General features: G+C 59.6%; 41 protein-coding genes (1 of these 41 only partly in view). 25 read left to right on the top strand and 16 right to left on the bottom strand.

Features of this window, described 5'->3' with window-relative positions; all coding sequences use genetic code 11:
* Window positions 1-280 precede the first annotated feature (280 nt).
* On the top strand, window positions 281-1,435 hold the full coding sequence (locus M5J09_RS08860) for a glycoside hydrolase family 25 protein (RefSeq protein WP_042533207.1): 1,155 nt from the start codon (window positions 281-283) through the stop codon (window positions 1,433-1,435).
* Here the strand turns inward: M5J09_RS08860 and M5J09_RS08855 are convergent.
* A complete protein-coding gene (locus tag M5J09_RS08855) occupies window positions 1,432-2,265 on the bottom strand; it encodes a spermidine synthase (protein ID WP_042530523.1) in 834 nt (277 codons plus the stop codon). The two genes, M5J09_RS08860 and M5J09_RS08855, sit on opposite strands and share 4 nt — an antisense overlap.
* 94 nt (window positions 2,266-2,359) lie before the next feature.
* On the opposite strand from M5J09_RS08855, the gene mnmA reads away from it, so the two are divergent.
* Both mnmA and M5J09_RS08845 read left to right on the top strand, forming a co-directional pair.
* Window positions 2,360-3,445, top strand: a complete 1,086-nt coding sequence (gene mnmA / locus M5J09_RS08850) for a tRNA 2-thiouridine(34) synthase MnmA (protein ID WP_070536664.1) — start codon at window positions 2,360-2,362, stop codon at window positions 3,443-3,445.
* The gene (locus tag M5J09_RS08845) at window positions 3,446-4,354 is read left to right on the top strand and encodes a methionine synthase (RefSeq protein ID WP_257157615.1); all 909 of its coding nucleotides are present in this window, start codon (window positions 3,446-3,448) and stop codon (window positions 4,352-4,354) included.
* Between the two features lie 8 nt (window positions 4,355-4,362).
* Here the strand turns inward: M5J09_RS08845 and M5J09_RS08840 are convergent, their stop codons facing one another.
* From M5J09_RS08840 to M5J09_RS08800, 9 genes are all read right to left on the bottom strand, one after another.
* On the bottom strand, window positions 4,363-5,493 hold the full coding sequence (locus tag M5J09_RS08840) for an ATP-binding protein (RefSeq protein WP_257157614.1): 1,131 nt from the start codon (window positions 5,491-5,493) through the stop codon (window positions 4,363-4,365).
* A gap of 71 nt (window positions 5,494-5,564) precedes the next feature.
* A complete protein-coding gene (locus M5J09_RS08835; RefSeq protein WP_257157613.1) occupies window positions 5,565-5,960 on the bottom strand; it encodes a type II toxin-antitoxin system VapC family toxin in 396 nt (131 codons plus the stop codon).
* Window positions 5,957-6,205 (bottom strand): hypothetical protein, encoded by a 249-nt coding sequence (locus tag M5J09_RS08830; protein ID WP_257157612.1) that lies wholly within the window; start codon window positions 6,203-6,205, stop codon window positions 5,957-5,959. Before M5J09_RS08830 ends, M5J09_RS08835 begins: the two co-directional genes overlap by 4 nt.
* A 257-nt stretch (window positions 6,206-6,462) precedes the next feature.
* Window positions 6,463-7,059, bottom strand: a complete 597-nt coding sequence (locus M5J09_RS08825) for a cadmium resistance transporter (RefSeq protein ID WP_257157611.1) — start codon at window positions 7,057-7,059, stop codon at window positions 6,463-6,465.
* Window positions 7,056-7,415 (bottom strand): helix-turn-helix transcriptional regulator, encoded by a 360-nt coding sequence (locus M5J09_RS08820; RefSeq protein ID WP_257157610.1) that lies wholly within the window; start codon window positions 7,413-7,415, stop codon window positions 7,056-7,058. Before M5J09_RS08820 ends, M5J09_RS08825 begins: the two co-directional genes overlap by 4 nt.
* Window positions 7,416-7,845: 430 nt before the next feature.
* Window positions 7,846-8,109, bottom strand: a complete 264-nt coding sequence (locus tag M5J09_RS08815; RefSeq protein WP_257157609.1) for a hypothetical protein — start codon at window positions 8,107-8,109, stop codon at window positions 7,846-7,848.
* A 9-nt stretch (window positions 8,110-8,118) separates the two neighbouring features.
* Window positions 8,119-9,129: a serine hydrolase gene (locus M5J09_RS08810; protein WP_257157608.1), complete on the bottom strand. Its 1,011-nt coding sequence runs from the start codon at window positions 9,127-9,129 to the stop codon at window positions 8,119-8,121.
* Window positions 9,129-9,656 (bottom strand): helix-turn-helix transcriptional regulator, encoded by a 528-nt coding sequence (locus M5J09_RS08805; protein ID WP_257157607.1) that lies wholly within the window; start codon window positions 9,654-9,656, stop codon window positions 9,129-9,131. The genes M5J09_RS08810 and M5J09_RS08805 overlap by 1 nt, the downstream gene beginning before the upstream one ends.
* Before the next feature lie 63 nt (window positions 9,657-9,719).
* Window positions 9,720-10,391, bottom strand: coding sequence for a 3'-5' exonuclease (locus tag M5J09_RS08800; RefSeq protein WP_257157606.1), 672 nt, complete (start codon window positions 10,389-10,391; stop codon window positions 9,720-9,722).
* A gap of 124 nt (window positions 10,392-10,515) precedes the next feature.
* Between M5J09_RS08800 and M5J09_RS08795 the strand changes: the two genes are divergently transcribed.
* Genes M5J09_RS08795 through M5J09_RS08780 form a run of 4 tightly spaced genes read left to right on the top strand, consistent with a single transcriptional unit; the run spans window position 10,516 to window position 15,379 of the window.
* Complete coding sequence (locus tag M5J09_RS08795; RefSeq protein WP_257157605.1) at window positions 10,516-11,775, top strand: ATP-binding protein; 1,260 nt, start codon at window positions 10,516-10,518, stop codon at window positions 11,773-11,775.
* A gap of 54 nt (window positions 11,776-11,829) precedes the next feature.
* Window positions 11,830-13,854, top strand: a complete 2,025-nt coding sequence (gene ligA / locus M5J09_RS08790) for an NAD-dependent DNA ligase LigA (protein WP_257157604.1) — start codon at window positions 11,830-11,832, stop codon at window positions 13,852-13,854.
* Window positions 13,851-14,621 (top strand): HAD family hydrolase, encoded by a 771-nt coding sequence (locus M5J09_RS08785; RefSeq protein WP_257157603.1) that lies wholly within the window; start codon window positions 13,851-13,853, stop codon window positions 14,619-14,621. The genes ligA and M5J09_RS08785 overlap by 4 nt, the downstream gene beginning before the upstream one ends.
* Window positions 14,618-15,379 (top strand): HAD family hydrolase, encoded by a 762-nt coding sequence (locus tag M5J09_RS08780; RefSeq protein WP_257157602.1) that lies wholly within the window; start codon window positions 14,618-14,620, stop codon window positions 15,377-15,379. Before M5J09_RS08785 ends, M5J09_RS08780 begins: the two co-directional genes overlap by 4 nt.
* Here the strand turns inward: M5J09_RS08780 and M5J09_RS08775 are convergent.
* Window positions 15,376-16,035 carry an amino acid-binding ACT domain protein gene (locus M5J09_RS08775; protein WP_257157601.1) on the bottom strand — a complete coding sequence of 220 codons (660 nt, stop codon included), beginning with the start codon at window positions 16,033-16,035 and terminating at the stop codon, window positions 15,376-15,378. The two genes, M5J09_RS08780 and M5J09_RS08775, sit on opposite strands and share 4 nt — an antisense overlap.
* Before the next feature lie 199 nt (window positions 16,036-16,234).
* Between M5J09_RS08775 and gatC the strand changes: the two genes are divergently transcribed.
* Window positions 16,235-16,537 carry an Asp-tRNA(Asn)/Glu-tRNA(Gln) amidotransferase subunit GatC gene (gatC, locus tag M5J09_RS08770; protein WP_042530563.1) on the top strand — a complete coding sequence of 101 codons (303 nt, stop codon included), beginning with the start codon at window positions 16,235-16,237 and terminating at the stop codon, window positions 16,535-16,537.
* Window positions 16,538-16,539: 2 nt separating this feature from the next.
* Window positions 16,540-18,024, top strand: a complete 1,485-nt coding sequence (gene gatA, locus M5J09_RS08765; protein ID WP_257157600.1) for an Asp-tRNA(Asn)/Glu-tRNA(Gln) amidotransferase subunit GatA — start codon at window positions 16,540-16,542, stop codon at window positions 18,022-18,024.
* Window positions 18,025-18,141: 117 nt separating this feature from the next.
* Here gatA and M5J09_RS08760 read toward each other — a convergent pair whose 3' ends face one another.
* Window positions 18,142-18,432: a hypothetical protein gene (locus M5J09_RS08760; protein ID WP_257157599.1), complete on the bottom strand. Its 291-nt coding sequence runs from the start codon at window positions 18,430-18,432 to the stop codon at window positions 18,142-18,144.
* 57 nt (window positions 18,433-18,489) lie between these two features.
* Between M5J09_RS08760 and M5J09_RS08755 the strand changes: the two genes are divergently transcribed.
* Complete coding sequence (locus M5J09_RS08755; protein WP_257157598.1) at window positions 18,490-18,684, top strand: hypothetical protein; 195 nt, start codon at window positions 18,490-18,492, stop codon at window positions 18,682-18,684.
* Window positions 18,685-19,134: 450 nt separating this feature from the next.
* Here the strand turns inward: M5J09_RS08755 and M5J09_RS08750 are convergent, their stop codons facing one another.
* Window positions 19,135-19,458: a hypothetical protein gene (locus tag M5J09_RS08750; protein ID WP_257157597.1), complete on the bottom strand. Its 324-nt coding sequence runs from the start codon at window positions 19,456-19,458 to the stop codon at window positions 19,135-19,137.
* Between the two features lie 48 nt (window positions 19,459-19,506).
* Here M5J09_RS08750 and M5J09_RS08745 point away from each other — a divergent pair, with 48 nt between their 5' ends.
* From M5J09_RS08745 to M5J09_RS08720, 6 genes are all read left to right on the top strand, one after another.
* Window positions 19,507-20,880 carry a DHA2 family efflux MFS transporter permease subunit gene (locus M5J09_RS08745; RefSeq protein WP_257157596.1) on the top strand — a complete coding sequence of 458 codons (1,374 nt, stop codon included), beginning with the start codon at window positions 19,507-19,509 and terminating at the stop codon, window positions 20,878-20,880.
* A 22-nt stretch (window positions 20,881-20,902) separates the two neighbouring features.
* Window positions 20,903-21,934, top strand: a complete 1,032-nt coding sequence (locus tag M5J09_RS08740) for an ATP-dependent 6-phosphofructokinase (protein WP_042533211.1) — start codon at window positions 20,903-20,905, stop codon at window positions 21,932-21,934.
* Between the two features lie 32 nt (window positions 21,935-21,966).
* The gene (locus M5J09_RS08735) at window positions 21,967-23,565 is read left to right on the top strand and encodes an aspartate:alanine exchanger family transporter (protein ID WP_257157595.1); all 1,599 of its coding nucleotides are present in this window, start codon (window positions 21,967-21,969) and stop codon (window positions 23,563-23,565) included.
* A gap of 43 nt (window positions 23,566-23,608) precedes the next feature.
* A complete protein-coding gene (gatB, locus tag M5J09_RS08730) occupies window positions 23,609-25,114 on the top strand; it encodes an Asp-tRNA(Asn)/Glu-tRNA(Gln) amidotransferase subunit GatB (protein WP_042530574.1) in 1,506 nt (501 codons plus the stop codon).
* 55 nt (window positions 25,115-25,169) lie between these two features.
* Window positions 25,170-26,225 (top strand): NAD(P)-dependent alcohol dehydrogenase, encoded by a 1,056-nt coding sequence (locus M5J09_RS08725; protein ID WP_144792096.1) that lies wholly within the window; start codon window positions 25,170-25,172, stop codon window positions 26,223-26,225.
* A 204-nt stretch (window positions 26,226-26,429) separates the two neighbouring features.
* Window positions 26,430-27,842 carry a hypothetical protein gene (locus M5J09_RS08720; protein ID WP_257157594.1) on the top strand — a complete coding sequence of 471 codons (1,413 nt, stop codon included), beginning with the start codon at window positions 26,430-26,432 and terminating at the stop codon, window positions 27,840-27,842.
* Here the strand turns inward: M5J09_RS08720 and M5J09_RS08715 are convergent.
* Window positions 27,839-28,528 carry a LysE/ArgO family amino acid transporter gene (locus M5J09_RS08715; RefSeq protein WP_257157593.1) on the bottom strand — a complete coding sequence of 230 codons (690 nt, stop codon included), beginning with the start codon at window positions 28,526-28,528 and terminating at the stop codon, window positions 27,839-27,841. The genes M5J09_RS08720 and M5J09_RS08715 overlap by 4 nt on opposite strands.
* A gap of 70 nt (window positions 28,529-28,598) precedes the next feature.
* Between M5J09_RS08715 and M5J09_RS08710 the strand changes: the two genes are divergently transcribed.
* From M5J09_RS08710 to M5J09_RS08685, 6 genes are all read left to right on the top strand, one after another.
* Entirely contained in the window at window positions 28,599-29,483 is an 885-nt protein-coding gene (locus M5J09_RS08710) for a LysR family transcriptional regulator ArgP (protein WP_070536625.1), read from the top strand.
* A 28-nt stretch (window positions 29,484-29,511) separates the two neighbouring features.
* The gene (locus M5J09_RS08705) at window positions 29,512-30,543 is read left to right on the top strand and encodes a DoxX family protein (RefSeq protein WP_257157592.1); all 1,032 of its coding nucleotides are present in this window, start codon (window positions 29,512-29,514) and stop codon (window positions 30,541-30,543) included.
* Window positions 30,544-30,636: 93 nt separating this feature from the next.
* Window positions 30,637-31,074, top strand: coding sequence for a hypothetical protein (locus M5J09_RS08700; RefSeq protein ID WP_257157591.1), 438 nt, complete (start codon window positions 30,637-30,639; stop codon window positions 31,072-31,074).
* Window positions 31,071-31,391: a transcriptional regulator gene (locus M5J09_RS08695; protein WP_042530587.1), complete on the top strand. Its 321-nt coding sequence runs from the start codon at window positions 31,071-31,073 to the stop codon at window positions 31,389-31,391. The genes M5J09_RS08700 and M5J09_RS08695 overlap by 4 nt, the downstream gene beginning before the upstream one ends.
* A gap of 83 nt (window positions 31,392-31,474) precedes the next feature.
* Window positions 31,475-33,682 carry an acyltransferase family protein gene (locus tag M5J09_RS08690; RefSeq protein ID WP_257157590.1) on the top strand — a complete coding sequence of 736 codons (2,208 nt, stop codon included), beginning with the start codon at window positions 31,475-31,477 and terminating at the stop codon, window positions 33,680-33,682.
* Complete coding sequence (locus M5J09_RS08685) at window positions 33,645-34,892, top strand: glycosyltransferase family 87 protein (RefSeq protein WP_257157589.1); 1,248 nt, start codon at window positions 33,645-33,647, stop codon at window positions 34,890-34,892. Before M5J09_RS08690 ends, M5J09_RS08685 begins: the two co-directional genes overlap by 38 nt.
* Here the strand turns inward: M5J09_RS08685 and ilvD are convergent.
* Both ilvD and M5J09_RS08675 read right to left on the bottom strand, forming a co-directional pair.
* On the bottom strand, window positions 34,826-36,679 hold the full coding sequence (gene ilvD, locus M5J09_RS08680) for a dihydroxy-acid dehydratase (protein ID WP_257157588.1): 1,854 nt from the start codon (window positions 36,677-36,679) through the stop codon (window positions 34,826-34,828). The two genes, M5J09_RS08685 and ilvD, sit on opposite strands and share 67 nt — an antisense overlap.
* 2 nt (window positions 36,680-36,681) lie before the next feature.
* Window positions 36,682-37,215: a PH domain-containing protein gene (locus tag M5J09_RS08675; protein ID WP_257157587.1), complete on the bottom strand. Its 534-nt coding sequence runs from the start codon at window positions 37,213-37,215 to the stop codon at window positions 36,682-36,684.
* Window positions 37,216-37,526: 311 nt separating this feature from the next.
* Here M5J09_RS08675 and M5J09_RS08670 point away from each other — a divergent pair, with 311 nt between their 5' ends.
* From M5J09_RS08670 to ilvC, 3 genes are all read left to right on the top strand, one after another.
* Window positions 37,527-39,347, top strand: coding sequence for an acetolactate synthase large subunit (locus M5J09_RS08670; RefSeq protein WP_257157586.1), 1,821 nt, complete (start codon window positions 37,527-37,529; stop codon window positions 39,345-39,347).
* A gap of 5 nt (window positions 39,348-39,352) precedes the next feature.
* Complete coding sequence (gene ilvN / locus M5J09_RS08665; protein ID WP_042530597.1) at window positions 39,353-39,868, top strand: acetolactate synthase small subunit; 516 nt, start codon at window positions 39,353-39,355, stop codon at window positions 39,866-39,868.
* Between the two features lie 84 nt (window positions 39,869-39,952).
* On the top strand, window positions 39,953-40,529 hold the 5' portion of the coding sequence (gene ilvC, locus M5J09_RS08660) for a ketol-acid reductoisomerase (RefSeq protein WP_042530599.1). The gene runs 437 nt beyond the window's last position; 577 of the gene's 1,014 nt are visible here — the first part of the coding sequence; its start codon is at window positions 39,953-39,955; its stop codon lies off the right edge, out of view.

Below are 40,529 nucleotides of genomic sequence, written 5' to 3'. Positions count from 1 at the left end.
CGATCGGATTAAAGGCCCGGCCGCTGGCCCCGACAAGGCCAGCTGCCCGGCCCTACCACCTAGTCGGAATCCAGCCCTACCACCGTTCCGCAACACCCCTACCAACAAGCCGCTCTCAGCAATCGCCTGCTGGGGTGGTGGCGATGTGAAGGGAAGTCTAACAGCGGTTGCTGTTGCTGGGGGCGGTGGACGGGAGTCGTGTTAAATGTGTGGCATAAGAGTTGAATGTTTCGCGTGTTGCTTCAGTGATGTATGTGATTGATTCGGTAGTGTGGCGCGCATGAGCCATGCACGTCGCCTTGTTACCGCCGCCGTTACCGCAGTAGCGGCCGTGGCATTGTCCGTATCCACTGCCGTCGCTATTCCGTCCTATGCGCCATCCGGTGTGGACGTTTCAGGAAACAATCACATGTCCCTGCGTGGAATCGACTGGGATGCCGTGAAGTCTGATGGACAGTCCTATGCCTTCGTCAAAGCTACCGAGGGCGTCGGATTCGTCAACAATCACTTTGTGCGCGATGCCAATGCTGCATCGGCCGCTGGGTTAAAGGTCGGCGCCTACCACTACGCGCGCCCAGCAGGGGATGCCAAGCAGCAGGCAGCCAGCTTCGCGTCCCAAATCGCGCTGGTGCCAACCCAGACTCTGCCGCCGGTGCTCGACATTGAGGTCGATGAGGGCCTGAGCGCCGCGCAGCTTGAGCAGTGGATTGACACCTTCATGACTGAGGTCAAGTCCCTGACAGGCCGCACCCCGATGCTGTATACCTACAAGTACTTCTGGATGGGGCAGATGGGGAATACCACGCGCTTCTCCGAGTACCCGCTGTGGCTGGCTGCCTACCAGGACACCGCACCGGACCCGGTCGGTGGCTGGGACAAACTGGCATTCTGGCAGCGCTCGGGTTCTGGCCGAGTGGCCGGCATTGAAACCGACGTCGACATGAACTTGTTCAACGGCACCGAGGCCCAGCTGCAGTCCTTCTCCGGTGGTAACTACATCGACTTCGGTGGCATCGTCGACGACTTGGTGGTGCCGGGCATCGACCTAGGCGATGACGCCGGCGTGCTCATCGCGGGCATTCTTGCCGTGGCCGCCGGCGCGATGGCGATCCCGGCCGTGGCTCAGGCTGCGCAGGACGCGGGCATCTCCATCGACCCGACCGAACTCATCGAGCAGGCGGAGAAGCTGCTGAAGACCGGCGCTATTAGCACCGGCGATCTGGACAAGCTGGCCAACCACGACGCCACCACCGGCGACTTGGCCCTGTTCCTCGATAACGCGGAGCACGTGCAGGACTTCGACTCGAATAACATTGACCAGCAGGACGTAGATACCGCCGCCGACGTGGCGCGCACCGCCGGTCACGGCGCGGGCGTCGAGGTGCCGGCGTTCGACTCCAAGCAGGTGGCGGACCTGCTTAACAACCTGCTTTAAAGAGCAGGCGTATCGCGACGCGGACTCGCGCCGCTGAAGAAGTGGCGCGTCCACGCCTCGTCGCGGTAGTGGGCGGGCACGGCCCCGCGCAATAGGGGTTTGGATATCGTGGCGGCTGCGGGGGAGCCGTCTGTGGGAAGCTCGGTATCTGAACCAATGAGGATGATGTTGCCGTAGCGCCGGCCCTTAAGCATGGGAGGATCGGCGATAACTGCGACGTGCTCAAAGACTTCTGCCATTCCGGCGAGCTCCGCCTTTGCGCCCTGCAGGTCGGGGTAGTCGCCGCAGTTAGCCACGTAAAGACCCCCGGAACTTAGGGTGGCGTGGGCGTGTTGGAAGAACTCTTTTGTGGTGAGGGATTCTGGCGTGACGGCGCCTGCGAAGACGTCGCGAATGATGACGTCGAAGCGGTGGGTTGGGAAGCCCTCAGTTACTGCTCGTGCCTCGCCGGCCCGGATTTTCACGCGGGGTGCCGAGGGGATATCGGCCAGCTCACGGATGAGCTCCGCCAGCTTTGCGTCGAGTTCGACGACGGTGTTGTGGGAATCTGGCCAAAGATCCGCGAAGTAGCGGGGAAGAGAACAGCCTCCGCCGCCCAAGTGCAGAAGGCGTTTGCCGGGCGCAAGGTGCTCTACCGCAGCAGCGATCCAGCGCATGTATTCAAACTCCAAGGCCCGCGGCTCATCGGGAACGAGGTGGGAGGAGGGCACGCCGTTGATGTTGAGGATGTAGGCGCCGTCGCGGAATGGATCTGGTTTGACCACAAGTTCTCCGGTGGAGATTTCATAGGTGCCGGCGATGGATTCTTCGGTGTTGCGTTTCCTACCCATAGTGTTCCCAAGCTTAGGGAATAGCTCGGTTTGGTGGGGTGTTGGGGTAGGAGACTAGCCTTGGTGGACGACACAGCAACGAGAAGGGGAGAGCATGCGAGTATTGGTAGCCATGTCCGGAGGCGTCGATTCCTCCGTGGCGGCCGCCCGAGCGGTAGAAGCAGGCCACGACGTCATTGGCGTGCACTTAGCCCTGCACAAGGACGCCCAGCAGACCCGGGAGAAGGCGCGTGGCTGCTGCTCCCTGGAGGATTCTGCCGACGCCCGCCGTATCTGCGATAAGCTTGGCATTCCTTTCTACGTGTGGGACTTCTCTGAGGAGTTCAAGGAAGCCGTCATCGGGGACTTCGTGGACTCCTACGCCCGCGGTGAGACCCCGAATCCCTGCCTGCGCTGCAATGAGAAGATCAAGTTCGCAGCACTCCTGCGCAAGGGCATGGCGCTGGGCTTCGATGCGGTGGCAACGGGCCACTACGCCACTATCGACGCCGACGGTTACATGCGCCGCTCCCTGGATGAGAACAAGGACCAGTCTTATGTGCTGGGTGTTATCACCAAGGAGGAGCTGGACCACTGCTTCTTCCCCATTGGCGATACTCCGAAGCCGCAGATCCGCGAGGAAGCGAAGCGCCACGGATTTTCTACTGCGTCCAAGCCTGATTCTTATGACATTTGTTTCATTCCGGACGGCAATACCCAGGCCTTCCTGGGTCGCTCCATTGGGCTGCGCCCGGGAATGATCGTGGATACGCAAGGCAATGAGCTCAAGGAGCACGATGGCGCGTGGAACTACACCATCGGCCAGCGCAAGGGGCTGGACATTAAAACGCCGACTGCCGACGGCTCCCCACGCTATGTCACCGACATCAACGCTGCCACCGGTACAGTCACCGTGGGTTCGCGCGCTGATCTCGCCGTGACGCGCATCGAGGCCGACCGCCTGAAGTACCTGCACCCGGCGATGGAAGGGGACTTCGACTGCGAGGTGCAGGTGCGCGCGCACGGCTCCGTCGTGCCCTGCCGCGCCCACGTGGACCGCGAGGCAGACCGCATGACACTGGAGCTGACCGAACCACTGTCCGGCGTGGCCCGCGGCCAAGCGGCGGTGCTCTACCTGCCGAGCCCGGATGAACTCGGCGATATTGTGCTGGGTTCCGGCACTATCTGCGGGACTGAATAGATGACTGGATTTGCGCTTGGCCCCATGCCTGGCACCTCCATCGCGGAGGCCGCGGACATCATCATGGGGGAGACGGAGCTTCCCGCCATTCCGCAGCTGCCGCAGCGCGGTCTGGGCTCAGATGCGGTGGGGCGCACGGCCAGCATGCTGGAGGCTTTGTCCATTGACCGCGGCCCGCGGTCGTGGCGCATGACGACGCGCCCGCAGCTTCTGACCCGTCGGACGTGGGACCGGTTGGAACGTGACCTCGACGAGGTCCAAGAGGTGTGGGGCGAGAGCGTGCCCCGCGTCAAGGTGCAAGCACTCGGTCCGTGGTCGCTCGCGGCGAGCATTGAGCTTTCCGACGGTCACCGCGTCCTCACCGATCGTGGTGCCTTTAACGAGCTTGCCGACGCCCTCCGCCACGGCCTCCACGCCCACGCCGACGACGTGGCGCGCCGTTTCCACGGGGAGGTCGTCGTACAACTCGACGAGCCCCTGCTCGCTGACATCGTGGCCGGGCGCATTCCGGGCACCACCGACTTCGACACCATTCCCGCCGTCCCGGACGAGGTCGCGCTCGACCTCCTACAGTCTTTTGACGTGGACTACCTCCATGCCCCGCCGCTGTGGTCTTTGGCGCCGGCCGCTCCCACGTTCCTCACGGATTTTCGCGGTCTAGACACCCCGCGCCACCTCGACGGCTTGGGCGAGCACCTCAACGCAGGGCAACGCATTGGTCTGGGCATCGAGGGTTCCGATGCCCGCGCGGAGGCCATCGCGCTGGCCCGCCACCTCGACCGCATTGGCATGCCGCGCGAGCTGCTCGTCGATAAATTCGACGTGTACCCAGTCGGGGCTTCCGCTAGCACTTTGCGCTCGGTATCTGAGACCGCCGATATCCTGGCTCGTGACGCCGGTGACCTTTAACCCAGCTTCTAATCGACTCGTCCCAGGCTGTCGGTAGAGGTGAAGTAGGCCTCCATATATGGGATGACGAATTGGAGCTGGCCGTGGGCGGTGGGTTCGATGAGATCGGCGTCGATAAGCCTTTGGCGCGTAGCCGATAGAGAGCGCACCGTCCGATCCTGGTGCGCGGCGATGTTCTTGATTTCCGCCGTGCCATCCTCCATGACCGCGCTCATCGCTTCGAGGAAGAGCCGTTGCGCCGGCGGGAGCGCCAGAGTGGCCGGCTGATGGACCTGGGCGCCGAGAACCGAGATGGCCTCGGCTGATACTGCCGTGACGTCGCGTTCCTCGATGCTGCTTCCACCTCCACGCTGCGCGCTGCCCCAGGCCAATGAACCGACGAGCTGCACGAGATAGGGATAGCCGCGGGAAAGGCGCACGGCAGCGGCGACCGCATCATCAGTGAATTCAAGCCCGGAGTGCGCGGCAGTCTCTGTGAAGGCCACGGTGGCGTTAGCAGGAGAGAGCGGGCCCAGAACAAACTTCTGGGCGCGGCGTAGAAAGGTCACTCCAGGCAAGTCCAGTAGGCGGTTAACGCCCTGCGGCAGGCCAGCGGCCACGATGGCAACGTCGAGCTCATCGCGCACGAGGTCCTGGTAGGTCACGGCCAGGGAGGTGAGGTCGTCTGCGTCCGCGTCCTGGACCTCGTCGATGGTGAGCAGTACGCCTGTGCCTTTGAGTAGCGCTAAAAGCTCGCGCAGGCGAGTGTTGAGCGTGGGTTTATAGGCCTCTTCGGTGTTGTGCTGAATGCCGATGGTTGCCAGGCCGCCAACACCGACGCGGTTGACCTTGTGCTTGTCTGCCGGGGCGAGCTTGTCCATGATGCGCGGGATGGTGGTATCGACAAGTTCTTCCACCATGGAGCTGCGTCCGGAGGCGCGCAACGTAATCCATCCGCGGCTCGAGGCGATATCTTCGAGTTCGTTCAGGAGCACCGTCTTACCAATACCGCGGGCGCCGCTGATGATGAGCGAGCGGCCGGGTGTTCCCGGCTGGGAGTCAAGGGCAGCCCGAAAGGTATCGAGCACTGCCGTGCGGCCAACCCAAAACAGTGGGGGCACGCCGAACGTGGGGCGGAAAGGATTCTCGTGCGGGGACATAATTGCATCCTAGCGCATTGGGAGATTTGGGAGACTTTTTAAAAGAAGGAGATTTGGGAGACTTTTGGCGTTTAAGGCAAGCTGTCCAAGTCAATCGAGTTGGGCCACGCGGTCATGAGGTGAGTGTCTCGACTGAGGAGAGGGGCTTCGAAGATGTTGGACACTGCTATATAGGCTGAATCATAAATGGAGAAGGTGTGTCGACGGCTCCACACATGGTTGGCGATGTCGCCTACGCTTATCAATTCAATGTTCAAGTCCATGACATCGTTGGCAAGAAGGCTTGCCGTAGCGCTGTCGATTGCTTCTGTCCGCTCCAATCTTTTCAACACGGTGAGGCATTCCAAGGGCATGTGACTCGGGGCAATAAAATCGAACGCGGGGTAAGCAGTGCTAAGTCGTTGAAGCGCATCTCGTTTCAAGAGAAACTCGATCGCTGCAGAGGCATCAATGACTAACAGTGTCATGAAGCGTCCCGTGCTTCACGTATTGCGGCCACCACGTCAAAGTCCTTCTTGAGTTCAATGGGTTCGCGCTGCGAGAGTTCCTCCAACTTCTCTTCTAAGGACGGGCGAGACGCGACCTTCTCAAGGGTCTCTCGCAGGTAGCTAGAGAGGGAAATGCCCTTACGGTCGGCGCGCATTTTGAGAATGTCGACGACGTCAGTATTGACATCACGGATTTGAACATTGGTTGTTTTGGGGCTTGTCATGCCCGCCATGATAGTGCATGCAATGTGCATGCACAATGGCTAAACTCTGCGATTCTTTGGCGCGCCGGCCTGCCAAGCCACCGCGCCGGCGCACAGAGCACATGTGGCGACGAGGCCGTACCACCAGAAGAAGTGGAGGCCGCCATACCAGAGCATGGTAAGTCCGATAACGGCGACAGCGAGGCTGCGGGTAGTTGTTGGGGTTTGAACCGAGAAGGGTGCGCCCAGTCGGGGCCGTTTGGAACGCTACCGCTACGTCATAGCCCGAAGGCTCCACCGCTGACGAGGATCACGATGCCGAGGCCGATGAGAACGATGGGAAAGAGGATGCCCTCCCAGCGTTCGAGCACTTCCGCGATCGGGGGGCGGGTGGCGACGAACTTTGCCAGGGCCACTAGGACCGTAACGAGCGCGAGGAAGATAACACAGTAGGCGACTACTGCGAGAGGTTCCACGCTGAGGAATACAGGGGTGTAGACGCCAATGTTGTCGCCACCGTTGGCAAAGGTGACGCCTGCGACTGTCCCCACGCCTACCTTCTTGCCGGCAACCTTGGCCTCGTCGTCGTCATCGTCTCCGCGCCAGGCTTGCCATGCAGCCCAGAGGCCGAGGCCCAGCGGGATGAGGCCGAAGTACGGGATGGCTGTCGAGGGCAGGAATGCTCCGGCGCCCATGGTCACCAGAACCGCGGCACCGAGGATGCCGGCGAATCCGAGGTACTGGCCGGCCAGAATGCGGGCGGTAGTGCCGCGCTGGCCTGCCCCTCGCGCGAAGAAGAGGGAAAGCACGATGATGTCGTCGATGTTGGTAGCTGCAAACAGGCCGATCGCCTGCAAGACCGAGGTGAGGATCATGCGTCCTCCCCAGCTGCGTAGCACCCGGGAAGCGAGCAGGCGGGATCGATGCACGGGGCGTCTTCGTCTACTGCCAAGGTGGCATCGACCAATGTGGTCAGCGCCTGCGCCAGGTGCGGATCGGCGATCTCGTATCGTGTCCGACGCCCCTCGGGCTCGGAGACGACAATCCCACAATCGCGCAAGCATGCCAGGTGATTGGACACGTTCGAGCGTGTCAGGTTCAGATCTCGGGACAGTTCCGCCGGGTAAGCGGGATGGTCGAGCAGGGTCAAGATGATCCGGGATCGAGTGGGGTCGGCCAGTGCACGACCCAGGCGGTTCATCACGTCGAGACGCGAAGCAATAGTCAGCATGCGCTGAACTATACAGCGATCGCTGAACTAGTCAAATTCCTGGTAGCGGTGCAGCTGGGTGCTACTCAAGAGACAGTGGAAGTAGCAGAGATGGCAGAGATTCCGGCAAAGTTACGAAAACAGAGTCGCTAGCTCGAGATTCAACTTGCGCACGAGCCTGGCGTAGTTCGCGAGATTCGTTTTTAGGCCCCAAGCAACTACCCGAACGGGACAAAACTCGATGACCTCATCATCTTGAACTGGGAAGGCTCGAACAAACTTATCGACCTCATCCGCAGCCTTGACTCGAGTCCCGTTTGTAGCGGGGACATTTCAGGGTCCGACGACGGTTCGCGCCGCCAGCGCGCTTCTGAAGGGTGGCAGTTACGGTGGGGGCGACGTTATGGATGCGGTGAGAGGGAGCAGTCATAACGTCAGTTTGCGGGAGGACTTAGATTGTGTTTGCGGGCTTCGAGTCCATAGCCCGCCAAGCCACCGCTCCGGCGTACGTAGCACATGCGGCGACGAGGCCATACCACCAGAAGAAGTGGAGGCCGTCATACCAGGGCAAGGTATAACCGATGAACACAATGACAAGGGCTGTAATCGCTACAGAAATAGCGCGGTAGACCGTCTTTCCTGGGGTGGTAAATGCCTTCCATGCGGACCACAGGAGGGAGGCGATGATAATGATCATGCTGATGGTGAGGAACATGGTTTCTCCTTAGGATGCGAGCTCGTCGAATAGTGATTGGGCTAGGTCTTTGGTGCCGGCGGGTGAATCGTTGTTGGCGAAAGTAGCGCGTTTGGTGTCCGGATCGATGATGAGCATTGTGGAATAGCCAGAAGTGCCGCCGTCGTGCCAGAAACCTGGGCCGTCTTCGTTAGGAACCCAGCCGTATTCTGTATCGCCGTTATCCATAAACCACTCGGCGAACTTGGCCATGTCACTTGCCGTGGAGCGGATAGCGCCCGCGGGTGCGGAGCCGTCCTCCTCCCAAGGCTCGGCGTGGCGGCCGGTGTTGGTAAGTCCCTGTGGGGCGTCGTCGGGCACGGAGCCCGGCGTCATGAGATAGGTTTCGGTCATTTCTGCAGGCTCGAAGATGCGTTCTTTGAGCATCTGCTCATAAGGCTGCCCGGCAACGGTCTCCACCACGTGGCCCAGGAGCCCATAGCCAAGATTGGAATAGGATTCTTCGCCGCGGTTCTTCAGCTCGGCGTTCGTGGCGGCAGCCATGATGTCATCTACGGTCTCGCCTTCATAGGGGTTCGAACCGGTGACACCCGAGACGAGACTGCTGAGGAGGTCCGTGCTCGCTAGTCGCGGTAGACCCGAGGTGTGGTCGAGCAATTCCTGGGCGGTGACGTCAGCGACGGGTGCATCGCCTACATCGAGGACCTCGCCCACAGTGGTATCAGGTTGCAACTTTCCTTCTTCGACGAGCTGGTGGGCCAGTTCGCCGGTGAACATCTTGGTGACGGAGCCGATTTCGACTTCAGTGTGCTCGTCGCTGCCCAGTCCCGCGAAGGTGGCCTTGCCGTCTTGGAGGGTGAAGGCGGTGAGGTTGTGGAAACCGGATTCGGAGTGCTTTTCCAGCTGGGTTGCTAGGGATTCGTCGCCAGTTTTGTCTTGTGCCAGAGCAATTCTTTGTGGTCCTACAACGAGGAGGACGGCGGCAACAGCAATGAAGGTGATGATAGATAGGGCAATCTTGGATACGGCACGGTTGTTCATTAGTGGTCCTCACTTGCAGTAATGATGGTGAGAAGGGGAATAACTCGGGCGGGGCGGATGGAATATTCGCCACCAGACTTGGTGGTCCAGCCGGCATGGGTCAGTGCACTCAAGTGGTGATAGGCGGTGCCGGTGGAGGAGACGATGTTTTCTTCGACAAGCTCGGCGGCCGTCGCGGGTGCGGCGAGGAGGCGGCGAAGGATCTCACCACGGACGGGATGGGCGAGCGCGGAGAGGCGTTCGAGATTTTCTGTCCACGCCTCGTCGCTGACGAAGTTGGTGGGGCGTTGCCATTGGTAGGCATAAGTGCGCTTGCCCACGTTTATGTTGCCGCCGAAGATGACGGAGCCATCGGGAAGCTGATCGTTGGGCGCGAGGGCGTCAACGAGCCAGTAGGTCGAATCTTCTGTGGTTGGTTGGGTAGAGGCCGGTGAAGCGGGGTCGGTGTTTTCGGCGCTGGCGCGTCCCTCAAGCGCGGCGACGCGCGCTTCAAGCTCGGCGAGGCGAGCTTCAACTGTCGTTTCCATAGTTTCTAGAATTCCACAATTCTAGAAACATAGCAAGGGTTCTAGGCAGACAGGGCGTGGGAATTAGGAGATCATCGGCCACGCGGTGGAGACATTCGAGGCGTCTCGCCCACGGCCCTCCAGGTACTTCTTGAAGGACTCGCGGTCCTTGTACCACTCCACGGCCTGGTACTCCATGAGCTCGTTGGTATCCATCTGAGCTAACTCGGGGAAGTGCTGACGCACCTGCTTCCAGGCCACGCGGGCGGCCGCGAGGGCGTCGGCAGTTGCCTCATGTGCGTTGCTCAACTCCACGCCGTAGTGTGCGGACACCTCTCCCAAGGTGCGCTTGCCCTTGCGCCACTTGTCTTTGACGCGATCGATGACGAAAGGATCGAACACCGGACCGTTCACCGTGAAGTCCCCGGTCAGCGCGCGTAGCACGGATAGGTCGTAGGCGGCGTTGTAGACAATGAGGGTCAGACCATCGTCCCAGGCCTGATAGATGGCGTCGACCGTTTCCTTGAGCACGTCCTCATGCGGGCGGCCTTCCGCACGGGCCTTTTCCGTGGTGATGCCGTGAATCTTTGCGGCCTCTTCGGGGATTTCCACGCCTGGGTCGGCGAGCATCTCCTGGCTATTGACGTCGCGCCCATCGATGCGCACCAGGGCAGAGGTGACGATGCGGGCTTCTTTAGGGTTCACGGAGGTGGTCTCGAGGTCGAAGGAGAGCATGCGGGTGGCATCGAAGTTCATGGACAACACTCTAGCGCCCGGCTCGGACATGCACTGTGGAAGTGCTGCAGAATGACGGACGAACTACTGCAGAATGACGGACGAAGTCTTGCAGAATGACCAACTGTAGCTAGAATGCTATTTTATGGAACGTTATATTAGGCGCGGTATGGAGGGGTTTGCTCGAGAGGCGTTGGGCTTTTCCCCGGTTGTGCACGTCACAGGTGCTCGGCAGGTGGGAAAATCGACGCTGACGCAGCATCTCGGTTTTGATCGTGCTGTATATGTAACGCTGGATGACCCCGCAGCTTTTTCATTGGCAGAAGAAGATCCGATGACCTTTGTCCAGCAGGGTGGCGATGGAACGTTGATTATTGATGAGATTCAGCGGCTCCCGGAGCTCACTCTGCCGTTGAAGGCTGAGGTTGATAGAGACCGCCGGCCAGGTCGCTTTGTCATTACTGGTTCATCTGACTTTGCTCGGGGGATAGGAAGGAAGGATTCGCTAGCGGGAAGAATCATCGATCTCCATCTGCATCCGCTGAGCCAGCAAGAAATCTGCGAAACAGTAGGCGACGGAGCCTTTGTAGATAGGATTGATGATCTTATCGGTTTACCTGCGCGTTCTACTCCTGAGGAATACGTAGACCGGGCTAGCCTTGTTGACAAGGTGCTCAAGGGTGGTTACCCAGTAGCGCTTGAACTAAACGATCGGATGCGCCGAGCCTGGTTCGATTCGTATGTATCGCATGTGACTGTGGTTGAGGAAACGCTTTCCCGGGAAAGCGCACAGCCGGGAAGGCTGCAATCATTGTTGCGTTTACTTGCAGCGCATCAGGCAGGGGAGTTGGTTCCGGCAAAGCTTGCGCGTGAAGCGGAAATCCCAGCATCCACTGTCCGCTCGTACCTTGATACTTTGTCAAGGTTATTTCTTTCCTCACATGTGAAGGCGTGGAAATCGAATCTGACGTCGAGGGAAATTTCCAAGCCTAAAAGCTGGGTCACTGACTCCGGTTTGGCTTCATGGCTAGCGGGGCAAACTCGAGACATTCTTCTGGACCCTCTAGCCCAGTCCCACTTGGGGCATGTGGTGGAAGGGTTTGTGATCCAAGAGCTTTCTGCCCAGCAAGGGTGGGCAGAAAGCGAGCATCAGCTTTTTCATTGGCGTGATAGTACAGGGATGGAAGTGGATATTGTCATCGAATTCGCTGACAACTCCATCGCTGCACTCGAGGTCAAATCCGGGGCAACCGTGAAAGCAGGGCAGGTTCGGCATGTGCGCACACTGAGCGAAAAATTAGGTTCGCGATTTCGCGGAGGATTTGTTGTGGCACCTATTCCTCACGTGCAGCCCTTAGGCGAAAAATTACGTGCGCTTCCGATATCATATCTGTGGCGTAAATAGGATGTTTGGGCAGGTCACGTACCATGTCCAGTTGCCCCGCTACACTGGTTAACCGTGAGTGATGCAGTAGATATCCAACGCGAATGGTCAGAGCTTGCCCAGGAAGTGCGCAAGCACCGCGAGCTGTACTACAACGGTGAGCCGTCGATCCCGGACGCGGATTTTGACGCGCTCTTTCAGCGCTTGTTGAAACTGGAGACCGAGCACCCAGAGCTTCAGACTCCAGATTCTCCGACGCAGCAAGTTGGTGCTGCGCCGGAAGGTGCCGTAGACATCGAGCACCTTGAGCGCCTGTATAGCTTGGACAATGTCTTTAGCGCTGATGAGTTGCAGGACTGGTTGGACCGTACCCCAGCAGAGGCATATCTCACTGAGCTGAAGATTGACGGTTTGTCCATCGATCTGGTCTATCGGGACGGCAAGCTCGTCACCGCGGCCACGCGTGGTGACGGCCGCATGGGTGAGGACATCACAGCGAATGCGCGAGTTATTCCGGATATCCCGCAGGAGCTGACCGGAACGGAAGAATACCCGGTCCCGTCACTGGTAGAAGTCCGCGGTGAGGTCTACATGCGCCCAGATGAGTTTGAAGAGATCAATTCCGCGCGCCGCGAAGATGGCAAACCCACGTTTGCCAACCCGCGCAACGCGGCCGCAGGTGGTTTGCGCATGAAGAACCCGGAAGACGTGAAAAAACGCCGCCTTCACATGGTCTGCCACGGCATCGGTGCGCGCGAAGGCTTTGAACCTTCCTCGCAACACGATGCTTACCTGGCACTAGAAGCGTGGGGATTCCCCGTTTCGCCGTACACCAAGCGCGTGACCAGCGCCAAGGAAGTCCAGGAGCAGGTTGCACATTGGGCTGAGCACCGCCATGACGCCTATTTCGAAATGGATGGCCTTGTGGTCAAGGTTGATGACTTGGCCAGCCAACGCGCGCTGGGAGCAACCTCACGTGCGCCACGCTGGGCTATTGCATACAAGTACCCGCCGGAAGAGGTCACCACCAAACTGCTCAACATTGAGGTTGGCGTCGGCCGCACGGGCCGAGTGACACCTTTTGCCATTATGGAGCCGGTGTTTGTGTCCGGCTCAACGGTCTCCATGGCCACCCTGCACAACCAGTTCGAGGTCAAGAACAAGAACGTCCTCATCGGGGACACCATCATCATCCGCAAGGCCGGAGAAATTATCCCAGAGGTACTTGGTCCGGTACTGGATAAGCGCGATGGCAGCGAGACCGAGTGGGTCTTTCCTGAGAACTGCCCTGCCTGTGGAACTAAGCTGGCTCCGCAGAAGGAAGGCGACCAAGACTGGCGTTGCCCTAATACACGCAGTTGTCCCGCACAGCTCTCGGCCCGCCTGGAGTACTTAGCCTCCCGCATGGCGCTCGATATCGGTGAATTAGGGGAGAAGGCAGCTGCAGATCTTATTGCCTCCGGCGTACTCAAGGACGAAGCGGATCTCTTTGACCTTGATGAGGATGCGCTGCTGAAGTCTTCTACGTACACGACGAAGAGCGGCAACCTCAATGCCTCGGGTAGGAAGCTGCTGGAGAACCTCAAAACTGCGCGCGACACCGACTTCTGGCGCGTGCTCGTGGCTCTTTCCATTCGGCACGTTGGCCCCATTGCAGCCCGTGCGCTGGCAACGCGATTCGGTTCCATGGAAGCCCTGCGGGCAGCATCGGTGGAAGAGCTTGCTGACACCGATGGGGTCGGCGGCATCATTGCTGAGTCCTTTAAGGCCTGGTTTGAGGAGGACTGGCACGACAACATCGTGCAGAAGTGGACCGCAGCAGGCGTGACGATGGCGGATGAAGTCAGTGACAAGCCCGAGCAAACTCTGGAGGGGCTCACCGTGGTGGTCACCGGCACGCTAGAGAACTTCACCCGTGATTCCGCCAAAGAGGCCATCATCACCCGTGGTGGTAAGGCTTCTGGTTCGGTGTCGAAGAAGACCAGCTGCGTCGTTGTGGGCGAGAATGCCGGCTCGAAAGAACAGAAAGCTCGGGACCTGGGTCTGACCATCCTCGATGAGGCCGGCTTCGAGCGCCTTTTGGAGACTGGCGAGGCATGAAGCTAGCCGCCTTCGACCTTGATGGCACCATTTATTTCGATGGGCACATGCCGGAGGATGTTCCCGCGGCCATTGCGGATTGGCGGGCAGCGGGTAACCTTGCCGTCGTGGCCACAGGCAAATCTCCCTGGGCTATGCGGCGAGCTCTGGCGCCTTTTGGTGTCGAGTTCGACTACTACCTCTTGTGCAATGGCACCGTCATCCTCGACGGCAAGCAGCAGCTTCTCTATGAGAACCATGTGCCGCCGGAGGCTGTGCGAGCGGTGTACGAGTACGTGCGGGATATTCCGGATTTAGACCTCTACTGCACGCGTCTCGATGGCCCCGACGGTCACCTTGTACGCAACGTTGATGGAGTACACAACCCCATCATCACGGATCCGGTACCCATCCCACCGGCTGCGATTGAGCAGGAAGTCTTTCCCCTCGTGGCAGCATGGACGCCCGGCGATGAAGAACTGCAGCGCAAGATCGCTTCGTGGGTGACCGCCCGCTTTGACGTCGGTACGGCCATGAACCGCAACTTCTTTGACATCACCCCACCTGCCCACGACAAGGGCTTTGCCTTGACCTGGCTACTGGATTACCTCGCACTTGACCGAGCGGATGTTGAGGTCATCACATTGGGCGATGGTCACAATGACCTGCCCATGCATGCGGTTGCTGACGTCCCCCTCACTTTCCCCTGGGCGCATGACGCCGTCCGCGAGGCCTGTCATGACATCGTCGACTCCGCTGTGGATGGGATACTAAGGTATTCACCATGAAGATCGCGGCTTTGGATATGGACGGCACCGTCTACGTCGATGAAAACATCACCGACGCCGTAAAGGAAGCGATTGCCGCTTGGCGCGACGCCGGAAACCTTGCGGTTTCCGCGACTGGTAAGTCTATTGCTAATGCGCGTGGCACCCTGGAGCCCTTCGGGGTCGAGTTGGACTATCACGTCCTCTATAACGGCACAGTGCTTGCTGACGGCAACTATTCAGTCCTGCATGAGGAACATTTGTCCGCGGATACCGTCCGCGCCATCACAGAGCGTTTTACCGGCAAGCCGCTCAATATCTATATCACAGGCTTGACTGGTCCCGATAGGATTGTGTGGGACGGCTTGGCGGGCCAGGAGTCGTCGATGGTGACAGGGGCGCAGCCGGTGGAGCTGGGGGACGTCGTCAAGCGTGAGACCGTACTCATGTCCCTGTGGATTCCAGGCGATGCTGCGTTGCGCCGCGAAGTCGATGAGTGGGTCCGCGCGAACTTCGACGTTGAATCTTCCTTCAACTGCGATTTCTATGACATCATGCCGCCAGGCCACAACAAAGGTGAGGGCTTAATGCGTCTGAGGGAACGCCTGGGGCTTTCCGACGTCCCCCTCTACACCTTCGGGGATAGCTTCAACGACCTGTCCATGCACGCCATAGCGACTGAATCCTTCAGTTTCCCGCACGGGGAAATAAGCGGCCACGTGGACCACATCGTGCCGGACGTGGCCGCTGGACTGAATCGCTTACTCGCTAACTCCTAGGTGAGGAAGGCGCCCAGGATGGCGCCCAAATCGCCGAGGTGCTCAACCTCAGAAGCTAAGTAATCAGGACCGCCGACGCGTCCCATCACCACAACATATTTCGTGCCGACGAGGGGAGCGGCGGCTAAAGCGGAATCGAGTAGTGTCCACGACTCCGGCATCCACGTATCTTTTTCTGGGTGGAGTATGCGGGCCGTGTCGATGTGGAGGTCGGTGGGGATCGTGCCGTCGTCGGCAGGCGCGGCGTCAGACGCAGCAATGCGCTTGATGGGATCCTCATTAGTGATGACGATTGCCCAGTTTGAGGTCAAGGCCTTCGGGATAGCGGCACACACCTCTTCCATTGCGGCTGTGACACTGCGGCGGGAGGCAACCTTGGCTAGTAGATGAATCTGGCCGCGGCGATCGACACGCCCACTGAAAGGGCGGATGGAGTCAATCTCTACACCATCAACCGTCTGCGCGGCCGTAATGATTTCATCTGCCATGGTGGTTTTAGGCAGGTCCAGCACGATGTCATCCCTGACGGTTCCGTCGGGGAAGTTTTCCACGATGTCCACAGAGCGAATATCGGCCTCGATTTCTCCTAAAGCATTGGCTAAGAAGCCGAGGCTGCCAGGGGTGTCGGGGAGAAGGACACGGACGAGGTACGACATTTCTTTTCCTAAGGACGGGTCTGTGAGGCGGGATTAATAGGTTTACCTAACGTGACCTATGGTACACAACCGGGCGAATACTATTCAATGGGTGCCATGCTTTACACAGGGAGGAGTGGTGGTGGCGGCGCACAAGGCGTGCAGTACCATGGGGGCTTAGCTAGTAACCGTCTCGATGAATAATAAGGATGGAGTTCGCGTGTCTGATATTTCGCGTGACGAAGTCGCGCACCTGGCAAAGCTGTCGCGACTGGCCCTGAGCGAGGAAGAACTGCAGCAGTTCGCCACTCAGATTGATGAGATTGTGGACTCTGTGTCCGCGGTAGGCAAGGTCGATGCAGAGGGCGTGGAGCCGATGTCGCACCCGCACTCCGTGGTCGCGCCGATGCGTGAGGATGTCATCGTCCGCACGCTCACCGCCGAGCAGGCCCTGGATCAGGCCCCGGCATCCGAGGATGACCGCTTCATGGTTCCGCAGATTCTGGGTGGAGGAGACGAATAAACATGGCACAGTTCATCGCGCCCGCTGAGGGCCTTACCGCTCTGACCGCCGCCGAGTTGGCTCAGAAGATCCATTCCCGCGAGCTCACCTCCCGTGAAGTTACCCAGGCTTTCTTGGACCGAATCGCGGAGACCGATGGCGAGCTCAACGCCTTCTTGCACGTGGGTGCTGAGGAGGCACTTGCGGCTGCCGACGCCGTTGATAAGTCTCTCGATGCTGGTGAGGAACCTGCATCCGCCTTGGCCGGTGTGCCGCTGGCGCTCAAGGACCTGCTCGTGACGACGGATGCTCCAACGACCGCCGCCTCCAAGATGCTCGAGGGCTGGGTTTCGCCTTATGACGCAACGTTGGTGAAGAAGCTGCGCGAGGCTGGCATTCCGATCCTGGGTAAGACGAACCTCGACGAGTTCGCCATGGGTTCCTCCAACGAGAACTCCGCCTTCGGTCCGGTTCACAACCCTTATGACACTGAGCGCACCCCGGGTGGCTCCGGTGGTGGTACTGCAGCCGCCCTTGCTTCCGGCCAGGCTCCGCTGGGCATCGGTACCGACACGGGTGGTTCCATCCGTCAGCCCGCCGCGCTGACCAATACCGTTGGCGTCAAGCCGACCTACGGCACCGTCTCCCGCTACGGCCTCATCGCCGCCGCAAGCTCCCTGGACCAGGCCGGCCCGACCGCCCGCACCGTACTGGATACCGCGCTACTGCACGAGATTATTGCCGGCCATGATTCCTTTGACGCGACCTCTGTGGATAAGCCGGTCGCACCGGTCGTCGAGGCCGCAAAGGAAGGCGCAAACGGTGACCTTTCCGGCGTCAAGGTCGGACTCATCAAGCAGTTTGAGCGCGATGGCTGGCAGGCCGGCGTCATGGAGGCTTACCACGCCGCCGTTGAGCAGCTGAAGTCCCAGGGGGCCGAGATTGTTGAGGTTGACTGCCCGCACTTCGATGACGCTCTGGCCGCGTACTACCTCATCATGCCGTGTGAGGTCTCTTCCAACCTGGCCCGCTTTGATGGCATGCGTTATGGACTCCGCGTGGGCGATGATGGCACGCACTCGGCAGAGGAGGTCATGTCGTTGTCTCGCGCTGAAGGCTTTGGACCTGAGGTTAAGCGCCGCATCATGCTGGGTACCTACGCACTGTCTGTTGGCTACTATGATGCCTACTACTTGCAGGCACAGCGCGTGCGCACTCTCATCGCTCAAGACTTTGAGCGTGCTTTCGAACAGGTTGACGTCCTGGTGTCTCCGACCACCCCAACTACCGCCTTCAAGCTGGGGGAGAAGGTTGAAGATCCGATGGCAATGTACAACTTCGACCTGTGCACCTTGCCGCTCAACCTCGCCGGCCTGTGCGGCATGTCGGTGCCATCCGGCCTGGCCTCGGACACTAATCTGCCGACCGGCCTGCAGATCATGGCTCCGGCGTTCAAGGATGACCGCCTCTACAAGGTAGGCGCTGCCTACGAAGCGGGCCGCGAGTAATACGCTTCGGTCTACCTGTAGCTGGCCTATACCAGTAACACGCAGAAGCCGGTGGTCTCCCGCAGGCATGGGAGACCACCGGCTTTGATGTGCTAGGTCATAGTGTTAGCGTTGCAGCTAATCTGCCCCGAAGAATCCTTGGCGTCGCTTCAGATCCCATGCTCCGGACGGTTGCTTCTCACAGTAGTACCAAAGGTCATCGTCCCAATAGTTCTTCTTGTCAGCCTCGAATAGGCACTCTTGCTCGGAATTGAATACTCGGACCGTTTCGCCCCAAACAATTCCTTGGGGTGATACTTCGGTCGCTGGATTGGGGACTGCAAGGGCATGTTCTGCTGCGGCGGCAGCAGGGGCAGATGCGGAAAAAACTAGTGTGGTGACAACGGTGGCAAAGAAAAACTTCTTCATGTTAGGTATCCTCCTTATTGATAGTTATACCACACTGTAGAGAGGCGTGTATCACACATGGATGACAAGACCCTATTGGCAGTTCTGTCGAAGTCTCGCGAATTTATATCCCCTGAAGCTTCCCCATGTACTGCTCAGTTAATTGGAGTTATCGAAGCGGATATTGATGCCGGAAATGAGTTAGACACGAATAGGCTCCTTATGCATTTAGTAGTCGCGCTAGCAAAAATCGAAAAAGCCGCTCGCTCCTAGCGTAAATCGAGTTATTTGTGTAGAGGCCCGTTATGCGGCCCTCACGTGTCCTGGGGGTAAGTGCGGCATTGCCGTCAATTCACAACGGGCGCCGCGACCCGCCCGGGCGTGAACGCGTTGCAAAGGCGGATTAAGATTTTCGCCTCTAGGAAGTTGGGGAAGCGATGTGTCTTTAAGATCTGGCGGGCTAGGGCTTATATTTTCTCAGGAAGTGAATATGCGTCAAGAGCTGGGCAAACACAGTTTGTAAAAAATAAAATTGCTTAAGGCTTTACATTTGCATAGTCATGAGTTAGAGTGAACTTAGTGATTGCATCTGCTGGGTGCGGATCACACTGTGAGAGAGACAAAATAAAACGCCCTTCGCGCGCTTACCCCTTTCCGGCGCGCGTCGGGCGTTTTATTTATGTAGGTTTGCAGGATTTTGCCTGGCGTTTTTACCTGGCGCTCTTACTGGGCGTCGGAAAGCGCGTAGGCGGCACCGGCACTGGCGGCAGTAACGGCGAGGACCGAGGGCCAGGCGCCGATTTTCTTAGCAAGCGGGTGGGAGAGGCCAAAAGCGCCTGCGTAGAGCGCAGACAGGCCGGCGGTAGTGGCGGGGTTTGTCTTAGCCCACCAGCTGCGACCCGCCCACACGCCAGCGGCGGTGAGGATGACGCCGCCGAGAGGGCGGATGCCGGTTTCTTTCGCGGTTACCCAACCGCCGATAAGGCCGAGAGTCACGGTGGTGGCAGTGGATACGTCCTGTGGTTTCTTAATATCAATCATTCCCATGCCGCCCAGTGTAGGCCCGTGTCCGAAGCGGTGGCTAGACTTCGCTGCATGAATCAACCCATTGCGCTTCCACCTGAACGTCAGGCCTGGCGGGCCATGGCCGCGCTGTCCCTGGGATTCTTCATTTCCTTGCTGGATCAGACGATGATTGCCGTTGCGCTACCTGAAATTCTTCGCGCATTCGATGCCAACGTGAACCACGTCCTGTGGGTTTCAGCCATTTATCTGTTGGCGGTCGTCGTACCGCTCTTGTTTACCGGCAGGCTCGGGGATATCTATGGGCAAAAGAAGATGTTTCAGCTGGGCGTCGGGCTGTTTGGTGTGGGTGCGCTGCTGTGTGCGTTAGCACCCAGCGTGGAGTTTCTCATTGCGGCACGTGCTGTGCAGGGCTTCGGCGCCTCGATTCAGATGCCCCAGACAATGGCGGTGATTAATAGGGTCTTTGCCCGTGAGCGACGTGGTCGTGCCCTTGGCGTGTGGGGCATTGTTGGCTCGGTAGCGTCGCTAGCGGGTCCGTTATTGGGCGGCTTTGTGGTGGCCAGTTTTGGCTGGCAGGCCGTGTTCTGGGTCCATATTCCCTTTGTGGTCCTAGCAATTGCGCTGGCTGGCGCGTGGGTGCCTGCGTTGCCAACGACCGGGAGGAAGATTGATTATGTCTCCGTGGCGGCGTCGTTTGTTGCGCTGAGCTGTCTTGTCTTCGCCGTACAGCAGGGGCCGGAGACGGGGTGGCCATGGTGGATCTGGGCACTTCTCGTGGTAGGCATCGCGGGAGTTGGTGTCTTCATCACATTGCAGCAGCGTAGTCGTGATCCGCTTGTTCCCTTGGAGCTTTTTGCTGATCGCAATTATTCGGCCGGGTCAGTGGCGATTGTGGCGATGGGATTCATGGCTGCTTCGATGATGATTCCCATCATGATGTGGCTGCAGGGAACGCAGGGACTTTCGGCCCGGGATGCCGGACTCATTGTCACACCGATGGCGCTGGTCTCCCTCGGCGTGTCGCCTTTGGCGGGAATTCTTGCGGACAAGCTCGACCCGCGGCGGCTTGCAGCAACTGGTTTCGGCGTCCTTATCGCGACGTTTATAGGGATGTGGTTCCTGATGCACGCGGGTGTGGCGGCGTGGTGGCTGAGTGTGCCGTGTGCTGCGCTGGGCGCTGGGCAGTCCTTCATTTGGGGCTCGAATGCCGCCACGTCGATGCGGGACATTGAGCCGCAGCTCATGGGAGCTGCGTCAGGTGTCTACAACACCTCGCGGCAGGTGGGATCAGTAATTGGCGTGGCCGCGGTTTCTGCCGTCATGCAAGTGACCGGGGTGGCGAACTCCCTGGTTGTCATTATCGCCATGCTGGCGGTGGGGTGGGGCGCGTCACTCTTCTTCCGAGACACCCTGCATGTAGTCCCCGAAACTGCACACCTATAGGGAAGCGAGTAGATTGGAAACCATGCGTCTTGCTGTACTGACATCCGGTGGTGATTGCCCCGGTCTGAATGCTGTTATCCGCGCGGTCGTTCGTACCGCATCCAACGAGTTTGGCGATACGGTCGTCGGCTACGAGGACGGTTGGGTTGGTCTTATGGAGGATCGCCGCCGGGACCTTTACGACGACGCTGAAATCGACCGCATCCTTTTGCGCGGCGGCACCATTCTCGGTACGGGTCGCCTGCACCCAGACAAGTTCAAAGCAGGCCTCGATACCATCAAGGCCAACATGGCCGATGCAGAGGTAGACGCCCTTATCGCCATTGGCGGCGAAGGCACCCTCAAAGGCGCGAAGTGGCTCTCGGACAATGGCATCCCTGTAGTTGGCGTACCGAAGACGATTGACAATGACGTCAATGCCACGGACTACACCTTCGGATTCGATACCGCAGTATCTGTGGCTACCGACGCGATCGACCGCCTTCACACCACCGCGGAATCCCACAACCGCATCCTCATCGTTGAGGTCATGGGCCGCCACGTGGGCTGGATTGCATTGCACGCGGGTATGGCCGGCGGTGCGCACTACACCGTGATCCCCGAGGTTCCTTTCGACATCGCGGATATCACCAAGGCCATGGAGCGCCGTTTCCAGATGGGTGAGAAGTATGGCATCGTCTGTGTGGCTGAGGGCGCGCTGCCGAAGGAAGGCACCATGGACTTCGAAGAGGGCGGAGTGGATCAGTTTGGGCACAAGACCTTCAACGGAATCGGCCAGGTTATTGGTGACGAGATTAAGAAACGCACCGGCTACGACGTTCGCACGACGGTCCTCGGCCACATTCAGCGTGGTGGTACCCCGACCGCCTATGACCGTGTCCTCGCTACCCGCTACGGCACCCATGCAGCGCGTGCAGCCCACAACGGTGAGTCGGGCATGTGCGTAGCCCTGCATGGCGAAAACATCGACCTCGTCCCGCTGGAAGAGGCCGTCGGGCAGCTCAAGGTGGTTCCGGAGAAGCGCTACGCCAACGCGCAGGCCCTGTTTGGTTAAACCCCGGTCCGGACCACAATTTAAAGGTAGTGATGACGAGCGTTTTAGCGTACTTTGCTGAGCAACCAGTCCTCTTGGTATTCCTGCTCATCGGTGTAGGAATGGCCCTCGGCAGTATTAAAACCCGCGGCATCAGTCTCGGCGCGGCTGCTGTGCTTTTTCTGGGCATCGCCTTCTCCGCGGCAGCCGCGGCAGTCGGGGTAGAGGCCTCAGTTCCTCCCATACTGGGCATGTTTGGCTTGGTGCTGTTTGCGTTTGGCATCGGCAACAACGCTGGTGTGTCCTTTTTTAAGTCTCTTAAGACCGCGACGGGCCCAGTCCTCTCCATGATCGCGGTATTCATCATTGCCGCGATCGCCGCATGGGGCTTGGGTACATATGTCTTTGATCTGTCGACTGCAACCATTGCCGGTGCATTCGCTGGTGCTGTGACAAACACCCCGGCGCTGGCAGCGGCGTCCGAAGCCACGGGCGATCCAAGCGCAGCCACGGTGGGTTATGCCGTAGCGTACCTTTTTGGTGTCATCGGGATGTTGGCGGCGACGGTGCTGGTGCTTCGGGACGCCGGCAATGACGACGACACCTTGTCTCCTGTCACGCGCCAACACATGCAGTTGCAGCGCGAGACCTCGATTGCTGAGCTCGCAGACTTCGGTAATGGGGAAGTTCAGGTTACCCGCCTGCGCCGCGTGGGCAGCAATGACATCGTCATCCCAAAATACTTTGACGTCCTGCATCCAGGAGATGTGGTGACGCTGGTGGGAGCACCGGAGGTCCTCGACAACATCATCGAGCATGCGGGGCGTGAATCGCCGCAGATTCTTAATGATGATCGCCATGACCTGGATTTCCGCCGCATTACCATTTCGGAACATAACCTGGCAGGCCAGACAATTGCGGAGCTCAACAACCGGCTCGCAGATGGATGGGGAGCCCGAATATCTCGAGTTCGTCGCGCTGATAATGACCAAGTGGCTATCCCGGAGCACATCGTGGAGCTGGGTGACCGCGTGCGCGTTGTCGGACCTAAGAGCGCACTGCGGGATATTTCAAAATTTCTCGGTGACTCTTCCCAGGGTTTGACCGATATCAACCCTGTGTCCCTCGGGTTGGGCCTGGCCTTGGGCATATTCTTGGGCCACATCGACATTCCGATTCCCGGTGGCTCATCCTTCAACCTGGGTGCAGCGGCGGGCGTGCTCATCGTGGCCCTCATCATGGCCCGAATTGGCCGTATTGGAAACACGGTGACCGCCTTGCCGCATTCGGCGAATACCATCTTGGCTGAACTGGGCCTCCTGCTGTTCCTTGCCCAGGCCGGCACTAATGCCGGAAGTGAGATTGCGAGTGCGTTTACCGGCGGCTCGTGGTGGAAAATTCTCCTCCTCGGAGCCATCGTGACCACCATTGTGGCGGCGGGGTATGCCTTCGTCCTGCGTAGGTTCCTCCACGTTGGTGCTACGAAGACCGCTGGTGCCTTGGCAGGCGCGCAAACGCAGCCTGCTGTCCTGGCTTTTGTCAATAACCGCACGAACACGGATCAGCGCGTGGCGTTGGGCTATGCCATGGTGTATCCAGCGGCGATGATTGCCAAAATTCTCATTACCCATGCCATCACGGTGTTGGGCTAGCCGGTTGCGCACGGAGTCGTGCTGACATACTAAGATGGCACGCATGACTGCTGCGATGTATGACCTGATGGATTATGACGAGGTCCTAGAAAAGTTCGAGCCCGTTATGGGCATGGAAGTCCACGTGGAGCTCAACACGGAGACCAAGATGTTTTCCACGTCGCCCACCAACTTCAACGCAGCCCCCAACTCCAATGTTGATCCGGTCTCTCTTGGTCTGCCGGGAGCCCTGCCCGTCGTCAACTCCAAGGGTGTAGAAGGAGCCATCAAGATTGGCCTTGCGCTGAACTGCTCCATTGCGGAGTCTTCGCGCTTTGCCCGCAAGAACTACTTCTACCCAGACCAGCCGAAGAACTACCAGATTTCCCAGTACGATGAGCCGATTGCGTACGACGGATACCTGGACGTCGTCCTCGATGACGGTACCGAGTGGCGCGTTGAGATTGAGCGCGCCCATATGGAGGAGGACACCGGCAAGCTCACTCACTTGGGCGGTGCCGACGGCCGCATTCACGGTGCCACCTCCTCGCTCGTGGACTGCAACCGCGCGGGCATTCCGCTCATTGAGATTGTGACGAAGCCGATCATTGGTGCGGGCGAGCGTGCGCCCGAGGTTGCCCGTGCCTACGTATCCGCGCTGCGTGAGCTTGTTGCGGCGCTGGGTGTGTCCGATGCCCGCATGGATCAGGGTTCGATGCGTGTGGACTCCAACCTTTCCCTGCGTCCGGTGGGCCAGGAGGAGTTTGGTACCCGCACGGAGACCAAGAACATCAACTCGTTGCGCTCGGTAGAGCAGGCCGTGCGTTTTGAGATGCAACGCCAGGCGCAGGTGCTTGTCGATGGCGGCTCGATCGTCCAGGAAACCCGCCACTACCAGGAAACGGACGGCTCCACCTCGAAGGGCCGCCCGAAGGAGACCGCGGAAGACTACCGCTACTTCAACGACCCGGATCTTCCACCGGTGATTGTGTCCCGCGAGTGGGTCGAGGAGATTCGTGAGACCCTACCGGAGATGCCGTGGATTCGCCGCGCCCGCATCCAGGAGGAGTGGGGCCTTAAGGATGAGGAGATGCGTGACCTGGTCAACGCTGGTGCGCTTGACCTCATCATTGAGACCGTCGAGGCCGGCACTACTCCGGACGAGGCTCGCTCCTGGTGGGTGTCCTACCTGACGGGCAAGGCTAACGAGTCCGGTGTGGAGCTTAACTCTCTGAGCATTACCCCAGCACAGGTTGCCCGCGTGGTCGAGTTGGTCAAGGAAGGCAAGCTCACCACCAAGCTGGCGCGCCAAGCCGTGGATGGCGTACTGGAAGGTGAGGGTGACGTCGATGAGGTCGTCGCCAAGCGCGGGCTCGAGGTTGTTCGCGATGACGGCGCCATTGAGAAAGCAGTTGATGACGCGCTTGCAGCCAACCCGGACATTGTGGAGAAGTACAAGGCCGGCAACAAGAAGGTGACCGGAGCCATCGTTGGTGCCGTGATGAAGGCTACCCAGGGTAAGGCTGACCCGGGCCAGGTGAACAAGCTCATCGCAAAGAAGCTCTCCTAATTGGGAGTAGTTTCCGTTATGCGAGGTCAGGCGGCCACGGAGTACCGTGGTCGCCATGACTATTCAAGCGAAAGTACTGCAGAAAACCGGACCCACTGAGCCTTTCAAGGTCGTAACGATTGAGCGCCGCGACCCCCGCGCCGATGACGTCGTCATCGACATCAAGGCGGCCGGTATCTGCCACTCCGATATTCACACCATTCGCAATGAGTGGGGAGAGGCGCACTTTCCGCTCACCGTCGGTCACGAGATTGCTGGTGTGGTGTCCGCCGTGGGCGCGGACGTCACTAAGTTTAAGGTCGGCGACCGCGTAGGCGTTGGCTGTTTGGTGAACTCCTGTGGTGAGTGTGAACAGTGCCAGGCCGGTATGGAGCAGAACTGCCTCAACGGCAACGTCGGTACCTACAACTCCAAGGACGTCGACGGCACCATTACCCAGGGTGGCTATGCCGAGAAGGTTGTCGTTAACGAGAACTTCGTTCTTTCCATCCCGGATGCCCTTGATTTCGACGTGGCCGCACCGCTGTTGTGCGCAGGCATCACGACGTACTCCCCGCTGGCTCGCTGGGATGTCAAGGAGGGCCAGAAGGTGGCCATCGTGGGACTCGGTGGCCTCGGCCACATGGGTGTGCAGATCGCAGCCGCCAAGGGGGCGGACGTCACCGTCATTTCCCGCACCTCCCGCAAGGCCGAAGAAGCGAAGGAGCTGGGTGCGTCCCGAACTTTGGCAACCACGGAGGAAGAGGACTTCTTCAAGAACCATCGCGGCGAGTTTGATCTGATTCTGTCGACCATCTCTGCTGAGTACGATCTCGAGGCCTACTTGGGCATGCTCAAGCCGCGCGGCATCATGTCCGTCGTCGGCCTTCCGCCGGAGGCACTGCCGCTGCGCCTGCGCAGCATCGTCGGCGGCGGCAAGGTTCTGACCGGTAACAACATCGGTGGTATCGCAGAAACTCAGGAGATGCTTGATTTCTGCGCTGAGCACAACCTCGGTGCGGTCATTGAAAAGGTCGGCGTCGATGAGGTTGATGACGCTTACGAGCGAGTTGTAGCCGGCGATGTGAAGTTCCGCTTCGTTATTGACACAGCAACTTTCGCCGACCACTAAGACAGGCAGCTCTGGTGTGACCTATGCCTACGGCTGCGGTGACTTTGCTCATGCATGAAAGTAAATTGGAGCAAAATCTCGGCTGCCGGATACTGGCTTTCTTATCTGACCCGCGTACCGTGGGATTAGTCCTGCGCCATACTTCTGACGGGAGGTATGGCGCGTTTTTATTCCCTCAAGAACTAGATAAGAAGATAGGAAAACGTGTCGTATAAAAACGTCGTGGGCATTGCCCTGTCCTTTATCGGCCTGCTCGTGGGAGCGGGCTTCGCTACAGGCCAGGAGGTTGTCCAGTACTTTACGTCCTTTGGAATCAACGGCATCTGGGGCATTGTTGTTGCCGGCCTCGTGATGACTCTGGCCGGAACTGTGTTCCTGCAGCTGGGAAGCTACTTCCACGCCAATGAGCACAACCAGGTGTTCCGTAACATTACTCACCCGTTTATTTCGCGCATTCTCGATATTGCGGTGATTCTCACCCTGTTCGCCGTGGGCTTCGTCATGCTCGCTGGTGCCGGATCCAACTTGCAGCAGCAGTTTGGTTGGCCCGCGTGGATCGGCTCGCTCATCATGCTCGTCATGGTTCTCGTGGCCGGCATGCTGGATGTGGACAAAGTCTCGCAGGTCATCGGCATGCTGACGCCGACTATCATCATCGCCGTTTTGTTTGCCGGCGGCTACACGCTGATGCACATGCCGGCTGATGTTTCCGCTGCCATCGATGCTTCTGCTGCAGTAGAGTCCCCGATCTCCAACTGGCTGGTCTCCGCCCTCAACTACAACGGTTTGGCTCTCATCCTCGCAGTGTCCATGTCCCTGGTTATTGGTGGCGATAACATCTCTCCACGTGAGGCGGGCCTCGGCGGCATCGTGGGTGGTGCCGTCTACGCGCTGCTCATGGGTATCGCGGGATTCACCCTGCTCATGAACGCGGAGGACGTTGCGGGTTCTGACATCCCGATGCTGACCCTGGTGGACAATATTCACCCGACGCTCGGCGTCATCATGGCCATCATCATCTACCTGATGATTTTCAACACGGCCATCGGCATGTTCTATGCGCTGGGCAAGCGTTTGTCTTCGGGCAATGAGTCTAAGTACCGCATCATTTTCATCGCTGGCTGCCTTGCCGGTTTCGCGGTTTCTTTCGCGGGATTCAAGTCCCTCATGCAGTACGTTTACCCGGTGCTGGGCTACATGGGCATCGTCCTCGTGGTCATCCTGGTTATTGGCTGGTTGCGTACGCTGAGCACCATCAAGGATGAGGGGCTGCGCCGCGAGCGCATTCGCGCGCTGCTGCATCTGAAGCTGCACCCGGACACTGATTATGATGCCGAGCGCTATGACGACGAAATCGGCCAGCAGATTGCTGATTCCAACGTGGACGATGAGGCCCTATTCGAGGACCTCGTTTCGGAGGTCGTCGAGGAGCTGCACTCCGATGACGACGTGGACTTCGACAAGGAGGAGTGGGAGGAAAACCGTAACGATCACTCCTACTACACCGAGCGCGACGCCGTGGAGCAAGACCGCAGCGAGGAAGAAATCAAGGCGTGGGTTGAGGCAACCGGCGCCGTGGGCGACCCCACTGAGGACGATGAGGCTGCCAAGAATTAGTGCAGTAGCAGCTTGGCGGTAAGCCCCAGCATGACGAAGCCGATGACGATGTTGACTATGCGCCACGTCATCGGCTTCGCCAGTACGTGGGACAGCTTGTAGGCGCCGAAGCCGAGAGAGGGGAACCAGACGGCACTAGCAAGGACAGCGCCTGCGGCAAAGATCCAGCGCTGATCGCCGTACTGGTTAGCAATACCGCCGAGCATCACGAGGGCATCGACATAGGCCAGGGGATTGAGCCAGGTCAGGGCCATCGCGCCCATGACCGGCTTGACCCACGACGTTGAGCGAATCCGGGGGCGGATCTTTGTCAGCACGGAGCCGCCCGGAGCTGTGGTGTCTCCACCGTTGGCTTCTACTGAGGCGGCAACGGGCTCGCTCTTGTGAACGACCAGCGCTTCCTGTTCTTTCTTAAACGCATCACGGAAACAGGTGAATCCGAAGTAGATGAGGTATGCCGCGCCGAGATATTTCACCACGGTCAGCGCAGTGGGGAAGCGCTCGACAAGGTAGCCCACGCCGGCGGTTCCGGCGTTGATGAGGATGACGTCGGAAAGCAGGCAGGCCAGCAGAATCGCGCCAACATGATCCCGTTTGATGCCCATCTTGATGATGTAGGCGTTCTGCGGTCCGATGGCGATGATGAGGGACAATCCCAGCGCAAATCCTGCGAGCACTACTGACATGGCATTAAGTGTGCGGGGAAACGCATATGAAGTCCAGTTAAGTGTTCTACAGTTGGTTTAAAATAGCTTCATGAACCCGCTCCACACCGAAACTCTGCTGGCCATTGTTGACGAAGGCTCTTTTGAGGCCGCCGCAAGTGTGCTAGGAATCACACCCTCGGCCGTCAGTCAGCGCATCAAAGCGCTTGAGGTCTCAACCGGTCGAATTCTCCTGCGCCGCGGCAACCCCGTCACTGTGACCGAAGCGGGGGAGATCGTGGCCCAGGCGGCGAGGCGTATGGCGCTTGTTCAGGCAGAGGCTGATGCCCGCCTCACAGCAAGGCTTGCGCGTGTGCCGTTGACCGTGGCTATCAACTCTGATTCACTCGCCACGTGGTTCCAACCCGTGATTCAAAAGACCGCCGCGCGTGGTGAGGCTGCCTTGCGCATTCGTATTGAGGATGAGGCGCGCACGTTGGCTATGCTGCGACGAGGCGATGTTTTGGGTGCGGTGACCCGTGAGCAGACTCCGGTGTCAGGCTGCGAGTCAACGTACCTGGGGACGATGCGGTACTTTGCGGTGGCCGCGCCCAGCCTGGCGGAGAGTTTCGAGGACTGGGATACCCTGCCCATCGTTGGCTTTGGTCCGAATGATGCGACCCTCGATGATGCGATGCGCGAGCGCTTCATTGACTCCCGGGTTCTGCGGGCCCGGGTGTCGCAGATTCCCTCGTCAGAGTCCTATGTTGAGGCCGTGCGCTATGGGCTGGGCTGGGGGCTCGTGCCGCGCTTGCAGGCACAACCTTTGTTGAACTCAGGGGCGCTAGTGCTTCTCGACGACTTCCCCCTCGACATCGACCTCTACTGGCAGCGCTGGCGTCTGGAATCTGAGGTGTTGGCGGACCTCACCGCGGATGTTCTTGCCGCTGGCCGTGCGGTTTTAGCTTCGCGCCGCGCCGACGAGAATGCACCATAAGCTCGCCATACTGGCTTAAGTTGGAGGCATGAGCGATAAAACTCCAGATAAAGCATTCGGCATTGATGACGATATTCCCACCTACACCGGCTCTCATTCCGCTTCTGGGACTGGCTCCAATTCTGTGAAGGCGAGCGAGGCTGCCGTAGAATCTGCAGCTGAAGGCAAGCCTGAGCCTAAGAAGAGCCGTCTTTTTCAGCGCGCTGGGCGCGCGGAGCCAAAGGTGATTAAACCCAAGCCTGCTGAGACTGCCACCACTTCTTCTACCACTCCCGCCACCGAACCTGGTGCCGATGCTAAGACTGAGACTTTTGAGAGCCAGTCTTCGGATTCCCTGTCTTTCGACAGCGCTGCTGCGGACCGCACCGCGGCAGTAGATTCGACGAATGCCGAGACCACCGCGTTCCCGCGGGCAGAGGCTACCGCTGATACTACTGCGATGCCGGAGGCGGCTACGCACGACGAGGTTCCGAGCACGGTGGCTGTCGCCGACTCGGCCGTTGAGTACGATGCCACCGAGACAACAGAGGAGCCGAAGCCGGCACGCCGCGGCACCATGGACTTTGGCCTTCTCTTTGTGCGCTTGGCTCTAAGCGTCTACCTGCTTGTGGCAGGTGCCTCCACCTTCTTTAAGCTTGGTGGCAACGAGGGGCTTGCGGGGCTGGAGAGCGAGTACGGCGAGTACGCCATGTCAGCAGCGCTGGCCATCGGGGTTCCAACGGTTCAGCTTATCGCTGGTGCCTTCCTCCTGCTTGGCCTCGTGACCCCGCTGGCGGCCATGTTCGGCCTCATCGTGACCGGCTTTGACGCGATTCACGGTCTTAATGCTTCCGGTGATGGCCTCGATGTCTTCGCGTGGAACGAGAGTGTCTGGCTGGGTCTTGTCCTTTTTGTCATCGCAGTAGCTCTGCAGTTCACTGGCCCGGGTTTCATCTCCCTCGACTTCAACCGCTCCTGGACGCGCCGTCCGTTGGCGACTTCCTGGGTGTTTGTGATTATTGGCGTCGCGGCGCTGGTTGCCATTTGGTGGTTTGGCGCCGGTGTTAATCCGCTGAACTAAACACGTCCACGCACCCACCTTGTTGTTTTCCATTGCGTAAAGTAAGTTGATTTCCGTAATGGAAAACAAGACGTGGAAGGGTGAAGACAGCACATGGTGAACCAGGATATTCAGGACGCATTAGCGTTTGAGGAACAACAGCAGGCAGCCGCAGCGAAGCGGCCGCCCATCTGGGTGAGCCTGCTCGTGGCTGCGGCCTACGGCGCCTGGTTCGCCTACATGTGGATTCAGGTCGATGTCCACCCGCTTGTTCTCGTGGGCGGGCTTCTTCTCGTTGTTGGCCTCCTGGTGGGGCTGGCCTTCTTTTACCGCTCAGGGGTGCGGGATTCGATGCGGCAGAAGGTGGATCCGAATGCTGGCCGGAGTGTCAGCCGACGCTACTTTGCGGGCGTAGGTTTTATGATTCTGCCGACGCTCTTCACTCCCTTCGTCGAAGGACACGTTGTTGCCTCGTGTATCGCGGGTGTGCTGTGTGCCGCGGCGACCTTTTGGACGCTGCACACCGGCGCGATGGATCGGATGCCGCGATGAGCGGACTTGATCCGGCTATCCACCCGCTCAACCGCTTTAAAATCTGTGCCACGCTCAACGCGTTCGGCGCCACGCAGGGCGGTGAAGTTAACCGTGAGATGAAATTTGCCGTGCTGCGTGACCGTACGGAGCTCTCGGACGCCACCTTGTCCAAGCAATTGGGGGCCCTAGAACAGGCCGGCTACGTGACCCGCTTTCGGGAATACGGTGCTAGCCGTGCCAAAGACTCGGTGTGGGTTGCGCTCACGGAAGAAGGTAAAGCTGCTTTCGACGGTCACCTGGCGGCGCTCAAGGACTTGGCTGGGGACCGAATGTGAACACAGTCTTCGATGCGTCAGCGGTCCCGCGCATCATGGCCGATGACGGTTTTAGAGCCCACATGTCCTAGGCTTTAGGGGCTATGCCGAAATCATCGACCTATCGTACAGACATTGACGGGCTCCGCGGTCTGTCTATTGCTCTCGTCGTGTTTTTCCACGTCTTCGTTGGCAAAGTCTCAGCGGGTGTGGACGTCTTCCTGCTCATTGGCGGTATTTTCTTCTTCGGCCCCCAAATCCGCAATGCCTTTAACCCGCGTGGTCTTACCCTGGTCCAAGTGGTTATCCGCATGCTGCGTCGGCTTTTCCCGGCGCTCGTGGTCACTGTCACTGTCACATTAGCGCTGGCTCTCATTGTCTTCCCGCCAACCCGGTGGGGAAGGGAAGGCAGAGAAGCGCTAAGCTCTTTAGCCTATTTTCAGAACTTTGCGCTCTCGACTGCTGGGCAGGATTACGCGGCCATCGGCAAGGACGTGAGCACATATCAACACCTGTGGTCCATGTCGGCCCAGCTGCAAATCTATATCGGCTCCCTGCTGGTCATTTTCCTGTGCGCAGGCGTGTACCGGCTGTGTGGGGGCCACGGTGGTGATGTCCAGGGCATCAATTCACGCGTGGCCCCTTGGGGACTGGGAATTGCTACGCTGGCCAGCTTCTTGTACGCGATTTACCTGCATGGTGTTGACCAAGGCACAAACTATTATTCGCCGCTCAGCCGTTTCTGGGAGATTGGTCTTGGCGGGTTGCTGGGGCTGTGGCTGACGCAGCCCGGAACCCACCGCATGGCTGGGGCTGCTGGGGCTGGTCACCGGCGGACTGACTGGAGCCTTGTTGGCCTAGCACTCATCCTGGCCACCGGCATGGTCATGGATGGCGCGCAGCAGTTTCCCGGCCCTGCAACGTTGATGCCGCTTGCGGGTGCGGCTCTCGTTATCGTCGCGGGACCCTCCTCCCGCCTCGGACGGGTTCTGACCACCGCACCTTTCCAATTCTTAGGACGTATTTCTTACAGTCTCTACCTGTGGCACTGGCCATTGCTGGTGTTGGTGACCTATCTACTCAGCGGGGGAGAGTCCAACCGAGACGGTATGGGCATTCTCGCTGCCGTCGGCACGACTCGTGGACTTCTGGCGGGCACGGGCGTCATTATCCTCTCGATGGTGCTTGCCTGGCTCACACTGCGCTTTGTGGAGGTACCCACTCGGCAGAAAGCTAAGCCCGGAGAGCGCTCTTGGCTGCCAGGGCGGTTAGTAGGTACGGAAAAGAGGGCGTCGGCAGGCATCGCAGCGCTGACTGTAGCAGCTGTAGCGCTGGCCGCATGGGCACAGCCTCCTGCGGTATCAGATTCCACCGCGAGCGTGAGCGAGAGCGACATTCTTGACTACCCAGGCCCCGATGCTCTCTTGAAGAGCGTTGAAGTCCCTCCGCGGGATCCTGTGCCGAACGCACGCAATCCGATCGAGTCTTTTTACCCGACCACGCATACCGATGGGTGCACAGCGCTTTATGAACATGAGGAGCCGATCCTGACGCGACAGTGGAACACCGAGGACACGCTGTGCGCTTACGGTGACGTGACTTCCGCTCGCACGATGTACCTGTTTGGAAATTCACACGCGGACCAGATGCTGCCGGCCCTGGATATTGTGGGCCGTGAACAGGGGATTCGAATCATTCCGATGGTGAAGATGGGCTGCTTCCCAGGCGGTGAGCCTAAGCGTTCCGATGGGCACGATTACCCAGAGTGCGCCGTCTGGAGCGAGGCTGCTCTGGACTACATGGAGGCCAATCCAGCTACGGAAGGCGCCTTCCTCATTTCTACCCAGCCAGCGCCAGGAACCATGGGGCCCGAGCAGACTCCCGAGGGCCTGCGTACGGTGGTCGAGCGCCTCAACGGTGCAGGCATGCCAGTGTGGGGTTTGCGCGACACTCCCTGGCCACACACTCCGGCAGGTCCTTTAGATGTGCGTGACTGCGTGGCTGCGGGCGGATACGTTGCAGGTGATCCTCTGCTTGATTGTGGCGTGGAGCGGGACGACTCACTGCTGCCTGAGAATCCTGCCGTGAACACACTGGCTGGATTGGATGTCACTCACCTTGACCTCACAAACGCCATGTGTGGTCCAGACCGTTGCCCCGGCGTTATCGGCAACGTGATGGTTTACCGCGATTCTTCGCATCTCACCAACATGTTCGCAGCCATGCTGAGTGACGAGCTAGAGCGCCAAATGTACGGTGGTACGCTACCTAGCGATGAACCTGTTGAAGAACCTGCTTCCCCCGGCCTCTGACCCTGATTGGCGTGTCCCGGCAGTCCGGATGCTCTATTGTGTTGCCGGCGTTATGGTATTTGCTGCCGTAGTGTGGTCCCCAGCTGGGACCACGGGATCCGATTTTGACCCCATCTGGAACGCAGTGGATAAGTACGTCCATGGCCGGCCGGTCTACGATGAGGACTATTCCACGCTTGATCCCCACTACCTGTATTCACCTGGGGCAACATTTCTTCTCGGCCCAATCGGCTGGCTGCCCGGCCGGGACATCGCACGCACCATCATGATGTGGTTGGGCGCGGCCTCCATCTTCGTTGCGCTGTGGTTGCTGGCTGCCTCCGTTGCGGCGCGTTATCGGGGCCGTGTCTTCGCCGTGCTGGTCATCGTGGCTTGCGCTTTCGACGAGCCAGTAAAGAGCACGTTGAGCCTGACCAATATCAACGGCTTCCTCTTCCTCTTGCAGGTGCTTTTTGCGCTGTTAACCATCAAGCTGCTGGCACGCGGTTGGCGTGCGGGCCTGAAGTCTTGGGAGGCTGTCGCAGCAGGCATTATTCTGGGCGTGGCCATGACCATCAAGCCACAATTTCTGGCGTTGGGCGTTGTATCGCTGCTATCCGGCCATATCACCGTGCTCGTCGTGGCCGGCGTGTTTATGGTGGGGGTCTTCGCCGCTGGGTGGTTGACAATGTCCCAACCACAGGATTACCTCAACCGTTTGCTGCCCTACCTGGGGCAGGCGCGCGACTATAACAATGGTTCCATCGAAGGCGTGGGCCGGCAGCTGGGCTGGTCAGAAGGAGCCATCACAGGCGCAACCGTGGCTTTCCTCGTCGTGGTGGGGCTAGCGTTGGTGGCACTGTGGCGCTACAAGCGCGAGCAACCGGTGGTGTGGGTGTACTGCTCGCTCGGTGTTCTTTTCGCCGGAGTTCTCATGACTACTGGGCTCATGCAGGGCTACTACTGCATTTGGCTGCTGCCATTGATAGCTACGGTGGTTATCCCCGGCAGCCCAGCGCGGACCCTGCTCATCGTCGTGGTGTGGTGGTGCCTTGTTTCCAGTGCTGCGCCGCCCGAAGACCTGTGGGCACCAGCGGAAGCTATTATCCGCTGGCGCTCGTCCTTGGCCTGGGTGACGCTGCCGCTTATTATGGCTGGGATGGCCTACTGGACGTGGCCATCCACGACGCGCACTGCACCTCGATCTGCTGAGGTTGCCATGTTGGCGTAGGCACGCAGCGCCTTGGTAACTGGGCGTGTACGGTCCTTCGGTGTCCACGGCTTCTCGCGCTGCTCCTCGGCGGCGCGGCGGCGTTCAAGGACGTCGTCGTCCACGTCGAGGGTGAGCTGGCGCTCGCGAATGTTGATGGTGATGGGATCGCCATTTTCTACGAGGCCGATGAGACCGCCGTGAGCGGCTTCCGGGGAAATGTGGCCGATGGACAGGCCAGAGGTGCCGCCGGAGAAGCGCCCATCCGTAATCAAGGCGCAGGCCTTGCCTAGGCCGGAACCCTTGAGGAAGGACGTTGGGTGCAGCATCTCCTGCATGCCCGGTCCACCGGCAGGGCCCTCGTAGCGGATGACGATGACATCGCCGGGCTGGACTTCTTTTTTGAGGATGATGGACACGGCTTCTTCCTGTGATTCCACGACGCGGGCAGGGCCGGTGAAGGTCCACAGTTCCTCTTCCACTCCCGCGGCCTTCACGATGGCGCCGTTGGGGGCTAGGTTGCCGCGCAGGACAACGAGGCCGCCGTCAGAGGAGAAGGCGTGTTCCGCGTCGTGGATGCAGCCATTGGTAGCATCCGTGTCGAGCTCATCCCAGCGGTTGGACTGGGAGAAAGGCTCGGTGGTGCGCACGCCGCCGGGGGCCGCGAAGAAGAGCTCGCGGGCAGCGTCGGTTGCCTTGCCGCCGCGGATATCCCAATCATCGAGCCACTGCTCGGCATTGTCATAGAGCGCGGTGTGGACTTTCATGTTCACGTGGCCGGCGCGGCGCAGTTCGCCCAGGATGGCGGGGATGCCGCCGGCGCGATGCACGTCCTCGATGTGATAGGTGCCGTTGGGGGCCACCTTGGACAGGCAGGGCACGCGGTAGGAAATCTCGTTGATGTCCTCCAAGGTGAAGTCCACTTCGCCCTCCTGCGCGGCGGCAAGGGTGTGGAGGATGGTGTTCGTGGAACCGCCCATGGCCATATCCAACGCCATGGCGTTCGTGAAGGCTTCCTTCGTGGCGATGGAGCGCGGGAGGACCGCGTCATCCTCTTCGCCGTAGTAGCGCTGGCACATGGCCACGATGGTGCGTCCGGCGTCCTCGAAGAGGCGACGGCGGAAAGCATGGGTGGCCAGCGTGGTTCCGTTTCCCGGCAGGGCCAAGCCGAGTGCCTCAGTGAGGCAGTTCATGGAGTTGGCCGTAAACATTCCGGAGCAGGAACCGCAGGTGGGACAGGCAGATTCTTCTACCTGTGCGAGGCCCTCATCGGAGACGGCATCGCTTGCCGACGCCGTGATGGCCGTAATCAGATCCGTCGGTGCATGTGCCACGCCGTCGACGACCACGGCCTTACCGGCTTCCATTGGGCCGCCGGAGACGAAGATGGTGGGGATGTTGAGGCGCAGGGCCGCGTTGAGCATGCCTGGGGTGATCTTGTCGCAGTTGGAGATGCACACGAGGGCGTCGGCAGTATGCGCGTTGACCATGTACTCGATGGAATCGGAGATGATCTCGCGCGAGGGGAGGGAATAGAGCATGCCGCTGTGACCCATCGCGATGCCATCATCCACGGCAATGGTGTTGAATTCCTTCGGCACGCCGCCGGCTTCGCGCACGGCGTCAGCGACGATATCACCGACGTTCTTCAAGTGCACGTGCCCAGGCACAAACTGGGTATAAGAGTTGGCGATGGCCACGATGGGCTTGCCGAACTCGTTCTCTTTAGTGCCGGTAGCCCGCCAGAGGGCGCGGGCGCCGGACGCTTGGCGGCCGACAGTGGTGACTTTAGAGCGCAGCGGGTACATGTTTAGTCCTTCAGTTCGGGGTGTTTATCGAGGTATGCGGCGTATTCCTCCTTGGAGAGGAGGACTTGCTGGCCGTCGCGGTGGACAATGACGACCTTGTCGTCGGCGGCGTCGCGCCCAGCGGTGAGTGCATCAGGGATGCGCCCCTGTGAGGCTTTAGCCAGACGGGGAAGGGAGTTGAATGTCACGCCGGGGAGGTTGATGTTGTCGCCATCTGTGGTGCGGGCAAAAGCTCGGGAGCGCTGGAAGCCAATTCCTTTAAAGTCGCTCCACGCAATGTCCTTCGGGCCACGGAAGCCGTAGGTGGTGTGGATGCCCAAGGCGTCCACGGTGGTGCGGGAGCGAAGAACCCACCAGATTCCCAGTGCGGGGAAGATGAGAATCCAGAAGAGGTACTTCGGTGCCCAGCCAATGCTGAGGAGTGCGATGGCAGCGAGTATGCCAATTCCGAGGAGGTGTTCGCGGGTGGGCTTGAACGTTTCGGCCGGGGAGTGGTCGGCGCGTGGGGATGCGTTCTGCGGGTGTGAGGACGTCATAGTGGGCCATCGTAATTGACTGTGTGCCGCCGTGGCGAACCGCCCCACCTGTGAAATCTCGCAAAATGAGAAAACGATCCCAAAAATGGGGGTAAATGCCAGCGGCGGTGTTTCTATCAGTGTACAGTTTGTCGCATGATCATTATTCGACTTCAGCTTGTAGTACCCGGGCGGCGCCAGCCGTAACGAGTCCACAGTGACGTCGACCTCCACGCGCCCCCGCCACCTTCACACCCAGAAGGACAGACGGGGGCGTTAGTTGTAGGCAATGGTCTCTCCGAAATCCACCCCATAGAAGGAGCACACCCACCGTGACAGCTTCCACTCCGCCACATCAGGCGCCCGAGCGCATCACGGGCGCACACGCCATCGTCCGCACCCTTGAAGATCTTGGTACCGACCTCGTCTTCGGCATTCCGGGCGGCGCCGTGCTTCCGCTGTATGACGCACTCTTTGAATCGACGAAGCTGCGCCACGTGCTTACCCGCCACGAGCAGGGCGCGGGCCACGCCGCTGAAGGCTATGCGCAGGCCTCGGGCAAGGTTGGCGTCATGATTGCCACTTCTGGCCCGGGTGCGACCAACCTGGTGACGCCGCTTGCCGACGCCAACCTCGACTCCGTCCCCGTCGTAGCCATCACGGGCCAGGTGGGCAGCTCGCTTCTAGGCACTGACGCCTTCCAGGAGGCCGATATCCGCGGCGTGACGATGTCGATTACCAAGCACAACTTCATCGTCACGGATGCCGCAGACATTCCGGCCGCCATCTCCGCTGCTTTCCACTTGGCTTCAACCGGCCGCCCTGGCCCAGTCCTCGTGGATATTCCGAAGGACGTGCAAAACGCCTACATGGACTACACCGGCCCAGAAATGATGGACTTGCCGGGCTACAAGCCCACCACCACGCCGCACCCACGCCAAATCACTCAGGCAGTTAAGCGTATCGCCCGCGCAGAAAAGCCGGTGCTCTACATCGGTGGCGGCGTCATCAAGGCGAATGCGGCGCGCGAGTTGCGTGAGTTTGCCGAGCTGACCGGAATCCCTGTGGTCACCACGCTGATGGCCCTGGGCTCCTTCCCGGACTCGCACCCACTGCACATGGGCATGCCGGGAATGCATGGAACCGTTCCGGCGGTGGCAGCCCTGCAGCGCGCCGACCTCATCATCGCCATCGGCGCGCGCTTTGATGACCGCGTCACCGGTGATACTTCTACCTTCGCCCCGAATGCTGAAGTCATTCATGCTGATATTGACCCGGCCGAGGTGGGCAAGATCCGCGAGGTCTCCATCCCGATCGTGGGCGATGCCCGCGAGGTTCTTCTGCGTCTGACCAAGGCCTATGAGAACGACACCGAGATCTCCGCGCCTAACATTGGCGCGTGGATGGACTACCTCACCGACATGCAGCGCCGCTTTCCGCGTGGTTTCGAGCCCACTCCCGATGGCCTGCTCAATCCGCAACATGTCATTGAGAAGCTCAGTGACATTGTCGGGCCTGAGGCAATCTACTGTGCTGGTGTGGGGCAGCACCAGATGTGGTCGGCACAATTCCTCGACTTTGAGCACCCGCGTAGCTGGATCAACTCGGGCGGTGCCGGCACGATGGGCTACGCCGTCCCCGCGGCGCTCGGCGCCAAGGCAGCCATGCCGGAGCGCGAGGTGTGGGCGATTGATGGTGATGGATGCTTCCAGATGACCAATCAGGAGCTCACCACGGCCGCGGTGGAAGGATTCCCCATTAAGGTGGCCGTTATTAACAATGGCAACTTGGGCATGGTGCGCCAATGGCAGACGCTCTTCTATGACAACAAGTACTCCCATACGAAGCTGCGTGAGCATGATGAGTACGTGCCGGACTTTGTGAAGCTCAGCGAGGCGCTGGGATGCGAGTCTATTCGCGTGACCTCAGAGGAGGAGATTGTCCCGGCCATCGAACGCGCGCGGGAAATCAATGACCGCCCGGTGGTTATTGACTTCATTGTGGGGCATGACGCTCAGGTGTGGCCGATGATTGGCGGCGGCGCCTCGAACGAGGAAATCCAGTACGCGTTGGGCCTGCGCCCGCTATTCGATGACAACGAGTCCGCGGCCGAGGAACCGGCCGAAATCCACGAATCTCTCGAGGAGGCCTAAGAACCATGGCTAAAGACGACATCACTCGCCACACCCTGTCCGTACTTGTCGAGGATATTGAGGGCATCATTTCCCGCGTGACCGGCATGTTTACCCGCCGCGGCTACAACCTGATCTCCTTGGTGTCCGCCAAAACTGAGACCGAGGGCATTAACCGCCTCACTATCGTGGTCGACGCCTCCGAGGTGATCACTGAGCAGGTGACCAAACAGCTCAACAAGATCGTGCCTGTGCTCAAGGTGGTGGAGCTCGAAGAGGAGAGCACCATCGCGCGGGCCATCATGTTGGTCAAGGTAGCGGCCGATAACACCAACCGGCCGCAGGTGGTCGACGCTGTGAACATCTTCCGCGCCCGCATTGTGGACGTGGCGCCGGAGTCCGTGGTCGTTGAGGCTACCGGTACACCGGGCAAGCTGCGAGCGCTTCTCGACGTCCTCGAGCCCTTCGGCATCCGCGAACTGGTTCAGTCTGGTCACGTGGCGCTGGCTCGTGGCCCGAAGGCGATGGCACCTTCAAAATAAAATCTCACAATGTGGACGTAGCGTCCCAAATTGTGATACAAATTCAGTAGACCGATTTACCATACAAGCAAAGGAACACCCATCATGGCTATTGAAACTCTCTACGAATCCGACGCCGACCTGAGCATCATCCAAGGTCGTAAGGTTGCCGTTATCGGATACGGCTCCCAGGGCCACGCCCACGCAATGAACCTGCGTGACTCCGGCGTTGAGGTTGCCATCGGCCTGCGCGAAGGCTCCAAGTCCCGCGAGAAGGCAGAGGAAGCCGGTTTCCAGGTCTTCACCAACGCGGAGGCTGCCAAGTGGGCCGACGTCATCATGCTGCTGGCTCCTGATACCTCCCAGGCAGCCATCTTCACCGAGGACATCGAGCCGAACCTGGAGGACGGCAACGCCCTGTTCTTCGGTCACGGCCTCAATATCCACTTCGACCTGATCAAGCCTGCTGAGAACATCACCATCGGCATGGTCGCTCCCAAGGGGCCGGGCCACCTGGTTCGTCGTCAGTTCGTCGACGGCAAGGGCGTTCCGTGTCTAATCGCCACCGAGCAGGACCCGAAAGGTGAGGGGCGCGAGCTGACCCTGTCCTACGCGGCCGCCATCGGCGGTGCCCGTGCCGGCGTCATCCCGACCACCTTCAAGGATGAAACCGAGACCGACC

This window comes from Corynebacterium sp. BF-R-2 (assembly GCF_024586525.1).
GTDB classification, from domain to species: Bacteria; Actinomycetota; Actinomycetes; order Mycobacteriales; family Mycobacteriaceae; genus Corynebacterium; species Corynebacterium singulare.
The sequence above is the reverse complement of the archived record's forward strand: the minus strand, read 5'-3'. Positions and strand labels throughout refer to the sequence as shown.

Excerpts from the sequence above, each read along its gene's own strand:
- M5J09_RS08845 (WP_257157615.1), top strand. The coding sequence starts at position 3,446 with ATGACTGGATTTGCGCTTGGCCCCATGCCTGGCACCTCCATCGCGGAG.
- M5J09_RS08675 (WP_257157587.1), bottom strand. The coding sequence starts at position 37,215 with ATGACGTCCTCACACCCGCAGAACGCATCCCCACGCGCCGACCACTCC.
- M5J09_RS08725 (WP_144792096.1), top strand. The coding sequence starts at position 25,170 with ATGACTATTCAAGCGAAAGTACTGCAGAAAACCGGACCCACTGAGCCT.
- M5J09_RS08695 (WP_042530587.1), top strand. The coding sequence starts at position 31,071 with ATGAGCGGACTTGATCCGGCTATCCACCCGCTCAACCGCTTTAAAATC.
- gatA (WP_257157600.1), top strand. The coding sequence starts at position 16,540 with ATGGCACAGTTCATCGCGCCCGCTGAGGGCCTTACCGCTCTGACCGCC.
- M5J09_RS08835 (WP_257157613.1), bottom strand. The coding sequence starts at position 5,960 with ATGACACTGTTAGTCATTGATGCCTCTGCAGCGATCGAGTTTCTCTTG.
- M5J09_RS08750 (WP_257157597.1), bottom strand. The coding sequence starts at position 19,458 with ATGGGAATGATTGATATTAAGAAACCACAGGACGTATCCACTGCCACC.
- M5J09_RS08785 (WP_257157603.1), top strand. The coding sequence starts at position 13,851 with ATGAAGCTAGCCGCCTTCGACCTTGATGGCACCATTTATTTCGATGGG.
- M5J09_RS08820 (WP_257157610.1), bottom strand. The coding sequence starts at position 7,415 with ATGCTGACTATTGCTTCGCGTCTCGACGTGATGAACCGCCTGGGTCGT.
- M5J09_RS08780 (WP_257157602.1), top strand. The coding sequence starts at position 14,618 with ATGAAGATCGCGGCTTTGGATATGGACGGCACCGTCTACGTCGATGAA.
- M5J09_RS08860 (WP_042533207.1), top strand. The coding sequence starts at position 281 with ATGAGCCATGCACGTCGCCTTGTTACCGCCGCCGTTACCGCAGTAGCG.
- M5J09_RS08815 (WP_257157609.1), bottom strand. The coding sequence starts at position 8,109 with ATGTTCCTCACCATCAGCATGATCATTATCATCGCCTCCCTCCTGTGG.
- M5J09_RS08760 (WP_257157599.1), bottom strand. The coding sequence starts at position 18,432 with ATGAAGAAGTTTTTCTTTGCCACCGTTGTCACCACACTAGTTTTTTCC.
- M5J09_RS08740 (WP_042533211.1), top strand. The coding sequence starts at position 20,903 with ATGCGTCTTGCTGTACTGACATCCGGTGGTGATTGCCCCGGTCTGAAT.
- M5J09_RS08685 (WP_257157589.1), top strand. The coding sequence starts at position 33,645 with ATGAACCTGTTGAAGAACCTGCTTCCCCCGGCCTCTGACCCTGATTGG.
- M5J09_RS08855 (WP_042530523.1), bottom strand. The coding sequence starts at position 2,265 with ATGGGTAGGAAACGCAACACCGAAGAATCCATCGCCGGCACCTATGAA.
- M5J09_RS08700 (WP_257157591.1), top strand. The coding sequence starts at position 30,637 with ATGGTGAACCAGGATATTCAGGACGCATTAGCGTTTGAGGAACAACAG.
- M5J09_RS08795 (WP_257157605.1), top strand. The coding sequence starts at position 10,516 with ATGGAACGTTATATTAGGCGCGGTATGGAGGGGTTTGCTCGAGAGGCG.
- M5J09_RS08735 (WP_257157595.1), top strand. The coding sequence starts at position 21,967 with ATGACGAGCGTTTTAGCGTACTTTGCTGAGCAACCAGTCCTCTTGGTA.
- M5J09_RS08745 (WP_257157596.1), top strand. The coding sequence starts at position 19,507 with ATGAATCAACCCATTGCGCTTCCACCTGAACGTCAGGCCTGGCGGGCC.
- gatB (WP_042530574.1), top strand. The coding sequence starts at position 23,609 with ATGACTGCTGCGATGTATGACCTGATGGATTATGACGAGGTCCTAGAA.
- ilvD (WP_257157588.1), bottom strand. The coding sequence starts at position 36,679 with ATGTACCCGCTGCGCTCTAAAGTCACCACTGTCGGCCGCCAAGCGTCC.
- M5J09_RS08805 (WP_257157607.1), bottom strand. The coding sequence starts at position 9,656 with ATGGAAACGACAGTTGAAGCTCGCCTCGCCGAGCTTGAAGCGCGCGTC.
- M5J09_RS08690 (WP_257157590.1), top strand. The coding sequence starts at position 31,475 with ATGCCGAAATCATCGACCTATCGTACAGACATTGACGGGCTCCGCGGT.
- M5J09_RS08840 (WP_257157614.1), bottom strand. The coding sequence starts at position 5,493 with ATGTCCCCGCACGAGAATCCTTTCCGCCCCACGTTCGGCGTGCCCCCA.
- M5J09_RS08775 (WP_257157601.1), bottom strand. The coding sequence starts at position 16,035 with ATGTCGTACCTCGTCCGTGTCCTTCTCCCCGACACCCCTGGCAGCCTC.
- M5J09_RS08705 (WP_257157592.1), top strand. The coding sequence starts at position 29,512 with ATGAGCGATAAAACTCCAGATAAAGCATTCGGCATTGATGACGATATT.
- ilvN (WP_042530597.1), top strand. The coding sequence starts at position 39,353 with ATGGCTAAAGACGACATCACTCGCCACACCCTGTCCGTACTTGTCGAG.
- M5J09_RS08710 (WP_070536625.1), top strand. The coding sequence starts at position 28,599 with ATGAACCCGCTCCACACCGAAACTCTGCTGGCCATTGTTGACGAAGGC.
- M5J09_RS08800 (WP_257157606.1), bottom strand. The coding sequence starts at position 10,391 with ATGAACTTCGATGCCACCCGCATGCTCTCCTTCGACCTCGAGACCACC.
- M5J09_RS08715 (WP_257157593.1), bottom strand. The coding sequence starts at position 28,528 with ATGTCAGTAGTGCTCGCAGGATTTGCGCTGGGATTGTCCCTCATCATC.
- M5J09_RS08830 (WP_257157612.1), bottom strand. The coding sequence starts at position 6,205 with ATGACAAGCCCCAAAACAACCAATGTTCAAATCCGTGATGTCAATACT.
- M5J09_RS08825 (WP_257157611.1), bottom strand. The coding sequence starts at position 7,059 with ATGATCCTCACCTCGGTCTTGCAGGCGATCGGCCTGTTTGCAGCTACC.
- M5J09_RS08810 (WP_257157608.1), bottom strand. The coding sequence starts at position 9,129 with ATGAACAACCGTGCCGTATCCAAGATTGCCCTATCTATCATCACCTTC.
- mnmA (WP_070536664.1), top strand. The coding sequence starts at position 2,360 with ATGCGAGTATTGGTAGCCATGTCCGGAGGCGTCGATTCCTCCGTGGCG.
- M5J09_RS08755 (WP_257157598.1), top strand. The coding sequence starts at position 18,490 with ATGGATGACAAGACCCTATTGGCAGTTCTGTCGAAGTCTCGCGAATTT.